Origin of the sequence: Pelagimonas varians (assembly GCF_003208435.1) — a bacterium.
GTDB lineage: Bacteria > Pseudomonadota > Alphaproteobacteria > Rhodobacterales > Rhodobacteraceae > Pelagimonas > Pelagimonas varians.
The window spans coordinates 115344-171753 of record NZ_QKMF01000003.1; the positions used below are offsets into that span (position 1 = coordinate 115344).

Sequence of the window (56410 nt, forward strand, 5' to 3'; positions counted from 1 at the left end):
TCGAACGATGGCACCGCAGGCGGTGTTGTTGCAGCTCTGACAGCTCAGGGTCTCGAAGGTCTGCCGGTTTCCGGTCAGGACGGCGATCATGCTGCTTTGAACCGTGTTGCCACAGGCACTCAGACCGTTTCGGTTTGGAAAGACGCACGTGAGCTTGGCAAAGCAGCAGGCGAAATCGCCGTTGCACTGGCTGGTGGCAAGTCGGTTGACGGCGCTGTTGAATGGACGTCACCAGGCGGCACCACCATGAACTCTATGTTCCTGGCACCGGTTCCGATTTCTGCTGACAACCTCAACGTCGTTGTTGACGCAGGCTGGATCGAAAAAGACGCACTTTGCGCAGGTTCGACCCTCGAAGTTTGTAAATAAGCTTTAATGCTTTTGTCCCTCCGGCGCTTCGCCGGGGGGATACCCCAAGACAAATCCCCCAAAAACCGCGTTGCCTTGAACTGATGTAGCCTTTGGTTGCACTGGGTGCCGTGCGTTTTTCACACCTATTGCGATCAGGGACGTGGCTCATATGCAAAACTCTGCGAAAAATTTCTTCTCTAAGTTGGGAATAGACGCCCGGCTTTTGGGCATGGTCGGGGCGCTGGTCGTTCTCTGGATCGTGTTTGACCTTATCACAGGTGGACGGTTCTTAACGCCGCGCAACCTGTTTAACCTCTCCGTTCAGACGGCATCTGTTGCTGTGATGGCAACGGGGATGGTGTTTGTAATTGTGACGCGGAACATCGATCTGTCTGTGGGCTCTATGCTGGGGTTCATCGGCATGGTTGTAGCCGCGATCCAAGTGCAAGTGTTGCCTGACGTTTTGGGCCTTGGGCATCCGCTTATCTGGATCATCGGTGTATTGCTTGCCATTTCTATGGGGGCGCTACTTGGGGCTTTTCAGGGTTGGGTTATCGGCTATCTGACTGTGCCTGCGTTTATCGTGACACTGGGCGGTTTTCTTGTGTATCGCGGTGCCATGTGGTGGGTCACGAAAGGCCAGACACAGGCCCCGTTGGATGCGACATTCCGCCTGCTGGGCGGCGGTGCCGAAGGCACATTGGGGGAAACCCTAAGCTGGGTCTTTGGTGTGATCGCCGCTGTTGCCGCTGTTGGCATTATGTTGATGAGCCGTCGCCGCAAATCCAGCCACGGCTTTACCGTTAAACCGGTTTGGGCCGAAGGTATCTTGATGGGCCTTGCCGGTGGTTTGATCATCTGTTTCGTCTGGGTGATGAATTCCTACCCGATTGCCAAAGGGGCGATGAAGCGTATCGCCGCGGCAGACGGTATTGAGCTGACCGAAGGCATGGTCTGGTATCATGGCGTTGCTATTCCGGTTGTGATATTGCTGGCGGTCACTGTCTGCATGACCATCGTGGCACAGCGCACCCGCTTTGGCCGCTACGTCTACGCCACAGGCGGCAATCCAGAAGCAGCTGAACTGTCGGGCATCAATACACGCCTGCTGACGGTCAAGATTTTCGCCCTGATGGGGGCGCTAACGGGCATCGCGTCAATCATCGCTTCGGCACGGTTGAACGCAGTAGATGTTGGTCTGGGTACGCTGGACGAGCTGCGCGTTATCGCGGCAGCGGTAATCGGCGGCACAGCTTTGTCAGGTGGATTTGGCACCATTTATGGCGCGGTTATCGGCGCGCTGATTATGCAATCACTGCAATCTGGGATGGCTTCTGTCGGGGTTGATGCTCCGCTGCAAAGCATCGTGGTTGGTATCGTACTGGTCTTTGCCGTGTGGGTAGACATCGTCTATCGCCGCCGGGCTGGCCTGTAAGGGAGGAATGACAATGGATACGAAAACCCCTCTTATCGAGATGAAAAACATGAGCATCTCATTTGGCGGCGTGCGCGCTGTGGATGATGTCTCGGTTGATCTGCACCCGGGTGAAGTTGTGGGCCTTCTTGGCCACAACGGCGCGGGGAAATCGACACTGATCAAGATGCTGTCAGGGGCCTATCAGGGCACAGGCGACATCTATGTGAATGGTGAAAAAGTCGAAATCCACAACCCACGGGATGCGCGCAAATACAACATTGAAACGATCTACCAGACTCTTGCGCTGGCGGACAATCTCGATGCGGCTGCCAACCTGTTCCTCGGGCGCGAACTTCTGACGCCAGCAGGTACGCTGGATGATGACGCGATGGAGGCAGAAACCCGCAAGATCATGGGCCGTTTGAACCCGAACTTCCAAAAGTTCAGCTCGCCTGTGTCGGCTCTGTCTGGTGGTCAGCGCCAGTCGGTGGCGATTGCCCGCGCCGTCTATTTCAACGCCCGAATTTTGATCATGGACGAACCAACTGCGGCGCTTGGCCCTCAAGAAACGCAAATGGTGGCCGAACTTATCCAACAGCTCAAGGCAGACGGCATTGGCATTTTCCTGATCGACCATGACGTGCATGCGGTGTTGCAGCTATGTGACCGCGCATCGGTGATGAAAAACGGCAAGCTGGTGGGCACCGTGAATATTCCCGACGTAACCGATGATGACCTGCTCAGCATGATTATTCTGGGCAAGAACCCCGGTGAAGCCGCAGCTTAACATGAACAGAAGCTCCGGCAGGCCGGAGCTTCCCCCGAGATTTGTAAGGACAACAGGCATGAGCACTGGTTTTTTTAACGGTATCGACAAGATCAAATACGAAGGTGCAAATAGCACCAACCCAATGGCCTTTCACCACTACAACCCTGATGAGATCATCATGGGCAAACGGATGGAAGAGCACCTGCGTTTTGCCGTGGCGTGGTGGCATTCGTTTGCATGGGAAGGTGGCGACCCCTTTGGCGGTCAGACGTTTGAACGCCCTTGGCACCCACAAGACGACATGGCACGTGCCAAACTAAAGGCAGATGTGGCGTTCGAGATGTTCGACATCTTGGGTGCCCCTTATTTTTGCTGGCACGACGCAGATATCCGTCCCGAACAGGGCAGCTTTGCGGGCAACTTGAGCACGCTAAACGAGATCACCGATTATATCGGCGAAAAGATGGAAGCGGGCGGGCCGGATCTGCTTTGGGGCACGGCCAACATGTTCTCGCACCGTCGGTATATGGGCGGTGCATCAACAAACCCTGATCCTGATGTATTTGCCTTCGCGGCGGCGACGGTGAAATCCTGCATGGATGCGACGCACAAACTGGGCGGCCAGAACTATGTGCTTTGGGGCGGGCGCGAAGGTTATGAAACCCTCCTGAACACTGATCTGGAATCTGAACTGGATCACATGGGCCGGTTCTTGAACATGGTGGTGGACTACAAACACAAGATCGGCTTCAAAGGCGCGATTTTGGTTGAGCCAAAGCCGCAAGAACCGTCCAAGCATCAGTATGACTATGACGCCGCGACCTGCATCGGGTTCTTGCGCAAGTATGGGCTTGAGAAAGAGGTCAAGCTGAACCTTGAACAAGGTCATGCAATTTTGGCAGGCCATTCCTTTGAACATGAAATCGCGACCGCAACGGCCGAAGGGATGTTGGGTTCGATCGATATGAATCGCAACGACTATCAATCGGGGTGGGACACTGACCAGTTCCCCAACAACACACCCGAAGTTGCGTTGGCCTATTACCACATCCTGAAATCGGGTGGGTTGACCACCGGTGGCACCAATTTTGACGCCAAAGTACGACGTCAGTCAATTGAGGCGACCGATCTGGTTGCGGCCCATGTTGGTGGAATGGACATTTGCGCACGCGGTCTCAAAGCTGCGGCAGCGATGATCGAAGACGGTGGATTGGAAGAGGCGCTGGGCACCCGGTATTCCGGTTGGGATACAGATGCGTCCAAGGCGATGCTTGGCAGCGATTTGGGGGCGATAACCCAGCGCGTTCTGGATGAAGGCATCAACCCCGAGCCACGTTCGGGGCGTCAGGAAATTCTTGAAAACTACGTAAATCGCTTTGTCTAAATCCAGATAGAGCAAGAATTTACGCCCTCCGGTAAACCGGGGGGCGACTTTTTTTGCACATCCTGACAGTCTTGTCGTCTTTTCGACAATTGATTGTGGCGCGCAAATGCCTCATTATGAAGGTCGAGGACAGATTGCCGACCAGACGGGAAAACCCGCGCCGGCTTCAGTTAGAGACAGGATTTTTATGAGGAACACAGCATTATTGGTTGTGGCGGCTTTGGTGCTTGCGGCTTGTGGCGGCGGCAACAAAGACAACGTGTCACGATATCGTGGCGGTGCACCTGCGGCGCTTGCCAAGGGACCAATTTCCAAGGCTTGTCTGCAAGCCAATCGTAAGTCGGCCAACCTGCGGCTTTGCGGTTGTGTGCAAGCTGTGGCCAACGGGTCGCTGTCGGGCAGCGATCAAAAACTGGCGGCGTCGTTCTTTCGGGATCCGCACAAAGCCCAGGTCATTCGTCAATCAGACAACACTCGAAACGAGGCGTTCTGGAAACGCTACAAGGCCTTTGCCGCCAAATCCGGTCAGGTTTGCAAAGGGTATTAAGCGGTTTGCATAGGGTAAGTTGGGGCATCAAATGTGCCCCGACTCAGAGTTTCGGGAGGCGTCAGCCAGCCACCTTTTTTGGCGGTGTGGTCAGATCGTGTAGCCGGACCTCGGCCGTCAGTGCATGTCCCACCATGCCTTCGGCCCGTGAAATCACCGATGTCGCATGGGCCAAGCCAGGCAGGGCTTCGTCTGTAACTTCCTGCCACGTCACTGTTTTCATAAACTTGTGCACGGACAGGCCACCGGTATAGCGCGCGGCACCAGACGTCGGCAAAACATGGTTGGGTCCAGCGGCTTTGTCCCCAAAGGCCACGGTCGTTTTGACACCCAAAAACAACGAGCCATAGGCCCCGAGGTTCTCAAGCCACCATGGCAGGTTTTCGCATTGAACATGTAGATGTTCGGGCGCGAAGCGATCTGATTCAGCAACCATTTCTTCGGGATTATCACAGACAATGACTTCGCCCATAGCGGCCCACGACGCCTGCGCGGCTTGGGCGTTTTCCTCAGGCAACATGGCGATTGTTTCGGGAATAAGTCGCAGTACTTCGCGGGCGAAAGCGTCACTATCCGTGACCAACCAGCACGGAGACGTCGGCCCGTGTTCGGCCTGCCCGATCAGATCCAAGGCGACGCGGGCGGGATCGGCGCTTTTGTCCGCAAGGATCAAAACGTCCGTTGGTCCGGCAAACATGTCGATCCCCAAAGGACCAAACAGCTGGCGTTTTGCCTCGGCAACATAGGCGTTTCCGGGACCGGCCAAAACATCAGAGGCAGGTGCCCCGAAAAGGCCATAGGCCATGGCTGCGATCCCTTGCACGCCACCCAGGGTCAAAATGGTGTCTGCTCCGGCAAGGTTCATGGCGTAAAGCGTTGGTGCATCAATGGTGTCGCCGCGCGGCGGGGCGCAGGCAGTGACATGCGGCACACCGGCTGCCTTGGCTGTGGCGATGGTCATCAATGCAGAAGCGATGTGGGCATAGCGTCCACCCGGCACGTAGCAACCTGCTGCGCTTACTGGCAGCATCTTTTGGCCAGCGGTCAGGCCGGGACGGATTTCCATGCTGACATCCGCAATGGATGCGCGCTGAAGCTCTGCGAATTTCTTGATGTTGTCGTGTGCATAGATCAAGGCTTCTTTCAACTCATCCGAGGTTTTCGAGGTTGCTTCCGCGATCTGCTCAGCGGTCACAACAACTTCGCCAGACCAGTTGTCCAACCGGCGGGCGTAGTCATTGGCGGCCTCTTCGCGTCCGGTTTTCAACCGGGCCAACATGACGGCAACTGTGTCAGAGACATCAGCAGACTCCGAAGCGGTTAGGCCGGGGGCGGTTTTCAAATGGATTGGGGGCATGGGAAGGAAATCCTTGACGGCTGGGGATTAGTTTCAGAAATAGTAAATGTGAAGCGGGGCGAAAGGGGATGCCAATGGTCATCAAAGGCGTAACATTGCGCGGGCTTGAAGTGTTCGAGGCCTTGGCCGGAACGGGTTCGGTTGCGCGGGCGGCACAGATCACCGGACTGAGCCAACCGGCGGTCAGCCAACAAATGCGCAATCTTGAAACGGCGTTGGGCACGGATTTGGTGGATCACGGGCGGCGTCCGATGCAGCTGACACCTGCTGGACGGACGTTTTTGAGCCGCACGCAAACCGTTCTTGCGCAACTGCGGCTGGCGCAAAGTGAACTCACTGTGATGGATCTGACCCATCTGAGCACTTTGAACCTTGGGATCATTGATGATTTTGACAATGATCTGACCCCTCGACTGGTGACCATGTTGGCCGAAAGCCTGACACGCTGCAGGTTTAAACTGACCACTGCACCCAGCCACGAAATTTCGTCGGAAATGGAAGCGCGACACCTGCATATTGCGATTGCAGCGTCGAGTGGGGGTGTCACGCCGGGCATCATCGAATACCCATTGGTTCGAGACCCTTTTATCCTTGTTTGTCAGAGGGGTGCGGCGGATGCTGCGGGCGGGGTTGCCGCCCTGACAGAGGTGGAACCCTTGCTGCGGTACGACCGGGCGCAGAGGATCGGAGCCCAGATCGAAGCCCACTTGGCGCGGCAAAAACTGGACTTTTCCGAACGGTTCGAGATCGGTGCCCACCTGTCCTTGATGACTTTGGCGGCACGGGGCGTCGGATGGGCGCTGACCACACCGCTTGGATATATGCGCGCCAGCCGGATGCATGATCAGATCGAAGCGCACCCGCTGCCCTTCAAGCCCTTTTCGCGTACGATTTCGTTGTTTGCCGGATCGGATTGGGCCGATACTGTTCCGCGCGATGTTGCCCGCACCACAGGAATGCTGGTCAATGAAATGGTCATTGATCCAGCTCTGCGCCAACTGCCTTGGCTTGAGGGGGAATTGCGTCTTTTGGACAGGTGATACGGCGGGCGGTTTTTGCATGACAACGATGTTGCCTGCCACACCCATTCAATCAAGCGCGCCAGTGTCTGTTTTCGGAACAGTCAGCCGCAGTTTTAAAGAGTTGAAATTGGCTGTTTACGAATTAGGCGGAACCGACCTGTAAAAATGCCCGCAGCGATGCTTCAAACTCACGCGGTTTTTCGGCGTGCAGCCAATGTCCTGCCCCCGGAATCTTGGCAAACCGCGCCTTAGGAAACCGCGCACGAATATCGCTGCGATGCTCGGGCAGGACATAGTCTGATTGCGCGCCGGATAAGAACAAAGTTGCCCCGTCAAACTGGCCCGCTACCACCGGGAACCCCAGGATCAACGGCATTTGCTCGGCCAAGGCGTCTAGATTGAGTTTCCAAGATTGTGATTTTATATCAAGGGATTGCGTAAAAAACGATTGAAGGGTTTTGTCTTCGACATGCTTGGCCAATTGTTCAACCGCATCCGACCGCTTGGTCACGCGGCTTAGGTCGACTTTGCGCATGGCTTCGATGAATTGGATTTGGCTGTGCGTATAGCTGACCGGCGCGATATCGGCGATGATCAGCCGGTTCACCAGCTCTGGTCGTGTCAAAGCGAGCACCATTGCGGCCTTGCCGCCCATGGAATGCCCGACCACATCAGCCCGGCCGCCATGCGCTTCGATCACTTCGGCGAGGTCGTTGGCAAGCGAATGGTAGTCATGAGTGTCCGATTTGAAGCTATCGCCGTGATTGCGCATATCAGGTGTGAGAACAAGCCGGTCATCGGACAGGCGTTTGGCGATCACCCCCCAGTTGCGCCCAGAGCCATACAGCCCGTGCACGATCAGCAACGGTGGATTGGGCCCTGATTGGCCCACGGTCAAAGTATTCAGCATCAAAGTCAGTCTTTCATCGGCGTGCCGCGTAGGCGTAAGAACAGGCTTTCTTCGTCGTTGTTGCGGAAAAAGGGAACCGAGGCAGGGGGGGCATTGTCTTGTACCCGCGCTGCGATTTCGGCCATCACAACTTCGGTGATGAACGGCAGATCAAAATGGCGCACTTCGTCGAGAGGAATCCATTGAAGGTGCGAAAGTTCATCCGTTGCAGCGGCGAAATCATCGGGGTCGGATGCCAATCCTTCGGCGTCGAGCAAAAAGAACCTCGCATCAAACCTGCGAGGTCTGCCCGGCGGTGTGATTGCGCGAAATACAAACTGCAACCCGTCTGCGGCAGGCCGGTGCCCTGTGCCTGCAAAACTGAGCCAATCTTCGGGAACATCACCGGGCCAAGGGGCTGGAACGCCTAATATCTGTCCGGTTTCTTCCCAAAGTTCGCGCACCGCAGCTGCGGCCAAAGCGCGTGCCATCCCCGCCGGCGCGCTTTCGGAGAGCCGGGCAGAACACAGCGGCGTTAGCGGACGTGCCAAGGGCACCTTTGCATCATCGGCATCAACAGCCCCGCCGGGAAAGACAAATTTATTGGGCATAAACGCCGCGCTTGCCCCGCGTTGGCCCATAAGTACCGATGGACGGGTGGTGCGGTTGCGCACGACAATGACAGTTGCGGCATTGCGGATTGCGGTCTTGTCGACAGTTGGTGTTGTCATCTTTTCCCCGGTGCTTGCGCCCAAATCAATCGCGGCGCGCAAACCCGTGCAGGCGGCGCGCCCATTGGAAGGCAACAATGGCGCCTTTCATTCTGGGCAGAAGGTAGAGCGACAAGCCAACGCAGCCAACTGCAAAAATCGTAAACAGGATCAAAGGATCCGGTTCAAAGGTGGCAAAGACAAAACTGAGCAGGGGCGTCATAATCAAAAAGACCAGCAATATGGTCACATAGGACGGACTGTTGGCCACGTTGTGCAGCCGTAGTTTTTCCCGGCACACTGGGCAATGGTCGCGCACCCGTAAGAAACCGGACAGCAGCGGACCGGCCCCGCAATTGGGGCATTTTCCGCGCAAACCGCGCAGAATTGCAGTTCTGGTATCCCGCGCCCCGTTCAAATGTGGGGCGTTTGGGCTAGGTGGTGTCATAGTGCCTCTAACGCTCGCGGTGTCAGGATGGGTGCAGTCTGGTGATGCGGGAAGGTCGCATTATGTCCTTGCGTCCGGATGTCGCAAAAAAAAGCGCTCACGGCGCTGTGAACAAGAAAGAGTCATTTTCAGCGACGGGAGTTCTGAGCTGGCGCGTGGAAGCTGCATAGACGCCCAAAGAGAAGCGGCGGTCTGAAGTGAAGCGAACAGGAATGGAGACCTGATATGAAAAAGACAACAATGATCCTGAGCAGTGTTTTGGTTTTGTCTCTTGGCGCGGCCAGCTTGGCTTCGGCGGCAGGTATGCAGCATGGCAAAGGCAAAGGCATGGGGCCACGCGGTATGAACATCGAGCAGATGTTCGAAGATCTGGATGTGAACAAAGACGGCCAGCTGACCAAAGAGGAAATCCAAGCTGCGGGCCAAGCTCGTTTCAAAGCTGCTGACACTGACGGCGACGGCTTTTTGTCCGCTGACGAGCTGAAGGCCGCTGCCGAGAAGCGCGCTGCAGAGCGTACAGCCAAGCGCGGTGACCGCACTGCTAAAATGCTTGAAAAGCTGGATGCCGACAAAGACGGCAAGCTAAGCTTTGAGGAAATGGAAGCCGGTAAAGGCAAAGGTCGCGGCGACGGTATGGGCCGGGGCAAGGGCCACGGTAAAGGTCACGGCGAAAACAAAGGCCGAGGCGAAGGCCGTGATGGTGGTGATCGCGCCATGCGTATGTTTGAACACGCCGATGCTAACGAGGACGGTTTTTTGACTTTGGAAGAGGTTCAAGACGCAATGTCTAAAATGGGCAAAGGCCGTCGTGGCGGCAAAGACAAGGGCTAATACGCCACTCTGGCTTATGTAATATGTGTCCGGGCTACTGCGCAAATGTGGCGGCCCGGGCATTGCACCGCCTGCCCTGAAAGGGTAGCGCTGGGGAATGGATCCAATGCCGTATGACGCCATGAATGAGCATGACGACGAGGAATTGCTGCTTGCTTTTGCGGGCGGGAATGCTGCGGCGGCGCGCGCTTTGACCGGGCGTTTGGGGCCACGGGTTTTTGCCCATGCGATGCGGATGCTTGGAGATCGTGCCGAAGCCGAAGATGTGGCTCAGGATGCCTTGCTCAAGCTGTGGCGAATTGCACCGGGCTGGCGGGTTGGCGAAGCCAAAGTAACCACTTGGTTGTACCGGGTGACAGCCAATTTGTGCATCGACCGCATTCGCAAACGTCGCGGCGGGCCAAACATTGATGACGTGCCGGAATTGGCAGATGAATCGCCCTCAGCGGTGGATCAGATGCAGCAAAAATCGCGGGCCGAGGCTTTGCAAAACGCATTGAATGCACTGCCGGACCGCCAAAGGCAGGCCGTTATTTTACGCCACATCGAAGGGCTCACAAACCCTGAGATCGGGCAGATCATGGACATAGGACCGCGCGCAGTCGAAAGCTTGACTGCACGTGGCAAACGGGCGCTAGAAGCCTTGCTTACAGGGCGGAAAGCCGAATTGGGGTATGAAGACGATGAGTGATGAAAGAAAGACCGACCTGACGGGCGATCTGGGGCTTGATGCCTTTTTTTCGGCTGCTCGCGACGATACCCCGATGCCCTCAGGTGATTTTATGGCGCGGATCGAAGCCGATGCTTTGGCTGCGCTGCCGGCGAAATCACAACAGGCACCTGTGAGTATCCCTTTGTGGCGGCAAGTTCTTGTGGCGATCGGCGGGGTGCCGGGCGCTGCCGGACTGGCAGCAGCATGCGTTGCTGGTATTTGGATCGGGGTTGCGCCGCCGCAAAGCCTGAGCGAGATTTGGTCTCAGTCAGCTGGGCTGGAGGCCTATGAGGTTGATCCACTGAGCGGGTTTGATCTAGCGATGTTGGAAGGGTGACGCATGTCTGAAACAGCAAAACCACCGATGATGCGGCGTAGAATGCGAATCGTTTTGTTTGCGTCTCTGGCGTTGAATCTGGTGATTGTCGGTTTGGTTGTCGGGGTGATCGCCAATGGTGGACCGCCGTCACGCGCAGACCATCGCGACCGCGATCCCGTAATGCCCTACACCCGTGCTTTTGATGAGAAGCAACGCCGGAACTTGCGTGACGCCTATCGTAGTTCTTTTGCTCCGCGGCCGGGCAGCGGCAAGCCGGATCTGGTGGCAGGCTATCGGCAAGCCGTCGATGTGTTGCGGGCGGAGCCGTTTGATGCAGCGCAGTTGAACGCTGTTGTGGGGCAACAAAAGGCCCATTCTGACCGGCGTCAAAAAACGGGCCAAGACATTTTGACGAACTTTCTTGCGGCGATGAGCCCTGAGGAGCGTAAGGCCTATGCCGACCGCCTTGAGGTCGAGATTGAGCGTATGTCATCCCGGCAAAAGCGTTGGCATAAGGACTAACGCTTGGACCGCCAGTAACCGGCACCCAAATGGTTGCCGGTTTGACTGCCTGTATGCGGCCAATCAACAAGGCCTGATAAGATCAGATCATACCCGAGCTAGGCCAAGCAAACAGATCTTGCTGTGTGGCGCGGGGGGGCGTGCGCCGAGCGGGGGTCTTTTGTGTCTGTGGCGGAGCGCTCGGTTTGGCCATGACAACGGTATTACGGCCCTTTTCCTTAGCTTCATAAAGGGCTTTGTCAGCACGTTCGATCAGGTCTAGAGGAGCGGTTTCATCTTGTTTGCTTGAGGTGGCGACACCAATACTAAGCGTAACGGTTAAATGTTCCCCGCCGGGCAGTACGATTGGGTTTTCTGACATGATTTGGCACAAACGTTCTGCTGTACGCTGGGCTGCAAGGCGTCCTGTGTCCGGCATCGCGATCAAAAATTCCTCACCGCCCCAACGCGCAATCAGATCGGCGGCGCGCAAGTTATCCTTGAGCCGCTGGGCAAGTGCCACCAAAACAGCGTCGCCTGCAGCGTGGCCATAGCGGTCATTGACTTGTTTGAAATGATCAAGGTCTGCCACCAATAGGGCATAAGGGCGGCGCTGCCGCGTGGATCGATCCGCCAACCTGTTCAGATGCGGCAGGGTATACCGGCGGTTATACAACCCGGTTAGCTGATCCGTAACCGCAGCGCGCAGCCCGTCTTGCATATTGGCACGAAGCCGGTCTGCGGTGCGCTTGCGCTCGATCTGTTTTTTCAACCGTAGCGTCAACTCTTGGAGGTCGAGCCCACCGGCCAAAAGGTCATTTGCCCCCATATCCAAGGCGCTTGCCGCTTCGCGCCTTTGGTTGGGCTGCGCGACATAGATCAGCGCCGCATGGCGGGTCGATGTGCTGGCACGCATTTGCGCCAGCAAGGTCAACCCTTCGCCTTGGCTACCTTCACCTTCGGCAATAACGATGACATCCGGTGTTGGTTTGCGTTCTCGCAATGCGTCTTCGGGATCGACCAGTTCAATTCTGTCGCGCAATTCTGCACCAAGATCGTAAACCAGCTTTTCTGCCTCTGGCTGATGCCCCGTCGGGACCACAACAACATAGGCCGGTGTCGTAAACTCTGCGCTTTGTTCCGCCAGGCCAAGAGCCCTTCGGGTATCGTCTCTCAGCTGCAGCTCGGCCTCGGCATCGCGGGCCCGCAGCAGCGACCTTAGCCGCGCGAGCATGACCAAATCATCAATCGGCCGCGCCAGCACGTCATCGGCTCCAGCTGCAAGGGAGGCCAGCCGCTCACCTGGATCGTCATTATTGTGCATCATGACCACCGGCAACCGAACACCGGCTTCTTGACCGCGCAAAGCAGAGACGAGAGCGCGGCCAGTCATGTCGGGAAGGTCAGAGGCAGTGATAACCAAATCCGGCATGGATTTTTTCATAATGGCCAAAGCGGCCTTCCCGGAGGCAGCTTGGACGACTTCATAAAACGCCGCCGAAAGCTTAACCCGAAGGATAATCCGGTTCGTCGGAACGGCGTCCACCACTAGTATCCGGCCAGTCATATTGTTCATCCCCGCGCTTGGACGCAGCCACACGTCTGCTTGCACTTCTTGTGACTCTCAGATTTGATGAATATTGGTTAAGAAACCCTTTCGGGATTGGGTAGCAATGTCACTTTCTAGAGATGCAGCTGAAACAGTCGGCCTTCAGGCCGTTGCGTGGTTGGCTGCAAATGATGAACTATTTCCGGTGTTTATGGGGGCTACCGGAGCCTCGGAAGCGGATTTTCGCGCAGGCTTGGAAGACCCGATTTTTCAGGCGTCGGTCTTGGATTTTTTGATGATGGATGACGCGTGGGTAATGGCCTTTTGCGATGCACAAAGCATGGGTTACGCATTGGTCGGGCAAGCCCGTGCCGGATTGCCCGGAGGAGGAGAGGTGAATTGGACATGAGTTTGCGCGCGGATGCAGTGCTTTTTGACAAAGACGGAACGCTTTTTAACTTTGGGGCGACTTGGGATGTTTGGGCAGCCGAAGTGATTGCGCATTTGTCTGGCGGTGATCACCACCTGCAAGAGGCCATGGCCGCCTCCGCAGGCTATGACCTGACCCGCAAACGCTTTCACAGTGACAGTCCGGTGATTGCTGGAACCAACCTTGAAGCGGCTGAATGTCTGGCCCGCGTATTGCCGGATCGGTCATTGGAAGAGGTCGAGCTGTATCTGATGAAAGCCGCAGCAGAAGCACCTCTGAGCGAAGCCGTGCCCTTGGTTCCGTTCTTGGCGCAACTTGCGGCCATGGATTTGGCGCTGGGGGTGATGACAAACGATTCTGAATTTGCGGCCCGGGCGCATCTGCAGACCGCAGGTGTTGAAGGCATGTTCGATTTCATAGCCGGATTTGACAGCGGCTTTGGGGCGAAACCTGACCCTGATCCACTTTTAGCTTTTGCTGTGGCAACCAAAATTGCGCCAGAGCGAGTGGTCATGGTTGGTGACAGCACCCATGATTTACAGGCTGGTCGCGCGGCGGGAATGCAGACGGTTGGCGTGTTGACCGGCCCGGCTTTGACCGCTGAACTTGAACCTTGGGCGGACGTTGTTCTGTCTGACATTGGTGAGGTGTTGGGCTGGCTCTTGGCGGCTGAGTGATAAAAGCGACGATATCTGTCGCAATCGGACTGGAAAGCCGGTGATTGCGCATGTGTCATGGAGGCAGCCGATAGGAGGCCCCCATGACCGACACTGACACCTCACCCAAAGGTCGTCGCCGCAGCGGTGGACGCGCCGCCAATACGGCGCGGCGTGGGATCACAGCGGTAGAGCAGCAACCTTGGCGCTTGCCCGTCAACCAAGACCGCCCGATCGAACCGCTGAGCCCGGAAGGGGTCGAAAGGGTTCATAACGCGACCATGCAGATCCTCGAAGAAATCGGGATCGAGTTCTTGAATCCGAAGGCCATCACCTATCTGAAAAATGCTGGCTGCACGGTGCGCGGTGAAAACGTGCGCATGGATCGGGAATTTGTAACCGAGATGGTGGCCAAAGCGCCAAGTCGGTTTACCGTAACCCCGCGCAATCCGGAGCGGCAATTGACGCTTGGGGCTGGTCATTTGCTGTTTGGAAATGTGTCGTCTCCGCCCAACTATTGGGACCTTGAGATCGGGCGCAAAGTTCCCGGCACCCGTGAACATTTCCGCAATCTTCTGAAGCTGACCCAGTATTTCAACTGTATCCACTTTTGTGGTGGCTATCCCGTTGAACCGGTCGATATTCACCCCCGCGTGCGTCATCTGGATGCCATGTTTGACAAGTTGACGCTGTGCGACAAGACCATGCATGTCTATTCGCTCGGCAAAGAGCGTGTCGAAGACGGGATGGAAATGGTGCGGATTGCCGGCGGCCTCAGCCACGAAGAATTCGACGCCACTCCGCGCATGTATACGAACATCAATTCCACCTCGCCTTTGAAGCATGACCATCCGATGCTGGACGGTTGGATGCGCATGGCGCAACGCGGGCAGGGGCTTGTTGTGACCCCCTTTACCTTGGCGGGGGCGATGGCACCGGTCACAATGGCAGGTGCAGTTGTTCAATCCTTGGCCGAAGCGCTGGCCGCGGTGGTTTTAGCGCAGGTCATCAACCCCGGCGTGCCCTGCATGATTGGCACTTTCACATCAAATGTGGATATGAAAACCGGCGCTCCTGCTTTTGGGACACCTGAGTATATGCGGGCGACGCAGATGACCGGTCAGATGGCGCGCTATTACGGGTTGCCTTTGCGCTCGAGCGGGGTGTGTGCGTCCAATGTGCCTGACGGGCAGGCTATGTGGGAAACGGAACACAGCCTTTGGGCTGCGGTCCAATCAGGCACTGACATGGTGTATCACGCGGCGGGTTGGTTAGAGGGCGGGTTGATTGCCAGTCCTGAGAAATTCATCATGGATTGCGAAGTTTTGGGGCAAATCCAGCGCTATATGGAGCCGGAGATCTGTGATGTTTCCGATGCGGCATTGGCGGTTGAAACCATCCGTGACGTCGGCCCGAACGGTCATTTCTTTGGAGTGCAACACACCCAAGACAGGTATGAAACCGCCTTTCACCAACCGTTCTTGTCAGATTGGAAAAACTTTGAGGCGTGGGAAGCGGCAGGCGCTATGTGGACACCAGAGCGTGCGCATGGAATCTACAAACGGATCTTGGATGAATTCGAAGCCCCGGCGCTGGATCCGGCCGTTCACGAAGAGCTAACTGCTTTCGTTGCACGGCGCAAAGAAGAGGGAGGGGCCCCAACCGATTTTTGAACCTTGTTAACGTGCAACTAAATGTACCGGCCGCTTAATTTATGCACAATTGAAGATGTTACCCCTAAATTAAGGACGCAAGTGCCATCTTTTTGCAAAGACAAAAAGGCGGAGACATTATGCACGGCCTCATTTTGAAGACGCTTCAGGTCTTCGTGCAGGATACCTATGGTCCAGAAGCTTGGCGGAATATTTCAGCCCATGCTTCCCTTGAGACGCCTGATTTAGAGGCGATGTTAAACTACGACGAACAAGTTTTTAAGGACGTCGTTGCTGCCGCCAGTGAAGTGCTTGAAAAACCAAGCGAGGTCTTCTTGGAAGATATCGGAACCTATCTGGTGTCACACCCGAACTGCGAAGGGTTGAGGCGATTGTTACGGTTCGGGGGGGTGGATTTTATTGAATTTCTGCATTCCCTGGATGACTTGCCTGATCGTGCCCGCCTCGCTGTGGCGGATTTGGGGCTGCCCGATCTCGAGCTGCGGGACCACACCATCAACCAGTTTCAGCTGAAGATCGAAGGGCACCTTCCCGGTTTCGTTCACGTCATGACGGGGCTGTTGCGCGCGATGGCTGATGATTACGGTGCTTTGGCCTTGCTGGATCATTCTGGCGACGGAGCGGCCAGCGTACAAATGATCGACATCACTGTAGTCGAAACCGCTTATGCCGAAGGCCGCGATTTTGAATTGGCAGTATCCAAACAAATGGGAGAAGCCTCATGATAGAGTTCCCGATAGAGATGTTGCATAGGTTCTGCCCGATGCACGTTGTTTTGGACAGAACCGGGCATATCGTTCAAGCTGGTCCAACGTTACATAAAATCGGTGGCGACAACCTCGACGGGAAACGGTTTCTGGAATTGTTTGAAATTTATCGCCCTCGGTCTGTGTTGGGCATGTCGGACCTTCTCAATTCCCAAGGGCGCAAACTGCATCTGCGATTGAGAAGCGGAATTAGAACACCGCTAAAAGGGGTTTTGTCAGGCGACGGGCGCGGCGGGGCTGTGATAAATCTTTCCTTTGGTATCGCGGTGATTGACGCCGTGCGCGACTATGGTCTGACGAGCACCGATTTCGCTCCGACAGATCTTGCAGTAGAAATGCTTTATCTCGTTGAGGCCAAGTCAGCTGCCATGGATGCTTCTCTCAACCTGAATACACGCCTCCAAGGGGCGATGGTCGCGGCAGAGAAACGCGCCTTTACCGATACTCTTACCGGTTTGCACAATCGTCGCGCCGTTGATCAAGTTCTTGATCGGCTTTGTCGCAGTGGGCAACCGTTTTCCATCATGCACATCGATTTGGATTTCTTTAAGCAGGTTAACGACACCATGGGCCATGCTGCGGGTGATCATGTCTTGAAGGTTGTATCGCGATCGATGGCGGATACCTCGCGCAAGGACGACACGACTGCCCGGGTTGGTGGGGATGAGTTTGTGATAATTTACAACACGTTGGTAAATCGGGACCGCTTGTCGGACTTGGCTGGGCATCTCATATCACGAATCGAACATCCAATTCCTTTCGAGGATCGCGAATGCAATGTCTCGGCTAGCATTGGAATCTTTTGCAGTGAAGGGGGCGAACAAGATCCTGCTAAAGTGATGGAGCAAGCTGACATCGCACTCTACGCCGCGAAACATGCCGGCCGCGCGCAGTATTGCTTCTTTGAGGATCAAGATGACGTATCTGCGGCTGAAAATACCACAGCCATTGCGGGTGAATAATTTTGTGATTTTTTTTAAAAGAGGGGCTTGCACCCGCCGAAATCACACCGTAAATACCGCCTACAGTTGGGGTGTAGCCAAGTGGTAAGGCAACGCTTTTTGGTAGCGTGCACCGTAGGTTCGAATCCTACCACCCCAGCCATTTTTACAAAAAACCCGATGCCAAGGCGTCGGGTTTTTGTTTGATTGCCGTTTAAATTCAAGAGCTTGGAGGCTTACCCCTCCGTGAGGGCGGCTTTTTTGTTGCGAAAAATCCCGCAACATTACTCGCAACAATCCAAGCTTCTATTGAAGGCAATTTCCCCCAACCCACTAGATTCGTGAAGCTTGGTGTGCAAGTTTGCCTCGTGATGTACGGTGTGCGCTGAGCATTGTTTGAAGGGGTGATTTGTTGGGCGTTGTGAATGACCGTGGCCGGTACTACTGGGTTAAGCGCGTTCCTAAGCGCTTCCTTGGGTTGGTGTGCGGGGTTGATGGCCAGCCAGTTGGACAAGTGCGTCAAGCGCTGCACACAGATAGTTTAAAAGAGGCGAAGGCTAAAGGTTCTCAAGTTGAGGCCGCTCGGTTGGCTGAGTGGGAAGCTTTGGCGGTTGGTGATGATGCCAGCGCGAGAGCGCATTACGAGGCGGCGCGCACTCTGGCAGAGGTTCGCGGGTATTCGTACACGCCAATGCCGGGCCTTACTGATGGTGACTTTGATAGGTTGATGCATCGCGTTCTATCATTGAGCGGCGATGGCGTGCTAAAATCACCGCTATCAGATGCAAAGGCGGTTTTGGGTGCTGTTCCTGAGGCATTGCCAACGCTGCCTGAGGTTTTAGAAGAGTATTTTGATCTTACTAAAACGCGGCATATTAAAAAATCAGATGCTCAGCGTCACCGCTGGAGCTTGCCGCGCGAAAGGGCCGTGAATAACTTTCTTGCGGTTACATCGCCGAATAATTCACGCGGTGTTCGAAACCTAAAGCCTGTTAATGAAATTACCCGCCCCGATGCATTGAAGTTTCGGCGCTGGTGGTCTGATCGGGTTGAGGGCGGCATGAAAATCGAAAGTGCCAATAAAGATTTTGGCCATTTGGCTGAAATTTTTGGCACTTGGGCGGATCTGAAAAATGCTGAAATGCCCAACCCGTTTTTAAAGCTGCGCTTAGAGGGCAGGGATGAGCGAACTCGCCCGGCATTTAGCAAAGAGTGGATACAGGGTAAACTATTAGCGCCTGATGCGCTGACGCGGCTAAATGATGAGGCGCGTGATGTGTTTTTGATCACCCTAAATACCGGGTGTCGCCCAAGTGAAATTACCGATGCACCAGTTGAGGATTTTCAAGTTGAGGTGGATATACCATTTCTGCGCATTGCCCCGCATGGCCGTGAATTAAAGGTTGCGCATACACGGCGCGATGTGCCGTTGCTTGGTGTTTCTTTGAATGCCGCCAAGCGGATTGTGGCGCGGGGCGGCATTCAAAAATATGGGAATAAGGCTGGATCTTGGTCCGCTTGTGTCAATAAATTCATGACAACCAACGGGCTAAAGGAGACGCCTGCACATTCGGCCTATTCTGTGCGCCACTATGTCGAAAATGCATTGTTGGCCGCAAAGGTTGATGATCGGGTGCGTGCCGATATTTTAGGGCACAAGTACCATCGCCCTAGTTATGGCGATGGCGGTGCTTTGGAGGGGCGGCGTGCTGCATTGTCCTTGATTGCATTTTGAATGCCGTGAGTGGTTGTTGCGGCGCACCGGCCAAGCGCGCGGGCGCGTTCTAGGGATGTGCTGCGGCGATCTAGCGCCGCCACTTCTGCCTCTATTCTCTCAAATACCGGCAAAAACATTTCGCCATCGCGTGCGACCAATTGCGCGGCAACGCTTAGAGCCTCTCTAAGCTTGTTGGGGTCAATATCGCGCTTCATTCTAGCGTATAAACTTTTTTGACGTTGTATCGTTCCAATTTTCGACGAAGCGTTAAAACGGTAATGCCTGCTATGTTTGCCGCGTGCGTTTTATTCCCATCTGTTTCAGTTAGAGCAAGCTCAAGATACTTAAGTTCGACGGATTTCTGCACTTCTGCTAAAGACTGTTTTTGCAGGTTAATTGTCACGGTTAAGCAATGATCGGTCATTGTTTGACCTCATGCGCTAAACTTGTGGGTTGGGTCTGTCTGGCTGAAACTTCCCTTGCGATCCTATCAAGGACGGGTTGAAAGATCGGGCCATCGCGCGCGACTAGCTGCTGAGCAATGCTAAGCGCCTCTTCAAGTTTCTCCATCGGGATGTGTGTTGACGGATCTTGATTGCAGTTTCCCAAAGAATTTTTAATAGACATGGCTAGCCTCCGTACGGCGTTTACAACACCGGCTTGCCAAGTTTCCAATCTTGGGTGGGCCGGACGAACGGAGTTGGAAATACCGCAATACGGAACGGCCTGCCGAAGCAGCCCCGAACGCCCGAACCCATAAAGAAACCGCGCAATTTGGGCGCGGTTTGGACGCCGTATTATATGCGGGTTTCCAATCCCGGCAACCGTTTTTTGCGGCTGCACAGGAATCTTGTGCGAAATATATGATGCTGTCAACATTAAAAACAACTCCCCAAATATGGCTAGATTCAAAACGCAATGGAATCACGTCAAGGTTGAATTGTTTTTGGAATCCAAAGAATAAACGAACAGTTAATCCCTGCGGGCATAATGGTGTCACTTGTGCTACTGGCTGATGTTTACGGCACGCTCTTGAAGTCATTGTGAACAAAAATGACCCTTTGCGATCATTTTTGTCCGTTTTGAGTCACCATTGTCGTCCGCTGTTACTATTTGAAAGTAATAAATAATTTATGCCGGATTGCCGACAATAAATGTCTTTTCGCGGTCAATTTTGACCCTCCCGCCTGTCTGTTCCTCCGTTTTAAGTGGTCACATCATTAATAAGATGTTGGAGTTCAGGTCGTGGCAAATCAGAAAAGAGAAAAGCAACCCATAGTTGATTGCGAGTTGTCGAAGTGGGCGAGGTTCAATCATGGCGTTTGAACCCACAACACCAGAAGCACCCAAAAAGAACGGCAAGATTGAAGAGCGGATTTCGCTTGCTGTGAAAGTTGATCAGCGCGGCGTTTCGCGCGTTCACATCATTATCAACGGTGCTGCGCGAAAGCGGTATTTCCCGGCCTCCGAAAAGGGAACCCATTTTGAGGTTTCATTTGGAGTTGGGGCGGATATTGGGCGTTTCATGATCTGCCAAAGCGCAAAAGGTGGCGTGATCGCTCATCAGCGCGGCATTAAGGGGCATGCGCTCACTCTAATTGTTAGACCGTGGGAAGCTATCGCTGCGCGGCGTCATTTAGCGGTGCCATGCCGCATTTTAGAAGATTTCGGAAATGGCGGTTTGGTGCTGCGGGTTCCTGATGAGCCGGTGCCTTATTGTGACCGGGTTGAGGGGATTGCGGCATGAAAGATGCAACGTCAAAGGTGCCTTCCTTAGCCCGCGTGATTATCGGTGGCCTACTGATGCACGGGAAAATCGAAACTGGCGAGCTGCTGGCTATTTCAACCAAAATGGGGCTTGGCGGCGGGGCTTTGCCGCGCGCGATGCTGGATGTGGTGAACGCTGGGCAGGCGCGGGCCTTGCCCGGTCCATCTGGTGCGGGTCAGTTGATTGCCGGTGATGCGCTGGCCATGATCCCGCGCCCGATCCGCATTCGGTTAAAAACAGCCTACCTGACCACCAGAATGGGGGTGCGTCATGCGTAATCCGCCCCTTTTGAAATTTTTGGCCGCTGTTCAGATGCATTGCGAAACGGCTGCCACACTGATGCGCGCATCTGAACTTGAGCCTTTAGATTTGCAGCTTTCCGTCGCAATTGCTGAGGATCTTGGCTTTGTGGAAAACACCGGTGAAATCCACCCTTCGCTGCGCATCACTGCCGATGGCTGGGCATGGGTCACACAAGAGCTTGCACCGTTTCGGGGATTGATACGCGATGCCGCGCGGACGGGTGGTGTATCATGAGGCAAGTGCCAAAACCCGCCGCAATGGCCATCCGGCTCAATGACAGCCCTTGGCAGCATTTGCCGGAAATGAGCCAAAACTATCAACTTGAGCGCGCCGGAATTGAGGCGGGTTTGTTGCTGGTTGAGATGTTTCACCACCATGGCGCAAGCCGCTTGGCGGCGGCTGGGTATGCGCAAGCCGCTAAGATGCGGCTTGGCGCTGCTGTTGCGGCTGCATCCTTGCGGGCTGATATTGTGGGGATAGTGCGATGAAGCATCTTTTTCTCTCGCCCTACGCTTTGCAGGCTTATTTTGAAAACGTGCTGTTTGGTCAGTCTATGCGCGCCATTGGAACAGCGCAGGGTTGTGCCCCGTCCAATGTGCTTCGGAGCCGTATTCGTGTTGTTGAGAACGCGCGCGATGTTCCTGAATTTGATGATCTTATTCAGCGATTGGAAACCTTTATTTTAAGCCAGCCTATGCCGCCGCGTGGTCCGGTTTCCCGCGAATTGGTACTAAGGGCATTGGGGTTGGATGCGCGCAAATTCTCTGTGACGATTGCAAAGGTGATCCCGGTTTTGAGTAAATCGGATGCCATCGTTTTATCCGGCGATGCGCCGCGCGCCGCGATTTTGGCCAAAAATGTCGCGGGGGAAAGCCTGTCTCGCGAAGAGTTTTTGGCGGCGGTCGCTTTTGGATGGTTGGAAGTTGCCGGGCCAACGGATCGCCGAATTCGGCGTTTCAAACTTACTCTGCGCGCCGAAGAAGCGACGGTTTCACTGGATTCTGTCAAGGGGCTTTTGGCCAACGAAAAACCGCAAGAGCGGCCTGCGCGCAAAATGGGCTGGTCTCATTCGTGCCCTCTTGAGGCGTGTTCGCGCCGCTCTGGGCAAACTTTAATCACGGATAAGCACGTGAAAACCAAGGGGCGGTTTCAGTCAATTTATTTGACGCGCAACGCGGTTGATCCGGGGGCATATGCGGCGATAAGTGATGCTTTGCCGCCCCGGTTAATGACCGTTCTAGAAGAGGTCTGCGGCAAGAACACCGGCTTTGAGGTTGTTGAAAAAGGGATGGGTATACCGGCGCGTTCGGCCAAGGTTTTGGTTGCGGCGGCGCTGGAAACGCTTGATCACGCGGGGCTTTTGTCATGACCCGCGCCCCGTCTGAGATTTGCGAAATCTGCAATTTGTTCCCGGTCTCATCTGGCCTTGGCTTCCCTCTTTGGCCCGGCATCGTGCCAGAATTGCCCGATATCCTACGCGGTGCCTGCATTTGGGTGTGCGCTGGCAAGGCCTGTGAGCTGGCGGCGCAGAAGCGTGCGCTGCGTAGCGCGGCGCGTTTTGGTGTCACGCTGGCCAAGATCTGGCGGCATGTGCCTGCCCCATCCAAGGGGGCACAACATGGCCCTGTCTGATGAAATCAAAGCCCGCGTTTCGCTGCGCGCAATTGTTGAGCAAACTGTTGAATGGGATGCGCGCAAAAGCCAACCGGCAAAAGGTGATTATTGGGCACCATGCCCGTTTCATGGTGAACGATCCCCAAGCTTTCATGTCACTGAACCCAAGGGCACCGGCGGGCAATTCTATTGCTTTGGCTGTCAGGCCAAGGGATCGGTGATTGATTTCTTGATGCAACGCGATGGCCTTTCCTTCACCGCCGCTGTGCGCGCGCTTGCCGATAGTGAAAACATTGATCGCACCGCAGATCCCGCGCGGATCGCGGCATTCAAGGCCAAGTCTGAGGCGCGACAACGCCAAGCCGAACGCGCGGCGGCTGAGCTGGCTGATCGCGGCGTGACCAAAGCGCATAATGTGTGGCGTGCATCGGTCGCCAACCACCCCGATTTGATGGCCTATCTTGAGGGGCGCGGCATTCGCATTGAAGCGATTGGCGGCTTGCCTGCAACTTTGCGCTATCACGCGGATCTACCTTGCTATGACGGGGCTGATGAAAATGGCAGGGCCAAGCTGATCCATCGCGGCCCCGCCATGGTGGCGTTTATTGGTCGGCAAAAACTGATTGGCGTACATCGCACATGGTTTAACGCGGCTGACCCGCGCAAGGGCCGTGCCCATACCCCGGACGGCCACAAGGTGCCCAAAAAGATGCTGGGCCGCACGGGTGAAATTTTTGGCAATCCGGTGGTGCTGTCCAAGCCCTATTGCCCGCGCGTGGTTGTGGGGGAAGGTATTGAAACCACGCTCGCGGTGTATTCGGCCACCCGCGCCCTCAATCCAGAATTTAACGCCCGAATTGAGGCGGCTTTGTCGCTGGGCGCATTGGCTGGACCTGAGGCCAAAACCGGCGCGCGGCGCGGGGTTGGCCGCACCGGCAAACGTCTGCCAAACCCATCACCGGAATTGGACGGGCCGCGCCCCGGCTGGTTGCCGCCCGATGGTGTGAGTTGCGCAACCATTTTGGCCGATCCAAGCACAAAATGCCCCGACGCTGCTCGCATCCATGCTGAGCGTGCCTTGGCCAAAATATCCCATGCCTGCCCGGATGGCGCACGCCTCGCGATCCCGCTGGGGCATTGGGATCATGATCAGGATTTTGCGGATCTGGCCAAGGCTGGAACACTTTATGAGGCATAGACGGTTTGGCAGTTTAGCCGCTGCCATGCCCTTCACCGCCGAAATCCCCAATACTCACAGGAGGCATATCTATGGGTAAACCCTACGCGCTTATAGCTGGCCTGCGTGCCTCGGCTTTGACGATGCCTGAGCGGCTTGATCTGGAAATGAATGATGAGGATAACGCCGCGCGGATCTTGTCAGCCTATGGGCAAGATCTGGTGTTTGTCTCCGGCAAGGGTTGGGCCGTTTGGGATGGCACGCGTTATTCGTTCCGGTCGGGCAATTTGGCCGCGCGCGAGATTGGCCACCAGTTGCGCCAGTTGGTCATAGAAGAGGCTGAGTTTTTACAGGCAAATTTTGACGCCCCAATAGAAGAGCTGGAAGCCTTTATTGATCAGATGGCGCACAAGCGCCCGCCGGTCCTTGTCAGATCCCACAATGATGCCCGGCAAATGATGGGCTTTGCGGCTGCGTCCAAGCTACGCCAACACGCCACCAAGTGCGGCAATGCCGCCAAGGTCAAAAGCGCGCTTGAAACTTGCGAGCATCAAAGGCGGGCTGAGGTTGAGGAAATGGACAATGATCCTTGGACCTTTGTTTTGCCAAATGGCGATTTGGATCTGCGCGCCGTGCGCGATTGGGAAGCGCCCTATGACGCCCCGGATGCTGAGGTGATCGCCAGCAAAATGGACTGGCTCAAGCCTGTCGATCGGGCGCATCTGCCAACCAAATGCGGGGGCGTCAAATTCGATCCGGCGGCGGGTTGTCCGGGCTGGGTGGATTTTATGGAATTAATCATTCCTGATGATGAAATTCGCGCCTGTACGCAGCGCATTTTTGGCGCAACCTTGTTTGGTGAAAACAGCGCGCAGATCTGCGTTTTGCTGCGCGGCCCCGGTGGCAATGGCAAATCGACTTTGCTCAATACCCTCAGCCATGTGCTTGGCCGTCAAGATGGCTATGCCGCGCCCTGTAAAATCGAAATGTTCCTTGAAACCGGCCAAGCGGCGGCAAGTGCAGCCACGCCCGAAGAGGCGGATTTGCCGGGTGCGCGCGCCTATATCGCGACTGAACCGGGCGCGCGCGATGTTCTGAGCGCCAAGAAAATCAAAGGGCTAACGGGCGGTGATCGCCGTATGTCGCGCGGGCTATATGCCGATCCGTTCTTTTGGACGCCAACCGGCATTCCGATCTTGTCATGCAATCGCACGCCCAAGGTCAAAGACGAAGATGAGGGCACCCGCCGCCGATTGGTCTTTGTGCCCTTTGACGTGAACCTGCGCGCCCTGCCTGCGGACCAACAACGCGCGCAGGGCGCTGTTGAGGCAGAGCTAAGGGCCGAAGGGCCGGGCATTCTCAACTGGATGATTGAAGGGTTTCAGGAGTTCATGCGCATTGGTGTGGATCTGCCGGATAGTATGACCAAGCTCAAAACGCAGCTTTTGGAAAGCGCCGATCCGGTTGGCGTGTTTCTGGGCGAAATGGTCGTGCCAGATCCCAAGGGGCGGGTGCCTGTCAAAGAGTTCTTCACCGTGCATGAGGCGTGGTGCGAGCAAGGCGGTTTCCAGCTTTATCAAAAATCCACCGTGCGCAATATCATGGTTGAAAAGGGCTATGAGACAGGCCCCGTCAAAGGCTACGCGCACTACAAGGGCTTTAGCTGGTCTGAGGATGCGGCAGAGCTGATCAAGGGCGTTCTTGGCGCGCCAGTTGAGCCGGATGGCCCGCCGTTCTAGCCCCCCCCCGCATTTGTCACCCCAAACCCCGCGCCCCCTAAGGGGAGGTGAAAAAAACGTCACCCAATTGGAAAATCAGAGGGCTTTGTGCGGCCTCAGCCGTAGTCCGGCTGAGAAGCGATAAGGAAAAAAGCCGGAATTGGCGAAATAAAAGTCACCCCAAGGGGAAAAAGTCACCCCGAGAATTGAAAAAGCCACCCCAGTTATCACCCCTCTAGCTCTCTTCTTTTTTCTATCCTCTTATTATTAAACAGAAAAATAGATAGAGGGGTGTGCGGGGTGAAGAAAATCCGCCCGTATATGTGAGAAAAATCATATATAGATTTTTTCTCAAAAGTGTTCGGGCGGCTGTCACCCCACCCAAGTCACCCCGGCCACCCCTGTTGGCCACTTTTGCAAGGAAATCCCCGCATGGCCAGAAAACGCAAAGCCCAAGGCACCGTCACCCTTCCACCCTTTGCATGGGACACACATGCCACGCCTTTGGGCGGCACGCGCACGCGGCTTGCCCGCGCGGATGTTGAGCGCGCGGAAATTGAGGTTGGCACCGGTGTTGATGGTGATGGCGAGATTGTCAGCCAGCGTGCCCGCGTCTGGCGCACCAAACCTGCGCCCATGATGGCCAATCTAACCCCTGCCGCCCGCGCTGCCGTGCTGGTCTATATCGAAGCGGTTGAGATTGTCGGCGGTTCAATCGGCGGCAGTGATGCGGGTGGATCTGGCACGGGTAGCTCTTCGCCAACCGCCGGGCCAAGCGTGCGCGCCTTGGCTGAGGCTGAGCGGTTGCGGATGATGCATGCCGCGCTTGAGGGTGGTGAGCTGGTGGTGCCTCATCGCGAGGCAAGGCAGCAACGGCGCGGTGATGGTTTGGCGCGCACGCCCTTTAGGCAGTTGCTGGAATGGATGGCGATTGATGGGCTTGGCCGTAATGATATTCTAAAACGCGCCGGTGCATCCATTGGCAATGAGTTAGCCCAAAGTGAATTGGTTGTATCTATCGCCGCTGTTGGTGAGCGTCTTGCAATCTCTTGCGGTTATATTTCAGCACCGCACTCCAAATCTGAGTTTGGTCAACGCTCAAATGTTTGATGTATACGTCTTGGCACAGTCGAGAAGTGGCTAAGAAATACCGCACCGGCGGATCTGGCCATGTTCCGACACCCCCCGAACCTCTGAGATTGCCTGCATGCTCCCCTTGTCTCAGAGGTTCGGGCTGTATCGTTCAAGTCTCGCTAACAGATTGGCTGCGTCTATGGATCTGCGTATCACATCAAACGCCAAACAGTTTCAGCGTGGCTTGAACAATGCGGCCCGCAAGCAAGTGCCCTTTGCCATGTCGTTGGCCATCAACGAAGTGCTGAATGAGATTAAGCGCAATTGGGAAAAGACATTGCGCCGCCGGTTGGACAACCCCACGCCCTTCACCATGAAAGCCTTTGCGATCAAGCGCGCCACCAAACGCAATCTGCGCGGTGTGATCTTTGCCAAGGCCATTCAAGCGGACTATCTGCTATGGCAAGAGGATGGTGGCACACGAAAGCCCAAGCGTCGGGCAATCCTTGTGCCCGTTGGTCAGCGGGTCAACAAATACGGGAACATGCCGCGCGGTGCGGTTGGTCGTGTGCTGGCAATGCCTAACACTTTCTCAGGTAAGCCTAAGGGTAGTTCTCATGCTGGGATCTATCGGCGGTTAGGGACAAAGAATACAAGTCGCAAGTCTGGTGCGAAGTTGAAACTTCTGGTCAGCTATGAGCGCAAGGCGCGTTACAAGCCCAGCTTGAAGTTGATCAGCGGCGCTGCCAAGACCGCAACCGCCCGCCTGCCGCAAGCCCTACTCAAAGCAATGCGCCGGGCGATGAAATAGACCCGATAGGTTCTTTGGAAGCCCCCGCTACATGGGTAATTCGCGATCATGTATGGTGTGTATCTTTGTTTTTCGCGGCCCCTTTCGTTTTGGGTTGTGGTTGTTGTTGAGGGGATGTGATGTTGATAAGTCTAGCTAAGGTAAAATAGCGTGGTTTGAGAAATGAAGTTTTGGATTGAAGTAGTTAGGCGCGCATTATCGTGGTGGGTTAGCCTCGTTGGGATTGTGGCCTTGTTTCTTTCGTGGATTGCTTCGGCAACATCTAAGGACGGATATATCACGCTTTTTCAAACTGAGGTTGTCGAAAGCTCAATTTGGAGCTTAGTGTTTTTGGTTTGCGGCGTGATTTTTTTTCTCAGGTGTCTGTTTGTGATTTCGAAAATCCACAAAGAACAAAACTCTGATATTTCGAGTTTAAGGCAAGAATTAGCTTCACCTAAAAGAGCTAACATGAGGGATCTTGCGAATTCAGCAACGAATTTTCTAAATGCATCCGAAAAAATATATCACCAGTGGATGAATTCCGATCAGGGTGGCCGCGAGACTTTATACGCAGGCTATTACTCACTTCGAGAGGAAGTAAATAGGTCCAATTCTAGGTATGCTCACATCGAAAAAGTACGAATCGCAGGCTCTGATTTAGTAAATGCCTGCGATATTCTTGTTGATGAAGTGAAAGGCGACAACCCTGATCATCGCTTACTTCAAGCTTCTCTCAGGAAGCACAAGGAATTTCTTCAAATAGTAGATCCGCAATAAAGCATAAGCACTCAAAGAAAGGGGAGGAGATGACGGCTTCTAATCTTCGTCCTTTCACCGCCGAAGAAGCCGCACTGATTGAGCGGTTTCCGCTGCCAAAGGGTGTGCCGGATGCGGTTGTGAACAAGTCGCAGCTTGAGGTTGGGCTTGGGGTTTCGGGCACCACGATTTCCGCATGGCTCCGGCGCGGTGAAAATCCACTGCCCTTTGAAACCGCCGGGGCAAATGGCCGGTCCTATGAGTTTCGTTTGTCGCTGGCATTCGCTTGGATGAAGGCAATGCGCGCCGATGAGGAAAGCGCCAAGGCTGCGGGTGACGCGGCAACGGCGCAATTGTCCTTGGCCTTGCTGGGCGGCGAAACCGCATCGGGCGAAAGCGGCAAAATGAGCCTGACCGATCAGCGCAAGCTTTTGGAGCTTGAGGCCATCCGCCGGGTTGAGGCAGAAAAGCGCAACAACCTGATCCGGTTTGAGGATGTGCAAGCCGGAATTGAAGATGTGTTTGCCGCTATCCGCGACGGATTGGATGCGCTGCCGGACCGCTTGGCGCGCGAACTCGGCCTTGAGGGGCGCGATCTGGAAAAGGTTGAGCGCGCCTGTGACGATGTGTTGTCACAAGCCGCGCAAAAGGTGCATGAGGTGGTTGGCGATGGCAGGGAAAGCGACGGAAACGCTCTTTGATATTGAGCCATTGCCACCCTTTTGCAGCATCGAAAAAGCGATAGCTGCGGCGCTACCGGTCTTGCAACCACGGGCGCGGGTCAAGGTGTCACAAACGGCCCCGCGCCGCATGATCAAATCGGGCGGGCAATGGGTGCCATGGCGCGCGGATGTTGCGCCCTACATGACCGAACCCATGGATGTGACCACATCGCGGCGCTTTGATAGCATCGCTTTTGTTGGCCCGGCGCGGTCTTCGAAATCTGAGGGGCTGGTGATCAACCCGCTGGTGCATGCAGTGCTGGCGCAGCCCCGCGTTGTGGCGATGTTCTCGCCAAGTAAGGGCGCTGCAAAGGAATGGTCAGAAGGCGCGCTTGATGAGCTGATCCGCAATAGCCCTGAGCTGAAAGCCAAGCTGGGCACCGGCAAGGGCGCGGACAACATTTTTACCAAGAAATTCACCGGCGGCACGCGCCTGACAATTGATTGGCCCGTTGGTGACAAGCTGGCGCAGCGGTCAATCGCCCTGTGCATCGGTACGGATTACGACAAATTCCCCGCCGATATCGGGCGCAATGCCGAGGGTGAAGGCGAAGGCAGTGCCTTTAACCTGATGCGCAAACGGACAGAGGATGCCGGATCGCGGGCCATGACCATTGTTGAAAGCTCGCCGCGCTTTCCGGTGATTGATGATGAATGGACGCCGGACACGCCGCACGATGTGCCAACCGTATCGGGCGGGATTGTGCCGCTTTATGCCAAGGGGTCGCGCGGGCGGCTTTATTGGACGTGCCCGCATTGCGCCCATGAATTTGAGCCGCGCTTTGATCACTTGCGCTACCCGGATACAGGCAGCGCCGCCGAGCGCGGGGCAGCGGCTTTTATGCTGTGCCCAAGTGGAAACGGATGTGTGATTGAAGCGCGGCACAAGGCGGATCTGAACATAGGCGCGCGCTGGTTGCATGAGGATACCGGCGGCGCATTGGTGCCTTTGGATCAGCTCACCCGCGAGGTGGCCACCGCATCTTATTGGTTGCCCGGTCCTGCTGCCGCGCTGGCGAGCTGGGCCAAGATTGTGAGCCGTTTTATTGAGGCCGAAGGGGTCTATGAGCTAACCGGCGATGAAGGGGATTTGAAATCCATCACAAATGTTGAGCTTGGCTTGCCCTATTTGGCGCGTGCCCGTGCGGTTTCGGCTGGGCTTTCGGTGGATGCGCTCAAAGCTGGCGCTACTGATCACGCTTGGCAAGTGGCCCCGGCCAACACTGCCTTTCTCACCGCCGCTTTCGACGTTCAAAAGGGGCGGTTTGTTGGTCAGGTAGAAGCGTGGTCACTGGATCTTGAGCGGGTGGTGATTGACCGCGTTGATGTGGTCAACCCGCCCGATACCGCGCCAAACCCAAAGGGGCGGCGCATCCAGCCGGAAATGTATGGCGAGGATTGGGACGCACTCTTGCCGCATATGCTCAAATCCTATCCGGTTGCGGGGGCGGATCATGCCTTGCAGATCCTTGCTACGGTTTGCGATTTGCGCGGTGAGCCGGGGGTGACGCCGCGCGCGCGGGATTTCTACCGCAAGATGCGGCTTGAGCATCCCAACCGGTTTTATCTGGTGATGGGCAAAGGCAAAGACACAACCCCGCGTGCGGTGCTGCGCACGCCTGAAAGCGCGCATCGCGGCAAAGAGCATGTGGCGCGCGATGTGCCTGCCATCACGGCGGGCACGGATCGGCTCAAAGATGAGGTTGCCGCATCGCTGATGCGCGAGGCTGGCGGGGCGCGAAAGCTCAATATTTCCAAATACGCCCCGCATGAGGTGTTCGCGGAATACTGCGCCGAACGTCGGTATGAGGGCGGATGGGCCAAGCGCCCCGGCCAACTGCGCAATGAAGCGCTGGACCTGTCGGTCTATTCGCTGGCGCTGGTGATCGTGTTGGAAGCCGAAGCGCTTAACCACGAAAACCCGCCCGCTTGGGCGCTGCCGGGTGCGGGCAATATGATGGCGATCACGCTGGATAAGTCCGAATATCGCGATGTAACGGGCGGGCAAACGAAGCCTGAGCAGGCACCGCCCAAGCCGCCGAAAAAGAGCGGCTGGGCGGTGAAGAAACCCAAAAAACGAAACTGGTGATCGGGCGTGGGTCGCGCCCGATCTAAAGGGTTGTCCTTAGATCGGCGGTGGTTGGCATGAGCGTGATTGAGCGGTTTTCGTATGGCGAATACACGGTGCATTTGGCCAATCCCGGCCACACATGTCGGGTGAAAAACTCCGAAAAGGTCTCTAAGTTTGAGCGCCTGACTGTCTCGCGCCCGATGGCCAAGATCTTTGATCCGGGCGGCAATGCAGTTGAGTGCGCTCCGCTGGATTGGCCTGATGTGCAATCGGGTGATTGGGCCGAAAATACCCGCCGCCGGATAGATGCCGGGGTGCGGGCTGCGGTGCGGGTGGGTCAAGTCAGATTGGTTTGTGATGATGGTTCGGTGCCGGATGCGGGCTGGATGCGCGACACGCCAGATAATCGCGCCGCGCTGTTCAAGAAATCCAAGCGGATGTTCCATCGCAGCAAAACAAACACATGGATGCAATTTGCAAACTAGAGGAGGCTGTCATGCTGAATGAAGTCAAACTGGTTGGATACCTCGGGCGCGATCCTGAGGTGCGGACCTTTCAAAATGGCGGCAAGGTTTGCAATCTGCGCATTGCCACCTCTGAAAGCTGGAAAGACCGCGACACAGGCGAGCGCCGCGAAAAGACGGAATGGCACAGCGTTGCAATCCACTCTGAGGGTTTGGTTGGCATTGCCGAGCGATACCTGCGCAAAGGCTCAAAGGTGATGATCAGCGGCAAGCTGCAAACCCGCAAGTGGCAAGATCAAAGCGGCGCAGATCGCTATTCGACTGAGATTGTTTTGCAAGGCTTCAAGGCAACGCTTTTGATGTTGGATGGGCGCGGATCTGGTGAGGGATCGGGGCAATCTGATCGCGGCGGGTCCGGCAGCGGCGGTAGTGATGGCCCGCCACCCGCGCGCGATATTGATGATGAAATTCCATTTTGATGCCTGACGTGATGCACCCTGAGGCGCTGGCGCTGCTTTTTACGGCGGCGCTTTTGTCTGCGAATTGGCCCCGGTTGAGGTAAGTTTTATGACCCTGAAAAACTGCATTCCCACAACATTGGTCGCGGGCGATGGTTGGGCGTGGCTGGATGCAACAGCCTTTGCTAGTCACCCGCCCGCTGATTGGTCGCTGCGCTATGTGCTGCGACCACTGGCGGGCGGCGCATCTGTTGAAATTGACGCGATTGCCGGGGCAGACGCCTATGAGCTGCGCCTTTCATCCGCGCAATCCGCCGTCGTGCCGCCGGGGCAATTCACTTGGGTTGCGCTGGCGTTTCATGGTGCAAGCGGGGATCGGGCGACACTTGCCACTGGCCGGGTCGAAGTGTTGCCAGATCCGGCGGCGTCTACGGGTGATCAACGTTCCAGCGCCGAGCGGATCTTGGATGCGATCAAAGCCACGCTTGAGGGGCGCGTTTCCAAAGATGCCGAAAGCTACAGCATCGAAGGGCGCAGCATTTCGCGAACGCCCATCGCGGATCTGCTCAAGCTGCGCGAGGTCTACACCCGCGAGGTGCAGGCCGAACAAAACCCCGGCGCATCGCCGTTTCAAATCAGGAGGGTTAAGTTTTGAACCTATGGCCTTTCAACTCAAAGCGCTCTGAGACGCGGATTGAACCCAGCGCACCCGCGCCAAAGCCCGCACCGGAAACAGCTCCCCAGTCTCACCGCCGATCTGCGCCGCTGCAAACGCGGTCCTATCGGGCGGCGCGCCCGGATCGGCTGGCCTCTGGCTTTAGCATGTTTGGCGACACAACCCGCCAAGAAATGCGCCAAGATGCGCGCGGGTTAATTCAGCATTCCCGCCACGCCGCGCATAACTTTGATTTCCAGCGGTCCTATGAAATGTTGTTTCGCCGCCATGTGATCGGGCCAAGCGGTATCCGGCTGCAAATGAATGTCCGCGATCCAGATGGCAAAAAGGATGATGGCGCAAATCGCACCATTGAAAGCGCTTGGGCCAAGTGGGGCAAGATGGGCACGCCGTCCCGGTGCGGGCGTTTGTCGTGGCACGGGGTTGAGTGCCAGATGGCCACCGGAATTGCCCGCGAAGGCGGTGCTTTTATGCGCTTTCATGAAGGTGCCGGGCGCGGCGCATTTGGGTTTCAGGTGGAACCGGTGCTGTTTGATCGGCTTGATTTGGATCTGACCACGCCCTTGCCCGGCGGCGCATATATTGAGGCCGGAATTGAGTTTGATCAGAGTGATCGCATTCTTGCCTATCATATGTGGAACCGCCCCCATAGCGAGGCGCATCGCGGCACCGCCCAAATTCGCGAGCGTATCCCGGCAAGCCGCATGATCTATGTGCTGATCCCTGAGGAAATCGCCCAAGTGCTGGGGGTTCCAAGATCAGCCACCGCCCTGCGCCTGATGAATATGAGCGAAAGCTATCAGGAAAGCGCCATGACAGCGGCCAACTATGGCGCGGCTGCGATGGTGTTTTTCAAGCAAGAACATACTGGCGGGCAGATTGGCAGCGCGGTTGAGGATGCGCCCTTTGATGAGATTGAGGCGGGCACGGTGACGATGATGCCGCCAAGTGTTGAGCCGGTTTTCAACACGCCGCATTATCCTGAGGCTGCGATTGAACCGTTTATGCGCCACATGGGCACCAGTCAGGCGGCGGGCATGGGTGTTGCTTATGAAACTCTGACTGCGGATCTGAGCCGGGCCAATTTCTCAAGCCTGCGCGCAGGCAAAGGTGAAGAGCGCGATGAGTGGCGGATGCTGCAACGCGCGGTTTTTGAGGGGCTGCATGATCGGGTGTTTGCCCGCTGGCTGCGCATGGCGATGCTGTCGGGCCGCTTGTCCTTGCCCTTATTCAAGCTGGATAAGTTTGACGCGGCGACATGGCGTCCGCGCGGCTGGCAAAGCGTCAATCCCAAAGATGATGCCACCGCCAATGCGGCGGATCTGGCCAGCGGCGCGCGGTCACTAACAGAAATTGTAGCAGAGCGCGGGCGATCCCTTGAGGACGTGCTTGATGAGCGCAAGGCCGAATTGGAGGCCTTCAAAGAGCGCGGCTTGCCGGTGCCCGAATGGTCGCCCAAGCCTGATGATGGCGTGCCGGGCGACTTTGACCCCCCGAAAAAGGAATAGTGCATGAGCCGAAAAATCCCGGCCTTTGCCCAGCGTATGGGTGAAATCACAACGGATGTTAAAGGGGCGGCTTCGGCTGCTCCTTCCGATTCCAGAGATATCGAAATCTCATTCTCAAGCGAGGCGCGTTACCTGCGCCATGATTTTGAGCGCGATCAGGATTTCTGGGAAGTGCTGGGCCATGGGCCGGATGAGGTGGATCTTTCCTTTCTCAATTCCGGTGCGGCCCCTCTGCTCAAAGATCACATGCCGATCTTGGATGCCAAGATTGGCGCGGTCACGCGGGCATGGATTGAGGACGGGCGCGGCAAGGCAACCCTGCGGTTTTCCGACACGCCCGATGGCAATGCCTACCTTGCCCGCGTTCTATCCGGTGACGTGACTTGCGTGAGCACCGGATACGCCATCAAGCGCGCCGAACCGGCCCCGGATGAGGATGGCAAACCCGTTATCCGCGCCACGCTTTGGATGCCCAAAGAAATCTCATTTGTCGCGATCCCTGCTGATCCGTCCGTTGGTTACGGTCGGGCCGATCAGGCACGCGCGGCCACAATTACTGTCTCTGAAAAGGAAGCTGATATGCCCAATTCAAACCCCGCCGTTCAAGCGCAGCCAACCAATCCTGCGCCCGCCGCTTCGGCAACTCCTGCCGCGCCCCATGCCCGCGCGGCAAATCCAGAAACGCAAACCCCTCTCCAAACTCCGCCGCAAGATCTAGTCGCGGCTGAGCGTACCCGGTCTGCCGAAATTCGCGGGATCGCGCGCCAGTTTGAAATGGCTGACGATGCGGTTGAGGGGGCGCTGACACGCGGCACAAGCGTTGGGGCGTTTCGCGAGCAAGTGATGAACCACATCGCCAGCGACGAAGAGCAAACCAAACGCAGCAATGCCACCCGTATCGGCATGAGTGAGCGTGAAACCCGCGCCTTTAGCGTCACCAATGTTGTGCGCTTTTTGATGAATCCAAGCGACCGAAACCGCCAAGCTGCGGGTTTTGAGCTGGAAGCCTCTGGCGCGGTGGCGGATCTTTTGGGCCGCGATGCTGGCGGCGTGTTCTTGCCCTCTGATGTTTTGATGGATGGCAATTATATGCGTTCGCAAAACACAGGCACCCCGGCGCAAGGCGGCGTGCTGGTCGCCCAAGATTATCGCGGCGGATCTTTCATCGAAATGTTGCGCAACCGCATGGCGCTTTCGGGTCGTGGCGTGCGGATCCTGCAAGGGCTAAAAGGCAATGTTGATATCCCCAAGCAAACCGGCACCGGCACCTTTTATTGGATTGGTGAAGATGAGGATGTTGCTGATACAGAGGCCAACTTTGGCCTTGTTAGTATGACGCCGCATTCGGCTGGTATGGCCATCCCAATGACCCGCCGGATGGTGCAGCAAGGTAGCCCCGATATTGAGGCGCTGGTGCGTGATGATCTGTTGCGCGGGCTTGCCATCGGCTTGGACAAAACCGCATTGGTTGGGCACGCTTCACCGGATGCGCCAGAGGGGCTGCGTGACAAGCTCTTTGCCAACGCCACGGATTGGGCAGATAGCGCGGCATTTCCAAGCTTTGCGGAAATTGTCGCGATGGAAACAGCCGTGGCGGCGGGCAACGCTGATGTGGGTGATCTGGCTTATATTTACAGCCCGCACACATCGGGATATCTGAAAACCACACCCAAGTTTGCGGGTGGGGAAACCGCCATTGAAGAGCGCGGCGTTGTGAATGGCTATGAGCGCGTAACAACCAATCAAATGGCCACCGGCGAAAGCATTTTTGGCAACTGGTCGGATCTGATCATTGGCATGTGGTCCGGTTTGGATCTGCGTGTTGATACGGCCAGCAAAGCCGCCAGTGATGGCAAGGTGCTGCGGGTGTTTACCGATATCGACACCGCTTGCCGCAACACCGCGTCCTTTAAAATGGGCAAGCCTGACACGGTGCTTTCTTAAGCGATGCGTTGGCTTGAACCTCATGCAAAGGCCATCGCGGCCTTTGCTGTCCCGCCACTTGCCATATTGGCGCTGGCGGTTCTCGTTCGCGGGTTTTCGATGCCCGTGGTTGCCTTGTCCCTGATCTTTGGTTTTTGGACCTCTGCCTTCACCGCCGCTGCGGTTTGGTGGGTGCCTAACCGTGTCAATGGATACAGCGTTTCTTACATCGCCAGCATGTTGATTGATCGGGGCATTGCCCCGGCTGGCAAACCAAAGAGGTTTGATGATGGCTGAACACTTCAAAGCGCGCCATCCGGTGAAGGTTGGCGGCAAGCTGATCGGCAAAGGTGGCGGTGTTGATCCGGCCAAGATTGATCCGGTGCGGTTGGCCCGATTGCAGGAAAAGGGGCGGATCGGCGCGGATGATGATCCGTCTTTGACCAACCGCGCGCAAGCTGGCGGTCGCCCATCGGCGGCGGATGTTGTCAAGGTTGCCAGCGATGATTGAAGGCCTTGATGAATGGGCCGTGTTCACTGATCCGAATGATTTTGGTGAACACGTTACGATCACCCGCGCCGGGCAAACGCCTGTGCAAATCACCGCGCTGTTTTCGGCGGCGGGTGTGGTTGAGGCAGATGGGTTTCAGGCGGGCGTGGCCACCACTGAACCGGTGCTGACCTTTGGCGCAAGCGCCCTGCCGTTTGACCCCGCACAAGATGATCAAGTGACCCTCAGCCGATCCCATCCGGGCTTTCCGGCGGGCACGGTGCTGCGCATGGCGCATGTTCAACCGGGCGGCTCTGGCCAGATCCGGGCAATTCTCGAAAGGATGTAAGATGCTGAAAGGCAAAGATGGAATTATTCGTGTGGGCGGTAGCCTTGACCGCCTCGGCGGTGTGCAAAACTGGAACATTGACCCCCAAGTTGATGTGGTTGCGGGTTGGGGAATGGGCGATGCGGCTGAAGAGGCGTTTTCGACAATCTCGCGCTATTCAGGATCTATGGAAGTCTATCTGGATCACGCGGACCCTTCCGATGATATCAACCCCGGCGATGTGATGGATGTGGATCTATACCCCGGCGGCGAAACCTCAGGTTCGGGCTATTACTCGGGCAGCATCCTAGTGACCGGCACGCCCATGTCAGGCTCCAAGGATGGCATTCCAACCAAAACAATCAATTTCCGCAATTCCAGCGGCGTTTTGACAAAGGCAACCGTTGCATGACCCAACTCGTTTTGAACGCGCTCACCGATCACTACAACCGCCTGCGCCTGCAATGTTATGTGGTGCCCGGCATTACCCAAGCCGATGGCGGGCCGCTTGAGATCTACTATGATCCGCCAACCAATGCGCAGGGCAATGAGATCCAAACCCGCGCCAAGGGCAACACTGCGCTCACCACGCTTTACACTGTGCTGTTGCTGGCCAAGGACAAAGACGGAAATCGGCTGTTTGATGATAGCGCGGGCACTGTCCAAGCCTTGACCGAAAATGTGCCGGGCCGCGTTCTAACCGGCATTGCCGCTGCAATCATGACGTTTTCCGATGGGGCCAAATTGGGAAACTCTTCAAGTCCAGCCCCGACGCCCGATTTATCTACGGGTTAGCGTTAAGGCTGGGCAAGTTCCCAAGCGAAATTGAACAGCGCCCGATTGAAGAATTGCGGGCGCTGCATGCTTTTCTGGACTGGGAAAAGCAAAACCAACCTGAGGGGTGATTTGAATGCTGGGCAAGGTCAAAGATCTGTTTTTCTCAATTGATGGCAGGGACAACACCGGCCCGGCGTTTGGGTCTGTTAATCGCCGCTTGCGCGAAACCGATGGGCTATCAGCCAAGGTGTCCGAGCGCGTTGGCCGAGCTGGCAAAGGCATGGTTGCCTTTGGCGCGGCGGGCACTCTTGGCACCGCCGCCGTGGTGGCGGGGTTCCGCGATGTGGTTGGGCTGTATGATGAGCAAGCGCGGGTTGAGGCCAAGGTTGCAACGGCGGTGCAAGTCACCGGCGGCGCTGCTGGGTATTCCGCCGATGAGCTGTTTAAAATGGCGTCCGGCTTGCAAGATGTGTCGCGCTTTGGCGATGAGGCGATTTTGAACGGCGTGACGGCGCAGCTTTTGACCTTCAAGGAAATCTCGGGCGATGTTTTTGAGGATGCGCAAAAGTCGGTGCTGGATCTGGCCACGGTCTTAGATGGCGATTTGCAAAGTGCTGCGATCATGATGGGCAAAGCCTTGAATGACCCCATTGCCGGACTGTCTGCCATGTCGCGTGCGGGCATTACCTTTTCGGACGCGCAAAAGGACGTGATCAAGGATCTGGCCAAAACCGGCGACGTTGCCGCCGCGCAGCGGATGATCTTGGATGAAATCGCCAGCGCCTATGGCGGGCAAGCTGAGGCCGCGCGGCAAGCGGGCGCAGGCATTCTGGATGCTTGGGGCAACACTTGGGGCGATGCAAAAGAGGTGATCGGCGGCGTTGTGGTTGAGATCCTGCCGCCGGTGATCGAAATGCTTGAGGGCATCACAGGTTGGTTTCAAGCGCTGGAACCTGAGGGGCAGCGCAACGTTGTGATGATGGGCGCGCTGGCGCTGGCTATCCCGCCGGTGACTATGGCGCTTGGCTTTATGGCAATCGGGATTTCAGCGTTGACCGGACCAGTTGGTTTGGTGCTTGGCGGCATTTCTGCCTTGGCTGTCGCTGCCGGATTGCTTTGGCCCGCTGCCGATGATGCAACCGCCTCAATTGATAAGCTGACCACGGCCTTGGATGAGGAAAAAGTGGCGCTTGCGGCGCTGATTGGGCCAACCGGAACCAATATCAATCTATCGGCAACCGCCGCCTCTCAAAAGCTGATTGAGGCAAATTCGCGCTATGCGAATATCAAAGCCATCGCGGCTGAGGCGCAAGCGCTGGCCAAGGCGGAATTTGCCAAGGCTGAAAGCCGGATTGAGTTTAACGTGGCGACTTCGGGGATGGATTTTGGCCCCGGTGATGGTGCGGATTACTTCTATTCCGGGCCGCGATCTGTTGCGGATGTGATTGGCCCGCAAGCGGCTGAGGCGCAATTGCTGCGCGCGCGGGCTGAGGGGCAGCTTGAGCGGGTTGAGCAAGAAATGGCGGCGCTGTCTGAAATGGCAACCACGGCAAGCGGGGCAGTTGTTGATTTTGGCGGCTCGCTGGACGAAATCAATGTGCCTGCCGCAAAACTGACTGAGGCGATTGGCGGCGGTGGCGGCGGATCATCCAAGGGTGGCGGCGCGGCTGGCACCGGCTTGGTTGGTGCGGTGAATGAGCTGACCGGCGCAACCGAAGAGCTGGCGGAAACCAAGGGTTGGGATACTGTCAAAGACAACTTCAAATCCCTGATCCGCGATGGCCAAAGCTGGGAAACCACATGGCAAAATATCCTTGGCGATGCGGTTGATCACCTCTTTGATTTGGCATTCTCGCCCGCATGGGATGCGCTGTTTCAAAACCTGAGCGCTATGAGCGGCGGCGGCGGTGCTGGCGGCGGTATGCTAGGCGGATTGGTTTCCGGCGCTGGCAATTGGGTCGGCAATGTTCTTGGGCTTGATACCGGCGGCGATGTGACTGTGAGCGGCAAAGGCGGTATGGACCGCAACCTAACGGTTTTGCGCACCTCGGATGCTGAACAAATCAGCGTGCGCCGCCCCGGTGACAGTATGGGCGGCGGCGTCACAATCAACATGAATATCCAAACGCCGGATGTGCAGGGCTTCCAATCGAGCAAAGCACAGATCGCGCACCAGATGCGCGGCGCGATGGGCGCGGCGCAACGCACTGCCTAACACGTCGCATCCTGACACGTCATTTAAGGGGGCGCTATGAGCCATCTGAATATCGAATTTCCGCGCAATGTTGCGGCGGGCTGTCAGGCTGTGATTGCCCGCCGTGATGAGGTGGTGACGCTGGCCAGCGGGCATGAGGAAATCAATCAACGCTGGGTGCATTCCCGCCGCTCTTGGAATGCCGGATTTGGGATCAAAACCAAACAAGATCTGGCGCAGGTCGTGGCGCTGTTTGAAGAGGCTCGCGGGCGGCGGCACAGCTTTGGGTTTCGCGATTGGCAGGATTGGCACAGCAATGATGGCAGCGCGCCGATTACAGCCACGGATCAACCGCTTGGCGCGCTGATCGCCAATAGCACGGAATACGGCGATGCGGTTGGCGATGGCACCACGCAAAGCTTTCAACTGGTCAAATCTTACGGCGCAATCAACCGCTATCTGCGCCCCATCACCTTGCCACATCTGGCGGGGCTGCAAGTGGCCATCAATGGCGTTCCGCAAGCCTCAGGTTGGAGCCTATCTGCCACCGGCGGGCGCATCAGTTTTGACACCCCGCCGCCCGATGCTGCCACCCTCACCGCCGGGTTCACTTTTGATGTGCCCGTGCGGTTTTCTGAGGCGCAGATTGCAACGGAATGGGTTTATTTCAATGCGCAACGCGGCCTTGGGTCGGTTCCGTCGATTGGGTTGCTGGAAAAGCGCATGGACGCGCAAGCGGGCTGATTATGGGTCGCATTTTGAATTTGGCGGCGCTTTGGTGTCGCCGGTGCCGAACCTGCCGCATTGTTTTGCGCGGCGGCGTTGCGGTTTGTGCTGGTTGCGGCGGGCCGGTTGGCGATGATCCAAACAAGGAAAACCCATGACAACTTACGAAGACGCTTTGCGCAGCGGCAGCACCTCGCTTTGCCGCTGCTTTCATTTGACGCGCGCGGATGGCGTTGTGATGGGGTTTACCGATCATGATGTTGATATCCAATTTGAGGGCGTCACCTACCACGCTGAAACCGCGCTGAGCGCCTCGGATGCCTCGCAATCTCTTGGCCTGTCGCCAGATGAGCTTGAGGCAAGCGGCGCGCTGTCTTCGGATGCCATCGCAGAGCCGGATATTTTGGCGGGCCTGTATGATGGCGCAGCGGTTGTTGTTTGGGATGTGGATTTCTCAAATGTGACGGTGCGCCAAATCTTGGGCAGCTACCGCATTGGCGAAATCCAGCGCGGCGCATTGGCGTTTCAAACTGAGCTGCGATCTATGGCGGCGGCGTTAGAGCAAGAGGTTGGCGAGGTTTATACCGCCACTTGCCCGGTGCGGATGCTGGGCGATCATCGCTGCAAGCTGGATCTGAGCCATTGGAGCGCGCCCGCCACGGTGATCAACGTGCAAGGGGCTGAGATTGTAGTGAGCGGCCTAGATGCTTTTGACGATGGGTTCTTTGATCGCGGCACGGTGGCTTGGCAAACCGGCGACAATCTTTTTGATCCCGGCGATATCCATTCAACGGCGCAGGTTGGCGATCTCGTCAAGATAGCCTTGTGGCGCATGCCGGGCCGCGCCATCGCGCCGGGCGACACGCTGCATGTGACTGCGGGCTGTGATCGCACCGCTGAAACCTGCCGCACCCGCTTTGATAACTTGCTGAACTTTCGCGGGTGCCCGCACATGCCGGGCAGCGGTTTTGCGTCTGAATATGCCAGCGACAATAGCACCGATCAAACCGGGGGAAGCCGCTTTGCTTGATTTCACCAGTTCCAAAATTATCAATCCGGGCCTTGTGTTGGCCCATGCGCGGGCATGGATCGGCACGCCTTTTGTGCCTCAGGGCGATTTTCGCGGGGCTGGCGCTGATTGCGTTGGCTTGGCGCGCGGGATCTTGCGCGAGCTGAGCGGCAAATACCTGCCCGCGCCCGCATGGCGCAATGATTGGGCGGCGGTGCAAGGTGAACCAATTCTTGACGTTTTGCACGCCAATTTGGTGCCTGTGAGCGCCCCCAAGCCGGGCACAATCGCGGTGTTTCGCGTAGGGCATAAACGTGCCGCACATTTGGGGATTTTGTCCAAGCGCGGGATCATTCATGCGCTGGATGATCATGGGGTGATTGAGGTGGCGCGCGATGGCTTGCCGCCGCTGACAAGCCTTTGGGGCTTTCCGGTGACTGAGGGCTGTGAGACCGGCCCTGATGATATCAGCCCGAATAATTGCCTTGTGATTATCTGCCCGTGCGGCGGAGGATATTACGGTGAAATCACCGTGATGAACGACGGAACACCCCTTGCGCAAACCGGGGTGTTTCAATCCCAGCGCGGCGCGATTGATGCGCTATCAAAGGTCTATCCAAATATTGAAACGGTGGATTAACGCATGGCAACAGTTCTATTTGCAGGGCTTGGCAGCATGCTGGGCGCGTCCCTTGGTGGCGGCTTGTTTGGTGTTGGCTCTGCCGTGATCGGGCGCGCAATTGGTGCAACCCTTGGCCGGGCGATTGATCAACGCCTTATGGCGGGCTTGGCTCCTGCGATCAAACAAACTGGCCCGCGTTTGGACAGTCTGGATATTATGACTTCAAATGAGGGCGCGCCAATTCCTGAAATTTCAGGCCGCGCCGCCATCGCGGGTGAAGTGATTTGGGCGGCTAAATTAAAAGAGGACCGCAACACAAAAAACAAATCGGTTGGATCGGGGAAGTCAAAACAAACAGTCAAGCAAACCTCATACAAATATTACACCTCGCTTGCGATTGGATTGGGGCGCGGCCCGCTGTCTGGCTATGGCCGGATCTGGATGGACGGCAAGCAAGTTGATCTGTCCAATATGATCAACGAAGGCCGCATTCGGTTCTATTCAGGGGATGAGGCGCAAATGCCTGATCCCAAGATTGAAGCGGTTGAAGGCTTTGCCCCGGCCTATCGCGGCCTTGCCTATATCGTCTTTGAGGATCTGCCGATTGATGATTTTGGCAACCGCCCGCCACAAATCAAGGTTGAGGTGTTTGGTAAATCCGGCGCGCTTGAGGATCTGGTGCGGGGCGTCAATATCATTCCGGGCACAAGCGAATGGGGTTATATGCCCTCGGTCGTGACAAAGCGGACGGTGACAAACCCGCTTGATGGCACAATTTACACCACAATGGATCAAGCCATAGACGGGTTTACGTCAATGTTTGATGTGATCCACGAAAGCAAAGAAAACGCATCACGCCACGCTAAAATTTCCGATTGGTCCTTGTCTATGGATCATATGAAATCGGTGCTGCCCGCCGCACAAACCGCAAGTTTGGTTGTGTCGTGGTTCGGCACCGATCTGCGCGCCGGGCAGTGCGAAATTGAGCCGCGTTTAGAGATGGCAGTGAAAGGCACCGCGCCAGCTTGGACTGCCGGCGGATTGACCCGCGAGGCTGCAAATCTGGTTTCCTTTGAGGATGGCGTGCCAAATTATGGATCTTCTCCGGCGGATATTTCGGTGATCGAAGGTATTCGCGATCTGCGCGCGCGCGGCAAACGCGTGGTGCTTTATCCCTTTGTCATGATGGATATCACCGATAATCAGGCCTTGCCCGATCCATCGGGATCTGGCGTGCAAGAGCGCCACCCATGGCGCGGGCGCATCACGCCTGAGGCCGGGCAATCGGTGTCTGATGAAGTCACGGATTTTATGGGCACCGCCGATCCCAGCGATTTCACAATTGCAGGCGATGAGGTGAGCTATAGCGGCCCGAATGAATGGCGGTTTCGCCGGTTTATCTTGCACCTTGCGCATCTGGCAGCGGCGGCGGGCGGCGTTGACGCCTTCCTGATCGGCTCGGAATTGCGCGGGCTAAGCATGGCCCCGGATGCGATTGGCTCTTATCCGTTTGTGCAGGCTCTTCGCTCTCTCGCTGCCGATGTGCGCACGGTTCTGCCGGATGCCAAGATCAGTTATGCGGCGGATTGGTCGGAATATCATTCCCATCAAACCGGCAATGATCTGCGGTTCCATCTTGATCCGCTGTGGTCAGATCCGAATATTGATTTCATCGGAATTGACAATTATCTGCCGCTGTCCGATTGGCGCGACGGCAGCGATCATGCGGACTATGATCCGGCGCAGGGTCATACCACACCCTACGCTTTGGACTACCTCAAGGCCAATATTGAGGGCGGCGAATATTGGGATTGGTTCTATGCCTCGGAGGCTGACCGCGCGGCGCAGATCCGCACGCCAATTTCTGACGGAGCCTACCAAGAACCGTGGGTGTACCGGCAAAAGGCCATTCGCGATTGGCACGCAAACCCGCACCACACCCGCGAAATGGGCTTGCGGATGGATGCCACCGATTGGCAACCCGGATCAAAGCCCATCTGGTTCACTGAGCTTGGATGCCCGGCGGTGGATAAGGGTGCAAATCAGCCCAATGTATTCTACGCGGCCAAATCATCTGAAAGCGCCTTGCCGCATTTTTCCAGCGGTGTGCGCGATGATTTTATGCAGCGTCAATTTCTGCGCGCCTCGCTGGAATGGTGGCGCGACAATGGCGCGGGTGTGGTTGACATAGGCGACGTGCAAATCTGGGCTTGGGATGCACGGCCTTGGCCCGAATTTCCGCAACAAACCGGCTTTTGGTCAGATGGCGGCGATTGGCAGCGCGGGCACTGGCTGAATGGCCGCGCGGGCGCGGCCCCGGCGGCTGAGCTGATCACCCGCCGCCTGATGGATGGCCACGGGCTGAGCGCGGATGAGATTGACGTGACAGCCTGTTTTGGCCAAGCGGATGGCTATCCGGCCACCGCGCCAATCGGGTTTCGCGATTGGTTGCAACCGATTGAGGTTGGCCTTGGCCTGCATGCCTTTGAGCGGGGTGGCCAGTTGGTGGTTGAATCGCGATCCGCCGCGCAAACCGTTGATATGGCGACTGAGGCGGCTTTGGTGGACGATGGCCAAGGATCACTTTTTGAGGCCAAACGCGCCGCGCTTGAGGATGTTGCAGCGGTGTCGGTCCTGAATTTCATTGATGGCATGGGCGATTATGAACGCTTGCCCGCCCGCGCGATCATTGGCGCAGGCCGTGAAAACGGATCTGCCGGATCATCCATTGATTTGGTGCTGGATTATGAGCGCGGGCATGCGGCCAATGAGCGGCTTTTGCGCGCGGCTGCCGATGGGCGCGATGCAATCGCCTTTCGCCTGCCGCGCAGCGCAACCGCCATCCGGCCCGGTGTTGTCTTGCCGGTCAGTCTGGATGGATTGCCCGCGCGCCCGATGATGGTTGAGCGTGTGGTTGAGGGCGTGGATAAACAGGTTGAGGCCAAAAGCTTTAACTTTGGCGTCTATGCGCCAACCGGCGGCGTGCTGCGTGCGGCCCCGGCGCTGGCGGGCCAAGGCGCAAGCGCCATTGTGGTGCGCTTTATGGACCTGCCAATTTTGCCGGGTAGCGATGCGGCCCCATGGGATACCTATGTGGCCTTCCATGCCGATCCTTGGCCAACCAGTGTTGCGGTTGCAAAGTCGGCTGATCCAAGCGGCGGCTATGGCGATCTGGCTGAGGCGGTTTTGCCCTCGGATATAGGCGAGCTTACGGCGGATCTTGCCCCGGCTGGCATGCATCTTTGGCAAGAGGCAAGCGTGACGGTCAAGCTCTATTCCGGCAATTTGGTTGGTCGCACAAAGTTTGACGTTTTGAATGGTCAAAATGCGCTTGCGGTGCTGCATCCGAGCGGTTGGGAAATCTTGCAGTTTCAGGATGCGCAATTGGTTGGCCCGCAAGAGTGGCGGATTTCCGGGCTGTTGCGCGGGCGGCTTGGCACGGATGCGGTGATAGATCTAGATCCGGTGCCATCCGGCGCGGCAGTTGTTGTCTTGGATGAGACTTTGACGCCGCTGGATCTGGGCGCGTCAGAGATCGGCGTGCCGCGCTACTACCGCACCGGGCCATCTGATCAGACCCCAGATCAGCACGGGCTGCGCAGCTATACCGCCCGCGCCGTGGGCCTGCGCCCCTATGCGCCCTGCCATCTGCGCCAGCAAAATAGCGGCGGTGATATCGCCCTAACATGGTTGCGCCGCACGCGGCTGGATGGCGAAGCGGATTGGCGCGATGGCGTGGCGGATGTGCCATTGGGCGAGGCACTTGAGGCTTACCGCGTCGAAGTCTGGGCGGGCGGCACAGTGCAGCGCAGTTGGGACACCTCGGGGCCAAGCGCGACCTATACCGCCGCCATGGCGGCGCAAGATGGCGTTGCCGCGCCCTATGAGCTGCGCGTGGCGCAAATATCAGAAACCTATGGCCCCGGTGCTTGGGCCGTAGCGCAAATCAGCTAAGGAAAATCAGATGAGCAATGCAGTCATTGCAGAGGCGATTTCGCGCCTCACTGCCGCCTTGCCCGGATGGCGCGATGCCACCGGCGCGGCGCATCCTACCCCTGAGGGAAAGCTACCGGCTTTTGCGGTGCGCGTGACCTATACCGATGCCGAACGCCTGAGCATGGATGATCCGCGCGAAATGAAAGAGGGGCAGCTTGAAGTTGAGCTGAGCTGCCAAACGCCAGCCAATGATGAGCGCGGCTTGCAAGATCTGGCCGGGCAATTCACTGCGGCCATCTTCACCCCGGATGATGATTTGGCGGGCACCGCTTGGCAGATCAATCGCGGATCATTTGAAGCCGATCACGGCAAAGGCGAAAGCCGGTTAAGCACTGGCGCGCTCACCTTTCCAATTCAAGTGATCGAATAACCCCTAACCCAACCTTGTTTCTGTGATGGCCCGGCCCCGCGTGATGCGCAGGCGCGGGCCTTTTCTTTGGAGGTATCCATGAAAATTCCAATCCACACGGCCAATTTCGGGGGCGCAAATGCAAACTGATGTTGCTGCCGCCACAACCGGCGGAACCCTTCTTACATCGCCTTTCTGGCTGCACATGCTGGAACCCGCCTTGCAAATCGCGGTGCCGGTTCTGGGCTTTTTTGTCTTGGTTCTGACGCTTTGGAAATACTGGCTGGAAATCCAGATCAAACGCGAAATTCTCAAAGATCATCAGGAGGATGAATGATGCCCGGACAACCGCTTTCTGATGAGCAATTGCAGCAAACGCTTGATGCGCTGCAGCAAAACAAAGGCAACAAAGCCGCAACCGCCAAGGCGCTTGGGATCGCGCGAAGCTCCCTGCATCACCGGCTTGAGCGCGCCGCCGCGCGCGGCCTTGGCGGCGCAGCCCCGATCAAGATCCCGCCGGGCCAAGTGGTCAAGGGCATGTCAACGCTGGTGGACCGCAACGGCCAGATAGCCGCGCAATGGATCAAAACCAAAGAAGACGGTTTTTCCCTGCCTGACATTTTATCAGCGGTGCAAGAGGCCATTGGCGATCAACGCAGCACCGCGCCTGCCGCGCCGTCTTCGGCCCAAGCTGATCGCGATTTGCTAAACGTGTTTCCGTGGCCCGATTTGCATTTGGGCATGTTCGCGTGGGGCGATGAAACCGGCCAAGATTATGATTTGCGCATTGCTGAGGATCTGGTGCGCAACACCTTTGCTGAATTGCTGGAACGTTCTGCCCCGGCGCATCACGCGATCATTCTGGGCCTTGGCGATATCACCCATGCGGATGATGAAACCGCATCGACCCGGCGCAGCGGCAACCGGCTGGATGTAGACAACCGCCACCAAAAGGTTTTGGCCGCAACAATCCGGTTGTTGATCTGGGCGATTGAACAGGCGCTTGCCAAGTTTCCAAAAGTCACGGTGCGCCTTTTGAAAGGCAACCATGATGAGCAAACCGCCGCCGCGCTATCCGTGGCGCTGTCTGTTTTTTACCAAGATCACCCGCGCGTGACGGTGGATGATAGCCCCTCGCTCTGGTGGTTTTACCGCCATGATCAAACCTTGCTGGGCGCAACCCATGGCCACACGTGCAAGGCGGAAACCATGCCCGGCGTGATGGCGTCGGAGCGCTCGGCGCATTGGGGCGCAACCGCGTTTCGCTACATCCTGCACGGCCATTTGCACCACCGCCGCGTGATCGAAACCATGGGTGTGCCGGTGGAATGCTTCCAAACCATCGCCCCAAAAGACGCCTATCACGCGGGCGCTGGCTACGTTTCTGGCCGGTCCATGATGGGCATTTCCTACCACGCAAAACACGGTGAATGGGCGCGCTGGCAGGTCAACTTGCCCAGCCGGTCCGAGCTGAAAACAAAAGGTAAAGCCGCATGATCAACCCAAATCCAAGTGATCCCAAGCAAGAGGCAGGCATGCGCAAGGTGCCGTTCCAAACGCTGCCGATGGCGGTGCTGGCTGAAATGGCCGTTGCGCATGGCGAGGGTGCCACAAAGTACGGGCCGCACAATTGGCGCGAGGGACAAGTGATCGCGTCCACCTATTATGGCGCTGCGATGCGCCACCTGTGCGCTTGGGTTGAGGGCGAAGATCTAGATCCTGACAGCGGGTTGTCGCATCTGACCAAAGCCATGACCTCGCTTGCGGTGCTGCGCGATGCACAAATTCAAGGCACCGCGATTGATGATCGCCCGCGCCCGTCACCGCCGGATCTGATGGCCCGCCTCAACACCAAAACCGAAGAAATCAACGCCCGCCTGCGCGCGGCTGAAAGTGAGTGAACACATGGCAATCTTGAATGATATCGCAAGCGCAATTGGGCGCGCCCTTGCCTCAACCACCTTTGCGATGACGGTAGAAGTCACCGATAACACCGATGTTGCAACGGCCCACTCACCCGCCCCGGAACGCGAGGGCGCAAAGGTTGATCACGTGCCCCTGATCAACCGCCTGTCTCACATCATGAGCAAGGCCCCGGATGGCATTTACCTGCGCGTTACGGTGCCAGATGTGAATTTTACCTTCGCAATGGTGCCCGGCGGCGCGGTGTTGGTCGGCGCAGGGCCGCTTTACCACGGCGAAACAATTGACCTGAGCGATACCGTGCCCCGCCTGACCATGCGCCGCATCTCGCCCGGCGCATGGTGCGACAAGACAACCGTTGGCGTGTTCTACTGGGGCGGCGGCACGTTTGATTTTATTGGTGAGGGTCGTGAAATGTGGACCGAAGGCGGGCCGCTGTGGCTCGGTGACGCAAGGCCGTTTTCATCTGGCCGCTGCATTGATGGTCTAGGACCTCGCACAACTGGCGTGGTGTGTGGTATTTTTGATCAATGAAACAAAGGCCCTCGCCAACCCGCGAGGGCTTTTGTTTTTTCGAAAGTGCATCCAATCTACATCTCAGCCAATGCTGACAAGACGCGTTATTTGCTACTGACCAGTGTTCGCTTCACTCCCCGAAGAAGAACACATAATACACGATACCAGTTGGCGAGGACCATCAAGAAAAACAAGTTTATCGTACAACGAAATTTTGTGGCCAAAGATCCCATCACGCTCCAAAGCGCGTCTAAAACCAGGAGCGCTCCGAACGGCAAGTCAAAAGGATTCCCCTAGACTGAGATTGGTGCAAAGAAGCCAAACAATCGTTTGCAACGGCTTGAAGATCTTTCATTCGCACACGCAGAAAAAAGTGGTTTTTCGACAAGATAAGGCTAGAAAGCGACAAGATTTGGGACAAAGGTGTGTGAAAAATACCCATTTTGCAACCCAAAGGGTGACATCATAGCCAAATGTTCTGCCACCTACCCATCAGATTTATTTCAATCACTTCAGAACAACGATAGCTATCTCAAAGTGAACAAAAAGACGGTGCCATTGTTGAACGCCGGTCGTGCCTGGGGCTGAATAGCAAGTCTCCATTCGTCCGTATGGCCGAAGTAAGCAGATGCATAGGCGTCGTCTTCGCGTGAACATATCCTGGATTGTTTGGTTGTCACCACTCAGTACCCCCAAGGCCCAAACAATCCAGGATCCTAGTAGTTGACGGTAAGTTTTTATCACTGGAAAAGGCAAATGAGGTACCAGCGTTGGAAAACGTGAAAAATGACAGCTACGCGTTTGTAGCATCGCCAAGTTTTAAATTTAGACGAAGTTTGGCTGATTCGCTTCATGGGATTGGCAAAAGCTCCTTGACCTCTAGGAATTTGCGAAGCGTATTGTCGTTTGAATCTAGAGGGATCCAAATTAGCCATATTCTGGTGGATCTTGAGGGGTTCGGAGGCGCGTCCATCATGTTTGAGGAACTTCGGGCAATTAGGCAATTTCTGCCCTGTTCTGCATTCATCTTGATTTCATCAGAGTTCGAATGTGACGAAATGGGCAATCATAGGGCATTCGTGACTGATGTGTCTTTGAAGGCTCCAGTTTCGGTGGAAACATTGGAGTTTTCTCTCGCACAGGCCGTGATTAATCGCCGCCTTAGCGCCGGATACTATGACGAACTTGCGGAGAAAGAAACTGCAATATAGAAAATTATATTAGTTGCCTTAGAAATTTCCTTGAAACTCAAGAATGGATTGTACACATATGTCACATGTATTTGAAGAGATGGAAAAAAATCCCGTTAGAATATTCGCATGTAAAAATTGCAGTCACCGTTTAAGGTTTGGCAGCAATTCGTGTGGGGCTTGCTACGCAAAGGCTACCATTCTGAATAGGAGGATTATTGCATTTTTGCTTTTGATTTTTTTAACGATTTTTCCATTTTTAATTTTCGTAACCTTGACAATTTTTACCTAAAAATCGCAACTGTTGTACAGTTTTTCGTAGTCTGTTCTTCACATTAACTAGATTTTTTGTACCGCCATAGATCAGTCGAAATCAAGATAACCGCAGATTCATCGTTGCGAATCCATTGCGAGAGATGTGGCTTCAAATATAATGATTTGCCGAAATGTGAAGGCAGCAGAAAAAATGGAAAAACGATAGTGCAACAAGATGCGTACCCTGCGAAAGGTTTCCTTAAGTGAGACACGACAATCAAATCAAAACCAACTCAGGCACCTTACCTGAGCAAGGTATCCGTATTTTAATTGCGGACGATCACGTGTTGTTAGGCGATGTATTGACCCTTGCTCTTGAAAAAGCAGGGTATTCAGTAGAGTTTGTGACCAGTTACTATGACGCTTTGAACGAATTGAAATCAGACGCACCGCCCGACTTACTACTCCTCGACAAACACATGCCGGGAATGTCCGGGATACCTAGTGTTAAGCAGGCTGTTCTGACTAACAAAAAAACAAAGGTTGTTTTGTTTTCATCTTGCATACGACCGCACTTTGTTCTGGCTTGTTTGTCTGCAGGCGCTTGGGGATATGTGTCAAAGTCCACGTCTCTACTTGGCGTAGTTGACGCTTTGTCTAAAATCTTGAAAGGCAATTTATATTTGCCGGAGAAAGTTAGACAAGAGTTGAAGGGTATAGAAAAGCACCCAGACCAAGTTGTCTACACTTCAGAGGATATGCGTCTGCTGAATTTGGTTGCGGAAGGCTTCTCCGACAAGGAGATTGCAGAGTTTTTGGGAGTTAGCCCTGCCAAGTCCAAGCGCATGGTGAAATCTATTGTCGATAAATTATCTGCCAAAAACCGTATAGTAGCGGTAATGAAGGCAAAAGAAGATGGTTTGATATAATTATATGTTATGCAGATTTAGAAGCGTCACAATATGACATGCACCTCCAAAAAGCCGCAGATATCATGTCAAAGCACCCCCTTTTCAGAAGACGCGCAGCAGCAAGCTCAAACTGCACTGCTGGAATTCCTTTCAGTGTGGCATGCATCTCTAAATGCCGATCCAAACCTTTGCGAGCTGGCTGATAGCCTCAAGCAAGCGGCGGCTGTTTCGGGAATGATTTTGGATTTAGACGCAAGTGCTTTTGAAAAAAGGGAGAGGTTTTTAGATAGCTTTTCCGAAGATTCCGAGTTTGTTTTCTTTGAATCTGGTCCAGTAAGAGCTTCATCATAGATAACGCAAATATTTTTGCATGTGATTTGGTAATGAACTAAGAATTTTTTTAGTTGATGAAAGTAGTTATGAAAACTAACCTTCTACTTGTCGTATTCGCATTTCTAGCTGGTTGCGGAACAGTCATGCGTGGTTCAAAAGATAACCTTGAAATAATTTCGTATCCGGAGGGAGCCTACGTGATATCGTCGTTTGGGCACAGTTGCGTCACACCCTGTGTAATCAAGCTGCCACGAAAAAAACTGTGAATATATCCATCAGCAAGCCTGACTATAACACCGCGGCTCTAACTGTGAGGCCAGAATTGAGCATGGGCGGTGCAGGCACGATGCTGGCCAAAACGCCACAGTGTCGCGTGCTCATCTGTGGATGTGGCGATTAGACTATAAAATAGCAGTTCTTGTTTCCGACAGGATTAGACTAGGACCAGTGGTCAGTAATTCTGAAAGGCTGAAAAATTTGGATCGTAACTTTCCTCCACCGGAAGAGCCAAATTGAGGACCGCTGCGACTGGCCAGCCCTGTTTAATCAAGCAAAAGAATCTAAATTTGATTGGAAAATGAGCGACCGCTTTGGGCTGGGATCTGCCATTAGACGCCACCGCCACCAACGAAGCTCAGGGTTGACTGTGCTGACAATGCCTTTCTTGCGGGCCGTGTCTTGTATTCGGAGGTCCGTCAAGAAAGCGACTTGAGTGGGCGTGGTTTCGCAACATTTCCCGCAACAATTCTCTTTTCTTGTTGGTTGTGTGGGTTTAAAAAGTGTGTAAAAATATAGATTTGCGTGATTTTGGTGAAATGGTTCGAATCCTACCACCCCAGCCATTTTCATGTTTAATATATAGTCCAAAGGTTTGGCCTGCTGGCTAAAGTCGACGGTGTTCCATGTCGGTGTGTGCTACACATGTTACAGTTTTTTGCTCGAAGTGTGCATTTGGCTTTTTAGGTTCTGACGCCAGATACCGCTCCCGTAGTCTGAATCTCCAAACTTGTTTTGTCTCTTCTGACAGGTGCAGGTTTTGGTGCATTTCGGGCCGGTCAGATTGGTTTGTGCAACGTGTCATCAGCGAAACAAAAACCGGACATGCGCGGTTGTCGCGAGAGCTATCGCTACACTCATCACTGGGCTGCAGATTCATAACCTCTGGCGCTGAAGCTCTAAGGGCCACTCTCTAAGGTGATCAAAAACGAGAGGATTCATATGCTTAGAGGTTCCATCCGCACGTAAATCGACCAGATCTGGAGTGCCTTCTGGTCCGGCGGCGTGTCCAAACCTCTGTTTGTCATCGAACAGCTCGCCTTCCTTATGTTCATCAAAACGGCTGGATGACCTGCATATGGTCGAGGAAGGCCAAGCCGAGGACCTCTTTATCGAAATGCAGCGCCGCACTTTCCCCGTTGGTGCTGATGACAAGGGCGAGCGGTATGACTATCTGTGCTGGTCTCGCAATTTGGTCCCTCTTGGTACATTGCTCCGCAGTGCCCTGACAGGCAACAGTTCATGCCCCTGCTTTTGACGCCCAAGCTGGCCGCGCGACGGTGAGCCTACAGATAGGTCGCATCATTCATCACAGTCCTCTCTATACCGAGTTCAGCGGCCAGACCGGCCATCATCTGTGCGAAGATACTCTTGTCGCTCCTGCGCTTCCAGCGGGTTGCTTGGCGTCATGTGCGGGCGATACGTGGCGGGGCATCACGCCATCTTAAGCTATTGCGGTTGATTGAGATAATCCCACACAATACGCGCCGGTCATCGACGCAGGGTATGCCGTGGGACTTGGAAATGAAAGATTCAAGACGCCTCATGTGTGCGTCGGTTGGCCCAAACAGATCAGACATGTTTACCGCTCGATTTCGAACCGTCGTTCACGTCATCGCTTGAAAATCAATGGGTCCTGACCCCAGCGGTTTTCGGACTTCTCAGTTGGCGTTTTCATACCTTTTCCAATGTGGGGACTGTGCCTCCGAAGTCAGGATATACGACAGTGCCCAGCGTGAACTTACCACCCGCAAAAGGGAACGGTTTTGGTATTGAGGCGGATCAATTCGGTCTTGTCGCTTCCCACTAGAGTGAACGCGAAGGAGTGCTTTGTATGTGCTGGAACTCTGAAATTTCAGTCGCGATGACATGCATCGGCGCGGCTGGGGCCCTGATTTCCTATCGTCGGCAGGATCCAACCGCGATATGGCTAACACTGGGGTATTTCTCGGTCATGGAGGCGCTTCAGGTCGCGGGTTATGCCGTTCTCGACCAATGCGGCACTGCGGAAAATCAGGCCGTTACGATGGCGTCATACCTGCACATTGTCTTCCAGCCCTTTTTGATCAATGCCTTCGCAATGGAATTGGTGCCGAAATCAGCGAAGCAACGCACCAGAGTAAGGGTTTACGTCCTTTGCAGCGTGTCTGCAGCCGTCATGATCATACAACTGATCCCGTGGCAATTTGCGGGCAATTGCTTGCCGGGCAGTGCGCTGTGTGCGGACACTCTATGCACTGTGTCAGGAGACTGGCACATCGCTTGGGACGTTCCCTACAACGGATTGCTGGTCCCGTTCGAAAACGCTATCGGTACCCATTCTGGTTTTCCGACCTATATGATCGCGGTTTTTGCCTTGCCGCTCGTGTATGGGGCATGGCGTTTTACGGCCATGCATGCGCTGTCGGGGCCGGTCCTTGCCTGGATGTTAACCGACAATCCGAACGAATTGCCCGCAATCTGGTGCCTGTTTTCTGTCTTTATTTTGTTCATAGGCTTGAGTTTGCGCGCAAGACGCCGCTTCACCGCGACGCGGTCGTTGGGCTAGAAAATCGGGGGCCTAGCCCGCAGCACGTTGGTTGGACCTGTAGAAGATGACAACAGCTAGGTGCCTGTGCACCGGGCAAAGGACGATCAAAAGGTCACGTTTACAAAACTGAAAAAGACCGGGAGAGAGCCGCCGCCAGAGCGCCCCGAGACGCCGACTGATGACATCTTTGATCAAAAAACAGGCGCAGCTTCGGTCGTGTAGGACGTAATCGCCGTATATCCAACCGCTCAATTTTCGCGGCAGCTGTGCCTGCCGCCTATCCAGAGAGATGAAAACATTTCCATGGATAGTGCCATCAATTCGCTATGTTAGTCGGCTCACAGCCCGAACGGGAAGGTTTCATCTTCTTGGTCGCTTGAAAGCGTTGCCAACGGTGTAACTGCGCTCGTTTCGTTGAACCAGACATAGGCGTCATACTGGTCGGAAAGGCTTGCATAGCTGTAATGGCTAGAACGTTCGGACTCAGGTCGGTAGATTACGCCGATGTAGCGTTGCAGCCGTTGCCGAGCCAGAATTCCCTTCAGGTTTTTGGTACGGTCACCGCCAAAATCAAGGAGAAAACGCTCCAGACCGGTGTCACGGCACATCGCTTCATAGCTGTCACCCCGCGGTGGGCGTATGGTCTTGAACTCGATCGGTTTGTCCCATTCGGATGCTGCCGCGACTGTACCTGATGCTGTGCCAAAGCCGATCAGTGCCGCTGTATCACCATATGCCTCTCGGCAGAGTTGCCCTATGTTCCATTCGCCGCGCGACTGGCCCATATCTGTAAACCGTGCGTCTCCGATATGAGAATTATGAGCCCAGACCACCGCTTTTTCCGACGGCCCTGCGTGTTTAAGAATACTGTTCAGGGTCTCGAACATGTGTCGGTCGCGCAAGTTCCACGACAGGTGAGATCCATAGTACATAGCGCGATAGTACTGCTTTGCATTGGCGACAAGTCGGGCGTTCTGGGCCGCATCAAAAAACTGGTCACCATCGCGGTTGATGTAGTCGAGTTCCTTATGGAGCAGGTCGACAAGGATATCGGTCACCGGTTTTTGACATTTTGCGAACCCATGGGTCAGGGCCGCCCGGCCATAGGCTGCCGGTTCACGAGACCACGGCGACAGGCAGGCATATCGTTTGCGCGCAATTTCTGATGCTTTGGGATCTACCCGGTCAAGATAGTCCAGAACCGCAGCCATGGACGCCCTCATATTGTAGAGATCCAAGCCGTAGAACCGGACACGATCTTTTGTCTCAATGAGGCTGTTATGGTGGCGCAGGAAATCCGTAAACGCCTGAAACTCACTGTTTCTCCACATCCAGGTGGGAAAGCGCGAAAAAGGCGGTGGTTGCATCTCAGGCTGCGCGATCTGCCCGATATGGCGATCTACGGTTGCAGCATCAGGCCAGTCCGCCTCTACTGCGACGATGGAGAAGCCATGTTTTTCGATCAAGCGCTGTGTGATTGCGGCCCGCGCCCGATAGAACTCGGATGTCCCGTGTGAGGCCTCGCCCAGAAGAACCACGCGGTGTGAACCAAACCGGTCAAAGGATTTGGCAAAATCGGGATCGTTGAGCGCCGGAAGCGGCTCTGCGGCGGCGCGCAATGCCTGAATTTCCGGATTTGCCAAAGGTGGCGCTGGTTCCGCTGGGTTCACCTGCAACGATACCAAATGTTTGTCGAACCAATTTGCCGCATGACCCACAGCAGTATCAAGCGTCCCGCTCTCTTCGAAAAGGTGGCCTGCGCCGGGAACAATCTGCATCTGCCTTGTGCAATTGAGGTCGGATAAAGCGCCTTTGTTCAGTTCGATCACTTCGTGGTCGAGGCTGCCGACAACCAGAAGTGTTGGTGCGGTGACGTGCTGAAGATGTCTTCCAGCCAAATCCGGACGTCCACCGCGAGAGACTACAGCTGCAACTCTGTTCAAAAGCTCTGCTGCCGCGACAAGCGCCGC

Annotated in this window: 59 protein-coding genes, 1 tRNA gene and 1 pseudogene (2 of these 61 only partly in view); 53 read left to right on the forward strand and 8 right to left on the reverse strand. The window is 55.7% G+C overall.

Features of this window, described 5'->3' with window-relative positions:
* From xylF to C8N36_RS04915, 5 genes are all read left to right on the forward strand, one after another.
* Positions 1-369, forward strand: the final stretch of a protein-coding gene (gene xylF, locus C8N36_RS04895) for a D-xylose ABC transporter substrate-binding protein (RefSeq protein WP_097804806.1). 645 nt of this gene lie to the left of the window's left edge; 369 of the gene's 1014 nt are visible here — the last part of the coding sequence; its start codon lies off the left edge, out of view; its stop codon occupies positions 367-369.
* Positions 370-520: 151 nt separating this feature from the next.
* Positions 521-1786 carry a sugar ABC transporter permease gene (locus C8N36_RS04900; RefSeq protein ID WP_097804805.1) on the forward strand — a complete coding sequence of 422 codons (1266 nt, stop codon included), beginning with the start codon at positions 521-523 and terminating at the stop codon, positions 1784-1786.
* Positions 1787-1793: 7 nt separating this feature from the next.
* Positions 1794-2555, forward strand: a complete 762-nt coding sequence (locus C8N36_RS04905; protein WP_097804804.1) for an ATP-binding cassette domain-containing protein — start codon at positions 1794-1796, stop codon at positions 2553-2555.
* Positions 2556-2613: 58 nt separating this feature from the next.
* Positions 2614-3921, forward strand: a complete 1308-nt coding sequence (gene xylA / locus C8N36_RS04910; RefSeq protein WP_097804803.1) for a xylose isomerase — start codon at positions 2614-2616, stop codon at positions 3919-3921.
* A gap of 187 nt (positions 3922-4108) precedes the next feature.
* On the forward strand, positions 4109-4468 hold the full coding sequence (locus C8N36_RS04915; RefSeq protein ID WP_097804802.1) for an arginine transporter: 360 nt from the start codon (positions 4109-4111) through the stop codon (positions 4466-4468).
* 61 nt (positions 4469-4529) lie between these two features.
* Here the strand turns inward: C8N36_RS04915 and hisD are convergent, their stop codons facing one another.
* Positions 4530-5825, reverse strand: coding sequence for a histidinol dehydrogenase (hisD, locus tag C8N36_RS04920; protein ID WP_097804801.1), 1296 nt, complete (start codon positions 5823-5825; stop codon positions 4530-4532).
* 74 nt (positions 5826-5899) lie between these two features.
* Between hisD and C8N36_RS04925 the strand changes: the two genes are divergently transcribed.
* On the forward strand, positions 5900-6865 hold the full coding sequence (locus C8N36_RS04925; RefSeq protein WP_097804912.1) for a LysR family transcriptional regulator: 966 nt from the start codon (positions 5900-5902) through the stop codon (positions 6863-6865).
* A 124-nt stretch (positions 6866-6989) separates the two neighbouring features.
* Here the strand turns inward: C8N36_RS04925 and C8N36_RS04930 are convergent, their stop codons facing one another.
* From C8N36_RS04930 to C8N36_RS04940, 3 genes are read right to left on the reverse strand one after another with little or no spacing between them, the layout of a single operon-like run.
* Complete coding sequence (locus tag C8N36_RS04930; RefSeq protein WP_097804800.1) at positions 6990-7757, reverse strand: alpha/beta fold hydrolase; 768 nt, start codon at positions 7755-7757, stop codon at positions 6990-6992.
* 5 nt (positions 7758-7762) lie between these two features.
* Positions 7763-8467: an NUDIX hydrolase gene (locus tag C8N36_RS04935; RefSeq protein ID WP_097804911.1), complete on the reverse strand. Its 705-nt coding sequence runs from the start codon at positions 8465-8467 to the stop codon at positions 7763-7765.
* 25 nt (positions 8468-8492) lie between these two features.
* Positions 8493-8894: a DUF983 domain-containing protein gene (locus tag C8N36_RS04940; protein WP_097804799.1), complete on the reverse strand. Its 402-nt coding sequence runs from the start codon at positions 8892-8894 to the stop codon at positions 8493-8495.
* Positions 8895-9119: 225 nt separating this feature from the next.
* Here C8N36_RS04940 and C8N36_RS04945 point away from each other — a divergent pair, with 225 nt between their 5' ends.
* The 4 genes from C8N36_RS04945 to C8N36_RS04960 all read left to right on the forward strand — a co-directional run bounded on the left by C8N36_RS04945 (position 9120) and on the right by C8N36_RS04960 (position 11278).
* Positions 9120-9725, forward strand: a complete 606-nt coding sequence (locus C8N36_RS04945) for an EF-hand domain-containing protein (protein WP_097804798.1) — start codon at positions 9120-9122, stop codon at positions 9723-9725.
* 106 nt (positions 9726-9831) lie between these two features.
* Positions 9832-10416 (forward strand): RNA polymerase sigma factor, encoded by a 585-nt coding sequence (locus C8N36_RS04950; protein ID WP_097804910.1) that lies wholly within the window; start codon positions 9832-9834, stop codon positions 10414-10416.
* Positions 10409-10774: a hypothetical protein gene (locus C8N36_RS04955; RefSeq protein ID WP_097804797.1), complete on the forward strand. Its 366-nt coding sequence runs from the start codon at positions 10409-10411 to the stop codon at positions 10772-10774. Before C8N36_RS04950 ends, C8N36_RS04955 begins: the two co-directional genes overlap by 8 nt.
* Positions 10775-10777: 3 nt before the next feature.
* Entirely contained in the window at positions 10778-11278 is a 501-nt protein-coding gene (locus C8N36_RS04960; protein ID WP_097804796.1) for a periplasmic heavy metal sensor, read from the forward strand.
* An 82-nt stretch (positions 11279-11360) separates the two neighbouring features.
* On the opposite strand, the gene C8N36_RS04965 is transcribed toward C8N36_RS04960, so the two are convergent.
* Positions 11361-12833 (reverse strand): diguanylate cyclase, encoded by a 1473-nt coding sequence (locus C8N36_RS04965; protein WP_245910726.1) that lies wholly within the window; start codon positions 12831-12833, stop codon positions 11361-11363.
* 97 nt (positions 12834-12930) lie between these two features.
* Between C8N36_RS04965 and C8N36_RS04970 the strand changes: the two genes are divergently transcribed.
* From C8N36_RS04970 to C8N36_RS05000, 7 genes are all read left to right on the forward strand, one after another.
* Positions 12931-13215 carry a DUF3572 domain-containing protein gene (locus C8N36_RS04970; RefSeq protein ID WP_097804795.1) on the forward strand — a complete coding sequence of 95 codons (285 nt, stop codon included), beginning with the start codon at positions 12931-12933 and terminating at the stop codon, positions 13213-13215.
* Positions 13212-13913: an HAD family hydrolase gene (locus C8N36_RS04975; protein WP_097804794.1), complete on the forward strand. Its 702-nt coding sequence runs from the start codon at positions 13212-13214 to the stop codon at positions 13911-13913. The genes C8N36_RS04970 and C8N36_RS04975 overlap by 4 nt, the downstream gene beginning before the upstream one ends.
* A gap of 83 nt (positions 13914-13996) precedes the next feature.
* On the forward strand, positions 13997-15565 hold the full coding sequence (locus tag C8N36_RS04980; protein ID WP_097804793.1) for a trimethylamine methyltransferase family protein: 1569 nt from the start codon (positions 13997-13999) through the stop codon (positions 15563-15565).
* Positions 15566-15684: 119 nt separating this feature from the next.
* Positions 15685-16290, forward strand: a complete 606-nt coding sequence (locus C8N36_RS04985) for a heme NO-binding domain-containing protein (RefSeq protein WP_097804792.1) — start codon at positions 15685-15687, stop codon at positions 16288-16290.
* Positions 16287-17294: a GGDEF domain-containing protein gene (locus C8N36_RS04990; RefSeq protein WP_097804791.1), complete on the forward strand. Its 1008-nt coding sequence runs from the start codon at positions 16287-16289 to the stop codon at positions 17292-17294. Before C8N36_RS04985 ends, C8N36_RS04990 begins: the two co-directional genes overlap by 4 nt.
* Positions 17295-17361: 67 nt before the next feature.
* Positions 17362-17436 (forward strand) — tRNA-Gln (locus C8N36_RS04995).
* Positions 17437-17685: 249 nt separating this feature from the next.
* Positions 17686-19008 (forward strand): site-specific integrase, encoded by a 1323-nt coding sequence (locus C8N36_RS05000; protein WP_141468069.1) that lies wholly within the window; start codon positions 17686-17688, stop codon positions 19006-19008.
* A 193-nt stretch (positions 19009-19201) separates the two neighbouring features.
* Here the strand turns inward: C8N36_RS05000 and C8N36_RS05005 are convergent, their stop codons facing one another.
* On the reverse strand, positions 19202-19414 hold the full coding sequence (locus C8N36_RS05005) for a helix-turn-helix domain-containing protein (protein WP_097804789.1): 213 nt from the start codon (positions 19412-19414) through the stop codon (positions 19202-19204).
* A gap of 891 nt (positions 19415-20305) precedes the next feature.
* Here C8N36_RS05005 and C8N36_RS05015 point away from each other — a divergent pair.
* From C8N36_RS05015 to C8N36_RS05195, 35 genes are all read left to right on the forward strand, one after another.
* A complete protein-coding gene (locus C8N36_RS05015) occupies positions 20306-20737 on the forward strand; it encodes a hypothetical protein (RefSeq protein WP_097804787.1) in 432 nt (143 codons plus the stop codon).
* Entirely contained in the window at positions 20734-21036 is a 303-nt protein-coding gene (locus tag C8N36_RS05020) for a hypothetical protein (protein ID WP_097804786.1), read from the forward strand. The genes C8N36_RS05015 and C8N36_RS05020 overlap by 4 nt, the downstream gene beginning before the upstream one ends.
* Positions 21029-21295 carry a hypothetical protein gene (locus tag C8N36_RS05025; RefSeq protein WP_097804785.1) on the forward strand — a complete coding sequence of 89 codons (267 nt, stop codon included), beginning with the start codon at positions 21029-21031 and terminating at the stop codon, positions 21293-21295. The genes C8N36_RS05020 and C8N36_RS05025 overlap by 8 nt, the downstream gene beginning before the upstream one ends.
* Positions 21292-21549: a hypothetical protein gene (locus C8N36_RS05030; protein WP_097804784.1), complete on the forward strand. Its 258-nt coding sequence runs from the start codon at positions 21292-21294 to the stop codon at positions 21547-21549. Before C8N36_RS05025 ends, C8N36_RS05030 begins: the two co-directional genes overlap by 4 nt.
* Positions 21546-22430, forward strand: coding sequence for a DUF6456 domain-containing protein (locus tag C8N36_RS05035; RefSeq protein ID WP_097804783.1), 885 nt, complete (start codon positions 21546-21548; stop codon positions 22428-22430). Before C8N36_RS05030 ends, C8N36_RS05035 begins: the two co-directional genes overlap by 4 nt.
* Positions 22427-22693, forward strand: coding sequence for a hypothetical protein (locus tag C8N36_RS05040; RefSeq protein ID WP_097804782.1), 267 nt, complete (start codon positions 22427-22429; stop codon positions 22691-22693). Before C8N36_RS05035 ends, C8N36_RS05040 begins: the two co-directional genes overlap by 4 nt.
* A complete protein-coding gene (locus C8N36_RS05045) occupies positions 22680-23873 on the forward strand; it encodes a CHC2 zinc finger domain-containing protein (protein WP_097804781.1) in 1194 nt (397 codons plus the stop codon). Before C8N36_RS05040 ends, C8N36_RS05045 begins: the two co-directional genes overlap by 14 nt.
* A 71-nt stretch (positions 23874-23944) precedes the next feature.
* The gene (locus C8N36_RS05050) at positions 23945-25591 is read left to right on the forward strand and encodes a DNA primase family protein (protein ID WP_097804780.1); all 1647 of its coding nucleotides are present in this window, start codon (positions 23945-23947) and stop codon (positions 25589-25591) included.
* A 411-nt stretch (positions 25592-26002) separates the two neighbouring features.
* Positions 26003-26680, forward strand: coding sequence for a hypothetical protein (locus tag C8N36_RS05055; protein ID WP_097804779.1), 678 nt, complete (start codon positions 26003-26005; stop codon positions 26678-26680).
* 163 nt (positions 26681-26843) lie between these two features.
* A complete protein-coding gene (locus C8N36_RS05060; RefSeq protein WP_097804778.1) occupies positions 26844-27455 on the forward strand; it encodes a hypothetical protein in 612 nt (203 codons plus the stop codon).
* A gap of 162 nt (positions 27456-27617) precedes the next feature.
* A complete protein-coding gene (locus tag C8N36_RS05065; RefSeq protein WP_097804777.1) occupies positions 27618-28214 on the forward strand; it encodes a hypothetical protein in 597 nt (198 codons plus the stop codon).
* 29 nt (positions 28215-28243) lie between these two features.
* A complete protein-coding gene (locus C8N36_RS05070; RefSeq protein ID WP_097804776.1) occupies positions 28244-28894 on the forward strand; it encodes a DUF1441 family protein in 651 nt (216 codons plus the stop codon).
* On the forward strand, positions 28863-31004 hold the full coding sequence (locus tag C8N36_RS05075; RefSeq protein ID WP_170125807.1) for a terminase gpA endonuclease subunit: 2142 nt from the start codon (positions 28863-28865) through the stop codon (positions 31002-31004). The genes C8N36_RS05070 and C8N36_RS05075 overlap by 32 nt, the downstream gene beginning before the upstream one ends.
* 56 nt (positions 31005-31060) lie before the next feature.
* A complete protein-coding gene (locus tag C8N36_RS05080; protein WP_097804774.1) occupies positions 31061-31471 on the forward strand; it encodes a hypothetical protein in 411 nt (136 codons plus the stop codon).
* Positions 31472-31482: 11 nt separating this feature from the next.
* Positions 31483-31929 carry a single-stranded DNA-binding protein gene (gene ssb, locus C8N36_RS05085; RefSeq protein ID WP_097804773.1) on the forward strand — a complete coding sequence of 149 codons (447 nt, stop codon included), beginning with the start codon at positions 31483-31485 and terminating at the stop codon, positions 31927-31929.
* A gap of 88 nt (positions 31930-32017) precedes the next feature.
* Positions 32018-32563 (forward strand): hypothetical protein, encoded by a 546-nt coding sequence (locus C8N36_RS05090; protein WP_097804772.1) that lies wholly within the window; start codon positions 32018-32020, stop codon positions 32561-32563.
* Positions 32560-34092, forward strand: a complete 1533-nt coding sequence (locus C8N36_RS05095) for a phage portal protein (protein WP_097804771.1) — start codon at positions 32560-32562, stop codon at positions 34090-34092. The genes C8N36_RS05090 and C8N36_RS05095 overlap by 4 nt, the downstream gene beginning before the upstream one ends.
* 3 nt (positions 34093-34095) lie before the next feature.
* Positions 34096-36036, forward strand: a complete 1941-nt coding sequence (locus tag C8N36_RS05100) for a phage major capsid protein (protein WP_097804770.1) — start codon at positions 34096-34098, stop codon at positions 36034-36036.
* Between the two features lie 3 nt (positions 36037-36039).
* Complete coding sequence (locus C8N36_RS05105) at positions 36040-36312, forward strand: hypothetical protein (protein ID WP_097804769.1); 273 nt, start codon at positions 36040-36042, stop codon at positions 36310-36312.
* On the forward strand, positions 36302-36526 hold the full coding sequence (locus C8N36_RS05110; protein ID WP_097804768.1) for a hypothetical protein: 225 nt from the start codon (positions 36302-36304) through the stop codon (positions 36524-36526). Before C8N36_RS05105 ends, C8N36_RS05110 begins: the two co-directional genes overlap by 11 nt.
* Complete coding sequence (locus tag C8N36_RS05115; protein ID WP_097804767.1) at positions 36519-36854, forward strand: head-tail joining protein; 336 nt, start codon at positions 36519-36521, stop codon at positions 36852-36854. The genes C8N36_RS05110 and C8N36_RS05115 overlap by 8 nt, the downstream gene beginning before the upstream one ends.
* A 1-nt stretch (position 36855) precedes the next feature.
* Positions 36856-37245 carry a hypothetical protein gene (locus C8N36_RS05120; protein ID WP_097804766.1) on the forward strand — a complete coding sequence of 130 codons (390 nt, stop codon included), beginning with the start codon at positions 36856-36858 and terminating at the stop codon, positions 37243-37245.
* Entirely contained in the window at positions 37242-37628 is a 387-nt protein-coding gene (locus C8N36_RS05125) for a hypothetical protein (RefSeq protein ID WP_097804765.1), read from the forward strand. The genes C8N36_RS05120 and C8N36_RS05125 overlap by 4 nt, the downstream gene beginning before the upstream one ends.
* A gap of 115 nt (positions 37629-37743) precedes the next feature.
* A complete protein-coding gene (locus tag C8N36_RS05130) occupies positions 37744-39825 on the forward strand; it encodes a phage tail tape measure protein (protein ID WP_097804764.1) in 2082 nt (693 codons plus the stop codon).
* A 36-nt stretch (positions 39826-39861) separates the two neighbouring features.
* Positions 39862-40548, forward strand: coding sequence for a DUF2460 domain-containing protein (locus C8N36_RS05135; protein ID WP_097804763.1), 687 nt, complete (start codon positions 39862-39864; stop codon positions 40546-40548).
* 136 nt (positions 40549-40684) lie between these two features.
* Positions 40685-41560: a DUF2163 domain-containing protein gene (locus C8N36_RS05140; RefSeq protein ID WP_097804762.1), complete on the forward strand. Its 876-nt coding sequence runs from the start codon at positions 40685-40687 to the stop codon at positions 41558-41560.
* A complete protein-coding gene (locus C8N36_RS05145) occupies positions 41553-42179 on the forward strand; it encodes an NlpC/P60 family protein (RefSeq protein ID WP_170125808.1) in 627 nt (208 codons plus the stop codon). Before C8N36_RS05140 ends, C8N36_RS05145 begins: the two co-directional genes overlap by 8 nt.
* A 3-nt stretch (positions 42180-42182) precedes the next feature.
* Positions 42183-46115 (forward strand): baseplate multidomain protein megatron, encoded by a 3933-nt coding sequence (locus C8N36_RS05150; RefSeq protein ID WP_097804760.1) that lies wholly within the window; start codon positions 42183-42185, stop codon positions 46113-46115.
* Between the two features lie 10 nt (positions 46116-46125).
* Positions 46126-46527, forward strand: a complete 402-nt coding sequence (locus C8N36_RS05155; protein ID WP_097804759.1) for a hypothetical protein — start codon at positions 46126-46128, stop codon at positions 46525-46527.
* Between the two features lie 118 nt (positions 46528-46645).
* Positions 46646-46843, forward strand: coding sequence for a hypothetical protein (locus C8N36_RS05160; RefSeq protein WP_097804758.1), 198 nt, complete (start codon positions 46646-46648; stop codon positions 46841-46843).
* A complete protein-coding gene (locus C8N36_RS05165; protein ID WP_097804757.1) occupies positions 46840-48003 on the forward strand; it encodes a helix-turn-helix domain-containing protein in 1164 nt (387 codons plus the stop codon). Before C8N36_RS05160 ends, C8N36_RS05165 begins: the two co-directional genes overlap by 4 nt.
* Positions 48000-48407: a dATP/dGTP diphosphohydrolase domain-containing protein gene (locus C8N36_RS05170; RefSeq protein ID WP_097804756.1), complete on the forward strand. Its 408-nt coding sequence runs from the start codon at positions 48000-48002 to the stop codon at positions 48405-48407. The genes C8N36_RS05165 and C8N36_RS05170 overlap by 4 nt, the downstream gene beginning before the upstream one ends.
* 4 nt (positions 48408-48411) lie before the next feature.
* Positions 48412-48963 (forward strand): hypothetical protein, encoded by a 552-nt coding sequence (locus C8N36_RS05175; RefSeq protein ID WP_097804755.1) that lies wholly within the window; start codon positions 48412-48414, stop codon positions 48961-48963.
* Between the two features lie 1690 nt (positions 48964-50653).
* Complete coding sequence (locus tag C8N36_RS05190) at positions 50654-51319, forward strand: response regulator transcription factor (protein WP_097804752.1); 666 nt, start codon at positions 50654-50656, stop codon at positions 51317-51319.
* Positions 51320-51352: 33 nt separating this feature from the next.
* Positions 51353-51652: a hypothetical protein gene (locus C8N36_RS05195; RefSeq protein ID WP_097804751.1), complete on the forward strand. Its 300-nt coding sequence runs from the start codon at positions 51353-51355 to the stop codon at positions 51650-51652.
* Positions 51653-53118: 1466 nt separating this feature from the next.
* Here C8N36_RS05195 and C8N36_RS24460 read toward each other — a convergent pair.
* Positions 53119-53490, reverse strand: a pseudogene (locus C8N36_RS24460) (transposase); the annotation flags it as partial.
* A 254-nt stretch (positions 53491-53744) separates the two neighbouring features.
* Here C8N36_RS24460 and C8N36_RS05210 point away from each other — a divergent pair.
* Positions 53745-54458, forward strand: a complete 714-nt coding sequence (locus C8N36_RS05210) for a DUF5765 domain-containing protein (protein ID WP_245910727.1) — start codon at positions 53745-53747, stop codon at positions 54456-54458.
* A gap of 320 nt (positions 54459-54778) precedes the next feature.
* On the opposite strand, the gene C8N36_RS05215 is transcribed toward C8N36_RS05210, so the two are convergent.
* Positions 54779-56410 carry the 3' portion of an erythromycin esterase family protein gene (locus tag C8N36_RS05215; RefSeq protein WP_245910728.1) on the reverse strand. The gene runs 1002 nt beyond the window's last position, so 1632 of the gene's 2634 nt are visible here — the last part of the coding sequence; the start codon falls outside the window, past its right edge; it ends in the stop codon at positions 54779-54781.

Coding starts and splice junctions, on each gene's coding strand:
- C8N36_RS04900 (WP_097804805.1), top strand. CDS start 521: ATGCAAAACTCTGCGAAAAATTTCTTCTCTAAGTTGGGAATAGACGCC.
- C8N36_RS04905 (WP_097804804.1), top strand. CDS start 1,794: ATGACAATGGATACGAAAACCCCTCTTATCGAGATGAAAAACATGAGC.
- xylA (WP_097804803.1), top strand. CDS start 2,614: ATGAGCACTGGTTTTTTTAACGGTATCGACAAGATCAAATACGAAGGT.
- C8N36_RS04915 (WP_097804802.1), top strand. CDS start 4,109: ATGAGGAACACAGCATTATTGGTTGTGGCGGCTTTGGTGCTTGCGGCT.
- hisD (WP_097804801.1), bottom strand. CDS start 5,825: ATGCCCCCAATCCATTTGAAAACCGCCCCCGGCCTAACCGCTTCGGAG.
- C8N36_RS04925 (WP_097804912.1), top strand. CDS start 5,900: ATGGTCATCAAAGGCGTAACATTGCGCGGGCTTGAAGTGTTCGAGGCC.
- C8N36_RS04930 (WP_097804800.1), bottom strand. CDS start 7,757: ATGCTGAATACTTTGACCGTGGGCCAATCAGGGCCCAATCCACCGTTG.
- C8N36_RS04935 (WP_097804911.1), bottom strand. CDS start 8,467: ATGACAACACCAACTGTCGACAAGACCGCAATCCGCAATGCCGCAACT.
- C8N36_RS04940 (WP_097804799.1), bottom strand. CDS start 8,894: ATGACACCACCTAGCCCAAACGCCCCACATTTGAACGGGGCGCGGGAT.
- C8N36_RS04945 (WP_097804798.1), top strand. CDS start 9,120: ATGAAAAAGACAACAATGATCCTGAGCAGTGTTTTGGTTTTGTCTCTT.
- C8N36_RS04950 (WP_097804910.1), top strand. CDS start 9,832: ATGCCGTATGACGCCATGAATGAGCATGACGACGAGGAATTGCTGCTT.
- C8N36_RS04955 (WP_097804797.1), top strand. CDS start 10,409: ATGAGTGATGAAAGAAAGACCGACCTGACGGGCGATCTGGGGCTTGAT.
- C8N36_RS04960 (WP_097804796.1), top strand. CDS start 10,778: ATGTCTGAAACAGCAAAACCACCGATGATGCGGCGTAGAATGCGAATC.
- C8N36_RS04965 (WP_245910726.1), bottom strand. CDS start 12,833: ATGAACAATATGACTGGCCGGATACTAGTGGTGGACGCCGTTCCGACG.
- C8N36_RS04970 (WP_097804795.1), top strand. CDS start 12,931: ATGTCACTTTCTAGAGATGCAGCTGAAACAGTCGGCCTTCAGGCCGTT.
- C8N36_RS04975 (WP_097804794.1), top strand. CDS start 13,212: ATGAGTTTGCGCGCGGATGCAGTGCTTTTTGACAAAGACGGAACGCTT.
- C8N36_RS04980 (WP_097804793.1), top strand. CDS start 13,997: ATGACCGACACTGACACCTCACCCAAAGGTCGTCGCCGCAGCGGTGGA.
- C8N36_RS04985 (WP_097804792.1), top strand. CDS start 15,685: ATGCACGGCCTCATTTTGAAGACGCTTCAGGTCTTCGTGCAGGATACC.
- C8N36_RS04990 (WP_097804791.1), top strand. CDS start 16,287: ATGATAGAGTTCCCGATAGAGATGTTGCATAGGTTCTGCCCGATGCAC.
- C8N36_RS05005 (WP_097804789.1), bottom strand. CDS start 19,414: ATGACCGATCATTGCTTAACCGTGACAATTAACCTGCAAAAACAGTCT.
- C8N36_RS05015 (WP_097804787.1), top strand. CDS start 20,306: ATGGCGTTTGAACCCACAACACCAGAAGCACCCAAAAAGAACGGCAAG.
- C8N36_RS05020 (WP_097804786.1), top strand. CDS start 20,734: ATGAAAGATGCAACGTCAAAGGTGCCTTCCTTAGCCCGCGTGATTATC.
- C8N36_RS05025 (WP_097804785.1), top strand. CDS start 21,029: ATGCGTAATCCGCCCCTTTTGAAATTTTTGGCCGCTGTTCAGATGCAT.
- C8N36_RS05030 (WP_097804784.1), top strand. CDS start 21,292: ATGAGGCAAGTGCCAAAACCCGCCGCAATGGCCATCCGGCTCAATGAC.
- C8N36_RS05035 (WP_097804783.1), top strand. CDS start 21,546: ATGAAGCATCTTTTTCTCTCGCCCTACGCTTTGCAGGCTTATTTTGAA.
- C8N36_RS05040 (WP_097804782.1), top strand. CDS start 22,427: ATGACCCGCGCCCCGTCTGAGATTTGCGAAATCTGCAATTTGTTCCCG.
- C8N36_RS05045 (WP_097804781.1), top strand. CDS start 22,680: ATGGCCCTGTCTGATGAAATCAAAGCCCGCGTTTCGCTGCGCGCAATT.
- C8N36_RS05050 (WP_097804780.1), top strand. CDS start 23,945: ATGGGTAAACCCTACGCGCTTATAGCTGGCCTGCGTGCCTCGGCTTTG.
- C8N36_RS05055 (WP_097804779.1), top strand. CDS start 26,003: ATGGCCAGAAAACGCAAAGCCCAAGGCACCGTCACCCTTCCACCCTTT.
- C8N36_RS05060 (WP_097804778.1), top strand. CDS start 26,844: ATGGATCTGCGTATCACATCAAACGCCAAACAGTTTCAGCGTGGCTTG.
- C8N36_RS05065 (WP_097804777.1), top strand. CDS start 27,618: ATGAAGTTTTGGATTGAAGTAGTTAGGCGCGCATTATCGTGGTGGGTT.
- C8N36_RS05070 (WP_097804776.1), top strand. CDS start 28,244: ATGACGGCTTCTAATCTTCGTCCTTTCACCGCCGAAGAAGCCGCACTG.
- C8N36_RS05075 (WP_170125807.1), top strand. CDS start 28,863: ATGGCAGGGAAAGCGACGGAAACGCTCTTTGATATTGAGCCATTGCCA.
- C8N36_RS05080 (WP_097804774.1), top strand. CDS start 31,061: ATGAGCGTGATTGAGCGGTTTTCGTATGGCGAATACACGGTGCATTTG.
- ssb (WP_097804773.1), top strand. CDS start 31,483: ATGCTGAATGAAGTCAAACTGGTTGGATACCTCGGGCGCGATCCTGAG.
- C8N36_RS05090 (WP_097804772.1), top strand. CDS start 32,018: ATGACCCTGAAAAACTGCATTCCCACAACATTGGTCGCGGGCGATGGT.
- C8N36_RS05100 (WP_097804770.1), top strand. CDS start 34,096: ATGAGCCGAAAAATCCCGGCCTTTGCCCAGCGTATGGGTGAAATCACA.
- C8N36_RS05105 (WP_097804769.1), top strand. CDS start 36,040: ATGCGTTGGCTTGAACCTCATGCAAAGGCCATCGCGGCCTTTGCTGTC.
- C8N36_RS05110 (WP_097804768.1), top strand. CDS start 36,302: ATGATGGCTGAACACTTCAAAGCGCGCCATCCGGTGAAGGTTGGCGGC.
- C8N36_RS05115 (WP_097804767.1), top strand. CDS start 36,519: ATGATTGAAGGCCTTGATGAATGGGCCGTGTTCACTGATCCGAATGAT.
- C8N36_RS05120 (WP_097804766.1), top strand. CDS start 36,856: ATGCTGAAAGGCAAAGATGGAATTATTCGTGTGGGCGGTAGCCTTGAC.
- C8N36_RS05125 (WP_097804765.1), top strand. CDS start 37,242: ATGACCCAACTCGTTTTGAACGCGCTCACCGATCACTACAACCGCCTG.
- C8N36_RS05130 (WP_097804764.1), top strand. CDS start 37,744: ATGCTGGGCAAGGTCAAAGATCTGTTTTTCTCAATTGATGGCAGGGAC.
- C8N36_RS05135 (WP_097804763.1), top strand. CDS start 39,862: ATGAGCCATCTGAATATCGAATTTCCGCGCAATGTTGCGGCGGGCTGT.
- C8N36_RS05140 (WP_097804762.1), top strand. CDS start 40,685: ATGACAACTTACGAAGACGCTTTGCGCAGCGGCAGCACCTCGCTTTGC.
- C8N36_RS05150 (WP_097804760.1), top strand. CDS start 42,183: ATGGCAACAGTTCTATTTGCAGGGCTTGGCAGCATGCTGGGCGCGTCC.
- C8N36_RS05155 (WP_097804759.1), top strand. CDS start 46,126: ATGAGCAATGCAGTCATTGCAGAGGCGATTTCGCGCCTCACTGCCGCC.
- C8N36_RS05160 (WP_097804758.1), top strand. CDS start 46,646: ATGCAAACTGATGTTGCTGCCGCCACAACCGGCGGAACCCTTCTTACA.
- C8N36_RS05165 (WP_097804757.1), top strand. CDS start 46,840: ATGATGCCCGGACAACCGCTTTCTGATGAGCAATTGCAGCAAACGCTT.
- C8N36_RS05170 (WP_097804756.1), top strand. CDS start 48,000: ATGATCAACCCAAATCCAAGTGATCCCAAGCAAGAGGCAGGCATGCGC.
- C8N36_RS05175 (WP_097804755.1), top strand. CDS start 48,412: ATGGCAATCTTGAATGATATCGCAAGCGCAATTGGGCGCGCCCTTGCC.
- C8N36_RS05195 (WP_097804751.1), top strand. CDS start 51,353: ATGACATGCACCTCCAAAAAGCCGCAGATATCATGTCAAAGCACCCCC.
- C8N36_RS05210 (WP_245910727.1), top strand. CDS start 53,745: ATGTGCTGGAACTCTGAAATTTCAGTCGCGATGACATGCATCGGCGCG.